The sequence below is a fragment of the Posidoniimonas corsicana genome, from assembly GCF_007859765.1.
GTDB classification, from domain to species: Bacteria; Planctomycetota; Planctomycetia; order Pirellulales; family Lacipirellulaceae; genus Posidoniimonas; species Posidoniimonas corsicana.
In genome coordinates this window covers 1-57,671 of sequence record NZ_SIHJ01000002.1, presented here as the reverse complement: position 1 = coordinate 57,671, position 57,671 = coordinate 1, and the positions used below count along the sequence as shown (strand labels likewise).

Here is a 57,671-nt window from a genome sequence, read left to right as displayed (position 1 = left end):
CCCAGCCCACGGCCTAGCGTCCCCGGCCAGGGGCCCACGCCGGGCCGCCGCTTGCGACAGCGGGCCGTCAGACTGCGTGCCGAGCGCCCCAATCAGGCCCTGCCGGCCGCTCGCGGCCGTGGGCGCCCGCAGCTATAATGCGGGGCTGCGAGGGGCCGCTTCGCGCGAACCGTGTGGTCCGCCCATGGGTCCGTCGTCCACCTATCCGTCCGTTCCGTACTGGAGCCCGATCCCCGTGTTCGAGACCATCGCCATCGTTGGCGCCACCGGCGCCGTGGGCACCCTGATCCGCCAGATGCTTGCTGAACGGGACTTCCCGTACCAGCGCATCAAGTTCCTGGCCTCGGCCCGGAGCGCCGGCACGACGGTCGAGTTCAAGGGCGAGAAGCACCCGGTCGAGGAGCTGCTGCCGGACGCGTTCAACGACATCGACCTGGCGATCGGCAGCACCCCGGACGAGGTCGCGGCCGAGTTCTGCCCGTGGGCCGTTGAACGCAACTGCGTGGTGGTCGACGAGTCGGGCTACTGGCGGATGGACCCGAAGGTGCCGCTGGTGGTCCCCGAGATCAACCCCGAGGCCGCGCTCGCGCACCAGGGGATCATCTCCAGCCCCAACTGCAGCACCACGCAGATGGTGCTCGCCATGAAGCCGCTGCACGACGCCGGCAAGATCCGCCGCGTGATCGTCAGCACCTACCAGGCGACCAGCGGCGCGGGCGTGGCCGGTCAGCGCGACCTGGAACGCGGCTCCCGCGCGTTCCTCGACGCCGAGGACTACGAGTACGAGACCTTCGCCCACCCGATCGCGTTCAACCTGATCCCGCAGATCGGATCGCACAAGCACGAGGGCTACACCTCCGAAGAGATGAAGATGGTCTACGAGACCCAGAAGATCTTCGGCGACGACTCGATCAAGGTCTGCCCGACCTGCGTCCGCGTGCCGGTGAGCAACTGCCACAGCGAGAGCATCCTGGTCGAGACCGAGAAGAAGATCACGGTCGACCAGGCCCGCGAGCTGTTCGCCGCCACGCCGGGCATCAAGGTGGTCGACGACCTGCCCAGCGGCAGCTACCCGATGCCCAAGGACTGCGCCGGCGACGACGCCACGTTCATCGGCCGCATCCGCGAGGACCTGTCCTGCGACAACGGCCTGGCGTTCTGGTGCGTCAGCGACAACCTCCGCAAGGGCGCCGCGACCAACGCCGTGCAGATCGCGGAGCTGATGGTGAAGAACGCCGCGGCCGTGTAGCCGAAGTCCGGATGCCGCGCGTCAAACTCACCATCGCCTACGACGGCGCCGCCTACGCGGGCTGGCAGGTCCAGCCCGCGCGGCGGACCGTGCAGGGCGAGGTCGAGCGCGCCTGGCGAGAGATCACCGGCGAGGAGGTCCGCCTGACGGCCAGCGGCCGCACCGACGCCGGCGTGCACGCGCTGGGTCAGGTGGCCGGCGTAGAGACCAGCTCCCCGCTGCCTCCGGAGCGGCTGCTCCGCGGGCTCAACGCGAAGCTGCCCGACGACATTGTGATCGTTGGCGCCGAGCCGGCGCCCGCCAACTTCCACGCCACGCACGACGCGGTCCGCAAGACCTACCGCTACCAGATCCACAACAGCCGCATCCGCCCGCTGATGGACCGCGGCTATGTGTGGCACTACCCGCCGGCGGTGCTCGACGCGGCCGCGATGCAGGCGGGCGGCGACCGCCTGGTGGGCCGGCACGACTTCGTCAGCTTTGAGACCGCCGGCTCCGACCGCGCCACCACGGTGCGCACCATCACCCGACTGGACGTCACGCAGCGGGGCGAGCGGATCGACATCACCGTCACCGGCGACGGCTTCCTCTACAACATGGTCCGCGCGATCGCCGGCACGCTGGTCGAGGTCGGCCGCGGCGCCAAGCCGCCCGAGTGGGTCGCCGAAGTGATCGCCGCACGCAGCCGCAAGGCGGCCGGCCCTAACGCGCCGCCGCAGGGCCTGGTGCTGGTGAGCGTGGAGTACTGATCCGCTGAGGGCGGCTGCTGTTGGTTGTGATCGGCCGACCCGGTTTGGTAGATTGGGTCCGCTGCTAACCCAACCGCCAACCGGATTGAGCCGCCGCCATGTTCCGCTTCCTGTTGGGCGTTGTCGCCGGGTTGGCCCTCGCGTTTGTGGGCGTGATCGCCGTTGAGATGTTCAGCGCGGTGGTGCACCCGTTCCCGGAGGACTTCCCGTCGGCTGATGAGGGGGAGGCATTCCAGCAGGCGATCTGCCGCCACGTCGAGAACTACCCCTCGTGGGTGCTGGCCGTGGCGGCCGGCATGTGGCTGGAGATCATCTACCTCGGCGCGCTGGCCGGCACTTCGATCAGCGGCCGGGCGGCCGGAGTAACGGTGGCCGGGTTGCTGCTGCTCGCGCTGGCGTTCAACCTGTGGATGCTGCCCTACCCGGTGTGGTTCGAGCTCGCGATGCTGCTGGGGCTGCCGATCATGACGTGGCTGGCGGTCCGCAGCCCCCGCAGGGTAGCGCAACCGCCGACCGACGCCCCACCGAAATCGACCTCGACCGCGGCCGGTTGAAGCCGCGTTCCCGACACCCGCCTTCCGAGCGCGTTTGCTATGCATCAACGCTGTCGACGCTTCTCTGCCTGCGCCATCACTACGATGGTAATCGGTAGCCTTCTGCCGGCGGGGCACGCGGCGGCCGAGGGCACGCCGTTGACGCTCAATCTCAACTCCGCCAACCAGCTGGAGGTCCGCCGGGTCGACGCCGAGACCTACGAGTTCACCACACGGGGCGAGGACCCGTACATCTACCTCCGGCCGTTCGACCCTAGCGCGGCTCCGCCGGACCAGACGGTGCTGGCGTTCGAGTACTTCTCGCCAGCGGGCGTTGACGGGCTCAGTGTGTTCTACGGCCAGGCGCCGAACGCCCACCGTGAGGTGGCCGCCGGCAGCCTGCCGCTGGCCGAGGGGTGGCTGCCCCACAGTCTGGACCTGGCGTCGCTGTCGGCGGGCGAGTGGGGACGCGACCAGAACCAGCTCCGACTGGACTTCGGCCGCCGGCCGGGCGTCACGCTGCAGGTTCGCGGGCTCCACCTCCGCGCGCCGAACGCGGAGGAGCTCCGGTCACAAGAAGAACGGGAGGCCGAGCGGCGCCGAAAGCTGGACCGCGAGCACGTCATCAACGCGTTTTACGCCTTCGATGGGATCAATAACCTGCTCTCGTTCGGTCGGAGAGATCGGATTGAGCGGGTCGCGGTCGACGAAGAGCAGGTCGTCGTTGAAGGTGTTCGATCGGTATTGCACGATGATGACGTGCTGCTAGAGCTTGGTCCTCACATCTCCCTAGCGGACCATATGCGGTTGACGCACGGCAGCGCGGTGCTGGAGCAGCACGCGGGCGTTCGCGCGCACGCGCTGCCGGCGAAGGAGGGCCGGTTTGACGTGCGGTTGCCACGGGTCGACAAAACCAACGACCGCACCACCGCCCGCTGGGTGATCGCCCGGCCGCTTGAGGGCGGCGGTTGGCGGCTCTGCTCACACTGGAAGTACGCAACCGACCTGTCGGCGGCCGCCGCGCACGACCTGCCTAAGCAGACCCCCCGCGGGATCAAGGGCATGGGCGGCGTCAGTCCGCACCTGCCGCTCGAGGAGCTGCTCGAGTTGGGCGTCTGCAACGTGACGCTTAACATCACGCTGAGCGGGTTGCTCGACACCGAGCCGCACCCCGGCTGGACGAGCTTCGAACACGGCGGGATCACGTGGCACGTCAACGAGCCGGCGCTCGAGCGGTACGACAAGGTCACGCGCTTCGCGGCGGGCAACAGTATTGTGGTCAGTGGGATCCTGCTGGTCGAGTTTGCTGACAGCGGGTTCGCCCGGTTGCTCATCCACCCGGAGGCGGACCGCGCGGGCCACTTCGCGATGCCCAATCTGACGACCGCCGAGGGCGCCGCCGCGTACGAGGCCGCCATCGCCTGCCTGGCTCAACGCTACGCGGCGCCCGGCGCGCCGCACGGCCGCATCGCCAACTGGATCGTCCACAACGAGGTGGGCTACAGCTGGCAGTGGACCAACATGGGCCGCCAGCCGCCGATGCTGTACATGGACCACTACCTCCGCTCCATGCGGCTTGTGCACGACGTCACCCGTCGGCACGACCCGCACTCACGCGTGTTCATCTCGCTAACGCACCACTGGGACACGCCGCCCGACCCGAGCTGGAAGAGCTACTCGAACCTCGCGCTGCTCAACCGCCTTGCCGAGTCGAGCCGCGTCGAGGGCGACTTCGCGTGGGGCGTGGCGTACCACCCGTACCCGCAGGACCTCCGCAACCCGGCCGCATGGGACGACACGCAGGTGTCGGACGGCTTCGACACGACGCTGATTACGCCAAAGAACATCGCCGTCCTTGACCGCTGGATGCAGCAAGAGTCGATGCTTGACTCCAACGGCGACGTGCGCGGCGTGCTGCTGTCGGAGCAGGGATTCAACACGCCGGACTACTCCCAGCGCAGCCAGCGGCTGCAGGCGGCCGCGTTTGTGTACATGTGGCGGCAGATGCGCGGCCTCCGCAGCATCGAAGCGTTCCACAACCACCGCTGGGTCGACGCGGCCGGCGAGGGCGGGCTGCTGCTCGGTCTGCGGGAGCTGCCCTCGGACGGCCGCCCGTTTGGCGACAAGAAGCTCGCGTGGGAAACCTACCGGGCGCTCGACACGCCCGACGAGGCGGCCGCCGCCCGGCTTGCCGACGGCGTGATCGGCTCTGAATGACTCACGCGTCGACGGCCTGCTGAACCCGCGTGACCACGCCGTCCATCCCCGCAACCCACCACTGCCGCCCGCTCGGCGACGAGGTCGGCGGCGCGAGCACAAACAGCCGCGGCGTCGCCGAGTAGCGGTGCAGCACCCGGCCGTCGGCCGCGGAGAGCAGCGTCATGAGCCCACGGTCCGACACGCAGCACAGCGTCGGGTCGCCCGAGGGGCTCCCTGGTTGGCCCGGCCCTACCGACACGCCCCGCGGGCAGCGGCCCGTTTCGACCGGCTGTTCCCACAGCACCTCGCCGCCCACCGCGCGCCGTGACACGCGGTCATCCAAGTGCGTGACGCAGAGGTCGGTCGAGTCGCCGCCGATCGGCGTCACGCCGGCCGCCTTCTCCTGAACGAGTCCCAGGAACTCACCGCTCGCCGCGGCGTACCGCCCCAGGCGGTAGCCGCGGTCCACAATCCACAGCTCATCACCAACCAGCACGGGCGAGCCGTCGGCGGCGGAGTAGTAGCGGCTCTTGGTCTGCACCTGACCGGTCGGCGCCGCGGCCGACCAAGCGACCTCGCCCGACTGGCGGTCGAGTGCGTAGATCCGGCCGTCCCACGCTCCGCCAATCAGCAGGTCGCCTTCGGCGTAGTACGTGGGCGCGGCCTCAAAGGCGAAGCTGGCCACGTCCTGCTTCCAGCCGGGTTGGCCGCTGGTTAGGTTGATGGCGTGCACCGCGCCGTTGGCGTCGCCGAGGTAGGCGTGGTCCTCAATCACCAGCGGCGGCGCGAACAGCGGCGCAGGCAGATCGGTACTGCTCACCACCTCGCCCGATCCGGCGTCGAGCCTCCACAGCACCCCGTCGGAGTCGCCGGCCAGGACATGACCGCCTGCCAACGCCAACGAGTGCAGGATCTCACGCCCTGTTTGCCGGCGCCATCTGGGTTGCAGCGAGTCGGCATCGAGCGCGGTCACCGTGCCGGCGGTGTCGCCGAACAGGAGAGTGGCGGGCGCGCCGGCGGACTCGGTCAGCAACAGCGGCGTCTTGACGCCGGCGTCGTTCTGATAAGCGGCCGCGGCGTACCGGCCGGAGCGGTCGGGCAGCGTGAACTCAACTGCCTGCTCGTTCACCACACCCTGCGGGGCGACTTTCAGGTCGGTGTCGAGCGTGACCGCCTGGCCGGGCGCGGCGATGCGGACCTTGGCGAAGTGCCGGCCCGGTGTGAGGCCGTCGGTCGGGAGCGTCGCGGTGTAGTGCGTTCCGGGCTGCTTGTTGGGCGCGGGCTTCGGCTTCTTTGCCTTGCGCAGCGGTCGGCGGCTGGCGTTGTCATCGTCCACGAACGCAACCACCCGCGGGTCGGCGTGCGTGTTCACGGCGCCGATCGCCTCGACCCAGGCGTTGAGCCGCACCACGTCCGGGTTCTTCCGCGGCGTGCGGGCCCGCAGTACGGCGCGGTAGCCGACGGGCGCCGCGTCTAGCGGCAGGCGGAGCGTCGCGACGTCGCGCGGGCCGCCCTCGGCCGTGTCGTGGAAGTGGTAGCGGTGCGTCAGCACGCCGCCGGACACGGCCACGGTCGCGTAGCCTGGGTTCTTGCGGAACGTCTCCCCTCCGTTGATACGGGGCGTGTTCTGCCAGGTCTTGACGTCCACCTGGTGCCAGTGGCCGTCGAGCATCAGCCGCAGGTTGTGCCGCCGCAGCGCATCCCACAGACGCAGCTTGTCGTACTCGCTGGCGTAACCGGAGTTGCCGCTCAGCGGGTGGTGCAGCGACAGGATGATGGGCGTGTCGACAGGCACCGACTCCAGGTCCGCCCGCAGCCACCGCAGGGTGCGCTGGTCGATCGCGGGGAGCGGGTCGAGCGAGCCGGCCGAGTTCAGGCAGACGAAGTGCACGCCGTGCCGGTCGAAGCTGTACGAGTCGCCGCCGTGCCGCTCCCGCAGGTAGCGGCTGATAGACGACCAGGTGTTGTCATGGTTGCCGGGCACGCAGTAGATCGGCAGCCCGGCGCCTTCGACCGCGCGGTCCCAGTCGGACCAGCAGTCGTCCACAATGCTGTACTCGAACACATCGCCCGTGTGGATGGCGAACTCCGGCGTCAGCGGCCCGCCGTCGGAGGGGGCGGCGTCCGCGCCCAGCGGCCGCACCGCGCGTTCGGCGAACCAATCGAGCACGGACACGCTGCGTCCACCGTTGTTGTAGGCTTGGCCGCGTGGCCGCGGGTCGAGGTGCGTGTCCGACAGGTGGACGAACGCGAAGTCGGTCACCGCGCCGGCGCCGGTAGCGGTGGCGGCCGGCGAGGCTCTGCCGCCAACAACGAGCCTCACCGCAGGGAGCGAGGTTAGGAGCTGCGTAAACCGGCGGCGGGTCAATCCGAGCATCAATGAGACTCCTGCGGGGCAATCGACAGGAGTTGATGTTAGCAGACGCCAGAGCCATTGGGGCGCGCCATGCGGAACGCCGACGAAGCGGTTGGGAGCCGCCTGTGGCGGAGCGGGGAGAGAATCGCGAGAGTGACTGGCGCAATCATGCTACGATAACGAAACCAACGCTAAGGTACGGCGGCCGGGCCAGCAGAGCGGCTGGAGTGCCTGGCCCGCATGATCAGACTGTCATTGGCTCGCGTGCGACGCAACGCTGGCAGCCCTTCATTCAGAGCCCGAATCTGATGCTAAAGAAAATTGAGATATCTACCGCGGTGACCTTGATGCTGACCGCGTTCACCGCGACGGCCGCCGCAGCGGGCAAGCCGAACTTTATCGTCATTGTGGCGGACGACCTGGGGTATGGCGACCTCTCGTGTTACGGCAGCGATTCCATCCGCACGCCGAGGCTCGACAGGATGGCGGAAGAGGGAGTCCGGTTCACCGACTTCCACTCCAACGGCACGCTGTGCAGCCCCACTCGTGCGGCGCTGATGACCGGCCAGTACCAGCAGCGGTCCGGCGTGAACGGCGTGATCAACGCCAAGTCCGGCCGGAAGCAAGGAATGTCGCTCGCCTCGACAACTCTTCCTGAAGTGCTCAAGAAGGCTGACTACAGAACCGGACTCGTTGGCAAGTGGCACCTGGGGTACGCTTTGAAGTTCAACCCTCGCAACCGCGGCTTCGACGAGTTCGTCGGGTGGACGTCCGGCAACGTTGACTACTTCAGCCACATCGACCAAGGCGGCTACGAGGACTGGTGGCGCGACAGGCAGAAGACGCCCGAGGAGGGGTACGCCACGAATCTGATCACCGATCACAGTGTGCGGTTCCTGCAGCAGAACAAGGATCACCCCTTTTTCCTTATGGTGGCCCACGGTGCGCCCCATTACCCGTACCAAACGCCCGACGGGAAGGCGTTCCGCCGCCCCGGCGACAAGAGGGCACAGGTCCCGGGGCAGTCCGAAGCGGAGAAGCAGCGGGCATACACCCAGATGGTCGAACACCTGGACCGCTCGGTCGGAACACTGATCGATACCGTCGAGCAGCTGGGGATCGACGACAACACGCTGATCGTGTTCCTGTCGGACAACGGTCCGATCCCGAACATCGGCTCCACGGGCGGCCTTCGCGGCGCCAAGAAGTCGGTGTACGAGGGCGGGCACCGCGTGCCGGGCGTTGCCCGGTGGCCGGGCAAGATCGCCCCCCACACCGTTTCTGACGAGCTGGTGGTCGGTATGGACCTGTTCCCCACCCTCGCGCGGCTGGCGGGCATCGAGGTGAGCGGCACGGACGGCGTCGATCTGGCGCCGGTGCTTTTCGAGAAGCGGCCGCTGGCGTCCCGAACGGTGTACTGGAAGTACAGTCGCCAGGCGCTACGCAAGGGAGAATGGAAGCTTGTCGACGACGAGCTGTACAACTTAGCCGACGACCCGGCCGAAACGCACGAGGTTGCCGACCAACCAGAGCGGAAACGCGAGCTGCAGAAGATCATGTCGGCCTACAATGCCGACATCGACAAGCAGGTAGAAGTAACAGCCAGGTTGCTTCCAGCCGCCAATGATGCCGCAAACTAGCCCGACCTAGCTCAGTAACTGAAGGCATCTCAGGAAGCGATAGTGGTATCGATTGCGTTGCCAGTCACTCTGAGGTGGTGTGCATACCTGCTATTCAAAAGCAGCGGCCCTGGATTGCCCCACTTCGTGTCCTCATTAGTAGGATCCCTTCCGCCATCCGAGTACCGCCCGGTGCTCGACTCCATCCGCGGGCCAGACCCGCCCCACCGTCCTCCCTATTCTGAATGCCTACCACTACTACTCAGCGTGTGTGCGTGTACTGCGGATCGAGCCCCGCCTGTGATCCGGCCTTTCTGCAGGGCGCTAGGAGGTTAGGCGAGGTTCTGGCCGACGCCGGGCTGACCGCTGTGTACGGCGGCGGAGGGATCGGCTCGATGGGCGAGCTCGCCGAAGGCGTGCTGTCGCGCGGTGGGCGGATTGTCGGCGTGATGCCGCGCTTCATGGTCGACCTGGAGTGGGCCCACACGCGGCTCGAGGAGCTCCACCTGGTGGACGACATGCGGGTCCGCAAGCACCAGATGCTGGAGGGGAGCGCGGCGGCGGTCGCGCTGCCCGGCGGGTGCGGCACGTTTGAGGAGCTGATGGAGGCTATCACTCTCAAGCGGCTGGGCATCTACCTGAGCCCGATTGTGCTGGTGAACCAACGCGGCTACTTCGACCCGCTGATCGAGATGCTCGAGCGGGCGGCGGCCGAAAACTTCATGGCGCAAAAGCACCTGCAGATGTGGAGCGTAGTCGAACGTCCCGACGACGTGCCCGCCGCAATTGCCGACGCCCCCGCGTGGAGCGAGGACGCGCGGCGGTTCGCCAACCTGCGGGATCAGGCGTAGCCCGTTAGGTTGGCCGTGAGCACCGTGAAGATATATCGGTCGGGCGCGGTTACGCGTCGCCGGTGATCTGCTCGTTCAGGCGGGACCACGCGGTCGGGGGGCGGCTGGCTCGGTTGGGGATGATCGCGAACATCAAGATCATCAGCCCGGTGAGGATTGCGTTCTGCGCGATCGGCGTGCCCTCGCCGGAGGAGGTTAAGTAGTAGTGCAGCACCAGCCAACCGCCGCACAGGACCGAGGCTAGATGCGCATGACGCATGGGTGGCCAGTAGGAGAGCGACGCGAAGGTCATCACCAACAAGGCGGCCGTGAGGTGCTCGAACCACAACGCGGCCGGCGGGGCGGCGCCGTGGAAGATGAGTGGGCTGATGGCGAGCCAGCAGGCGAGCATGATTTCGACGACACGTGACCACATAGTGATGGCGGCGGTGTTTGAAAGGAAGCTAGGAGGACGCGGCGCGGTTGCCGGCGCCGATCGAATCGGGCGAGACCGCCGGGCGGCCCTTCTCGCCAATCAGCGTCTGGGCGATCGCTTCGAGTTGTTCCGACGGCCGGCCCCAGAACGCGTCCCACAGCACCTTGGGGCTGCGCGTGCGGCGCCAGGCCTGCCACAAGAACGAGAGCGACGCCCAGACCTCGTCGTACGCGAAGTACACGAGGATCAGTGAGATGATGGCCGTGATGATGCAGGGGAAGCAGTAGTCGCCCAGCACAAACGCCTGCACGCCGACCAGCAGTGCACTGACGATGCCCAGCGGGATGACGTCGATGCCGAACAGGATCACCATCCACGGCCGGTACTGCCAGCGGCGGGTGGAGCCGGCCAGGCCGTAGATGGCGTCGCCCAGGTAGGCCAGGGCGCCGAGGGCCGCGTCGGGCACGCGGAACCAACGGGCCATCCGGTGCGACACGTCCGAGTCGAGCACCTTCTGCGTCTGATCACCGAACACCGGGTCCCACACCCCACTGATCAGCCGCCACTGGTAGAGCGCCATGTAGGTGGCGATTACAAACGCGACCATCGCAAGCACGACCAGCGGGATCCGCTGCGACCACGCCGAGGGGTTGTACCCGAACCGGGCGACCGGCGCGTCCAACTTGCCGATGAGTTCTGGTTTGAGCGGCACGGCTAGGGTTGCTCCATCGGCGTGGCGGCTTCGTCGATCGCTTCCTGCAGCTTCTTGCCGAGCGGCTTCTCCGGGGGTTCGCCCAGCTTGTTGACCTCGTACCAGCGGCGCGGGTCCTGCTTCAGGCGGTCGATCATCTGTGGCAGGTCTTCATTGAGTGAGTGCTTCGGACGCCAGCCGAGTGTCTGCTTAGCCTTACTGCAGTCCAACGGGTAGTGGTCGTCGGCCAGATCGACCATCCAGGGCTTAATGAACTGCGAATCGGGGTCCATCCTGTCCTTCACCCAGGCGCCGGCTCTGGCGACTGACTTGGGGATGCGGCAGGTGGTCCAATCGTCGCCGTGGATAAGCTGGCCGAGCCGGTCCTGCAACGCTCCGTAGCTCATCAGGTCGTCTTCGGCGAGCAGCAGCACCTCAAATCCCTCAATGGCCTCCCGCTTCTCGATGGCTTGGACGACGGCGTCCACTACATCGTCGCGGTGGACGAACGGCTGTCCGTGGGACTGATCGCCGGGGTAGAGGTGGCTCTCGATGTCGCGCTCGTAGATACGCTTGGCCTGCTGCGCGATCGGGATCGAGTGGCAGAGCTCGTCGTAGACGCCGGCGATGCGGAGGGCGATGGCGGGGATGTCGCCGCGGTGCTTGCGGATTGCCTCCTCCGCGTCCAGCTTCGACCGCGGGTAGTCCCAGCCGGCGTTGGTGGGGGACTCCTCGGTGATCAGATCGCCGTCAGGGCTCGACTTCATCACCAGCATGCTGCTGCTGAACAAGAACTGCTCGACCTTGAACGTCTGCAGGCCGTCGAGCAGCCGCCGCGTGCCGTCGACGGTGAGTTTGTCGTACAGCGGGCTCGGCTCGCCAGAGAAGTCGTAATAGGCGGCCAGGTGCACCACGCTGGCCAGATGGCCGCCGCTTAGCTTGCGGAGCTCGTCGAGCGCGTCGCCCACCTGAGCGACGTCGGTCAGGTCGCAGTCGATGTAGTGCGCACCGGGCGTGGGGTGCGCGGGCGAGTCGAGGTCGATGCCGACAACCTGGTAGTCGTGCTTGAGGCGGTCGACCAGCGCGGCGCCAATTAGGCCGGTGCTGCCCGTGATGGCGACCGTCGGACGACTCTCAGCGGGGGCGGGGGACGATGGATTCATATCGTGTGATTGCCTTTCTCGCTTGGATGGCGGGGCAACAGTGCGTACAGATCTGCGAAGCCCAGTTGCGGGCCCGTCTCAGTGGCCAGGGGGCAAAAGAGGCGCCGGTTCGGCAGCTGGCGAGAGATTCGGGGCCGCTGACAGATGGCGCGGGCCGCAACGCGGCAAACCGGCCGCCGTGCGGCCAGGCTGATGGGTCTCCGACCGACTGCAGACACCACGGCTACGCCCGGTCGTGGCCGGCGGGCCCGCGGCAGTCGTCGTGGTTGTAGGCCTCGACCTCGAACGGGTTGTCGCGGTACGGGCGGCCGGAGCGGCAGAGCCAGAGCCACAGCGAGCAGCCGACATACGCCGGACCCATCAGCGGCCCCCACCGTTCGAACTGCCGGACGTGCACGTGTTCGTGCTCGCGGGCAATGTCGAGGGCGGCGGGCGTTTGACCGAGGATGGTGTGGCCGAGGGTCATGGCCATCGCGCCGCCGATGCCGGGGACCCGCTCCAGCAGCCAGCGGACGGCGCCGCCGTGGAACTCGATCGCGCCGCGGCGCCGCTGCACGCCGCCTCCGGTCGCCAGCCCGAGCAGCCCGACCACCGCGCCCAGCAGCGTGTAAGGGCTGGCCCAGATTAGCTTTATGGTGCGGGCGAGGAACTGCGGCACGGGGCGTTCGGCCTAGGCGGGCGGGGGCGGTCGGGATAGACTGGTGGGCTACAAATACGGGATGAAAACCGCGTTGGCGGAACGAACCATTGGCGGCCGGCGTTACCGCCGGCCCGCAGCCCCGGCCCGGCCGGGGCGTGAGTTGGCAAACCATGACGGTCCCCCGGCAGAGCCGGGGGCGACGGGCCATCCCCGAGGTTACCCGATCGCAGGCGCTCTCCGGAAGCACGCGGCGGGGCTTGGGGCGGCGGCAAGAAAGGGCGAAGTGTGGCTGCAGCGTCAGAGATGGTCGGCGAGTACCGCCTGTTCTACCTGATCCGGGCGGGCGCGACGTTCGAGATCTGGGCCGTCCGGCACCGCAGCGAGACCGACGCCTACGCCATCAAGCTCTTGAAGAAGGGCTCCAAGTACAGCCGCACCACGGTCGCGGAGCTGAAGCACGAGTACAACGTCGGCAAGGCGCTCGAGCACCCCGCGGTCATCCAGACCTACGACTTCGGCGTCGCGAAGGAGGGCGCCTGGCTGCGGATGGAGCTGTTCAAGGAGCTCAACATCAAGCAGCAGCTGGTCGCCTCCAAGCAGACGCCGGCCCTCAAGACCAAGCTCACCTACCGCATGAAGGAGATCCTCACCAAGTGCGCCGCGGGCATCGCCCACATGCACGACAAGGGGTGGGTGCACCGCGACATCAAGCCGGACAACTTCCTACTCAGCGACGCCACCGAGGTCAAGCTGATCGACTTCACGATCGCGTCCAAGCCGACCGGCGGGCTGGCCAAGCTGCTGGGCGGCAAGGCGAAGATCCAGGGCACCTACAGCTACATGGCGCCGGACCAGATCCGCGGCCAGGGCGTCGACCCGCGGGACGACATCTACAGCTTCGGCTGCATGGTGCACGAGCTGATGTGCGGGGCGCTGCCGTTCACGGCCAACAGCCCCAACGAGCTGATGCAGAAGCACATCAAGAGCAAGCCGCCGTCGCTGGTGGTGGCCGACAAGAACATCAACCCGGACTTCGCGGCCTACGTGCAGAAGATGCTCGCCAAGGACCGCAACGACCGGCCCGCGAACATGAAGGAGGTCCTGATGAAGATCAAGACCGACCGCCTGTTCTACCAGACCCCCGACCCGCCGGCCGAGGGCGCCGAGGCGCAGGCGGCCGAAGAAGAAGATCAGGTGTAAGCGACCCCTCGACCCACCGAGGGACCCTGCCCACAACTAACCGACGACCAACCACCCGGCGGGCGCCGCCCGCGAACGACCAGAAATGCAGCAACTAGAATTCGAGCAGCCGCTCTACGAGCTGGAAGACAACATCCGCGAACTGGACGCGGTCGCCGAGAAGACCGCCGAGCAGCACGAGCGCCTGCGGGCGCTGAAGAAGGAGCTGCTGGAGAAGACCCGCGACCTGTACTCCGACCTCGACCCGTGGGACACGGTCCGCGTGGCGCGGCTGCAGGACCGGCCCAAGTTCACCGACTACGTCGACACGGTGTTCGAGGAGTTCGTCGAGCTGCACGGCGACCGCTTCTTCGGCGACGACCGCGCCCTGCGGACCGGCTTCGCCAAGCTCGACGAGCACAAGGTGATGGTGGTGGGTCACCACAAGGGCAAGACCTTCAAGGAACGCACCGAGTGCTTCTTCGGCTGCGCCCACCCCGAGGGCTACCGCAAGGCGATGCGGAAAATGAAGATGGCCGCCAAGTACGGCATGCCCATCATCTGCATGATCGACACGCCCGGCGCCTACCCCGGCATCGGCGCGGAGGAGCGTGGCCAGGCGCAGGTGATCGCCGAGAGCATGCTTGAGATGGCCCGGCTGCCGACGCCCATCATCTGCGTGGTGATCGGCGAAGGGGGCTCGGGCGGCGCGCTGGGCATCGGCGTGGGCGACCGCGTGGCGATGCTGCAGCACGCGTACTACTCGGTGATCAGCCCCGAGGGCTGCGCCGGCATCCTGTGGAAGAGCCACGACTTCGCCGAGAACGCCGCCCGCGCGCTGCGTCTGACGTCCAAGCACCTGAGCGACCTGGGCGTCATCGACGACGTGATCGAGGAGCCGGTCGGCGGCGCCCACCGCGACCACTACCAGATGGCGTCGCGGCTGAAGATGTACCTCGCCAAGACTCTCCGCGAGCTGGTCGACACCCCGACCGACGAGCTGCTGTCGCAGCGGTACGAGAAGTTCCGCAAGATGGGGCAGTTCCTGGAAGAGGCGTCGGGCTAGCTTCGGCGCGGCGGTGCTGAGTGATCCGAGGTTGGCGCGCAACTACTCTTGCGGGGCAATGCTTGGACCTAGGACGGCCGCCATGAAGCGGAGCACGCTGTGGGTGACGACCTGCCTGGTGGTCGTCTTGGCGATGCTGCTTGCAGCACTTTTTTCACGCTCACTGTCCCAACGCCGGGCGGTGGCGGCATTGCTTGCTGTCGACAAGACTTCGGTGTCATCGGCGATGGAGGGGCCAAGTGATCTGCTGGGCTACCCACACTGGAACCTCTTGCAAGGCTACACCGACGCGATCGACAACATTAGTCTGCGGAGCGACGAGACTGCGGATCTATTCGTCGAGAACCTCAGTGTGTTCGACGACATTTCCATACTGACCATGTGGGCAAACGTGAGCGACCAGAGTGTGCAACGCGTCGCTGAGGCGCTCGTTGCAAGGGGCCAGACGATCGACGGCCTCCTGTGTAGGTCATCCGTCAGCAGTCAGCGCGTGCTGGATGCTGTGCTTTCCGCTCCAAGCAATGCCCTCATGCTTGTCGACGTTGGTTTTGCCGGCCCCGACCTTTCACGTCTACAGGGATGCACCGGACTTCAGTATCTCACGATCGACGGACGCGGCGGTGGTAGCAACAAGTCCGGCTTAAGCGACACGAGCAACTTTGATGAGGAGGCGCTGTCGGCGATACTGCATTGCCCCTCTCTGAACTACCTATCGCTATATCATTTGTCGGTATCAGACGAGCTGGCAAGTGGGCTCGCACAGTCGAATACGATCATGCAGATTCGATTGCAGGAGTGTTCGATTTCGCGCGAGTCGCTCCAGGCACTAAAGAAAGCGATCCCGCGCACGACGAGTTTCGTGCTCGTCAACGGAGTGGAGATCGAGGTTGACGAGTAAACTCGCCATTGCGGCACTAGCGGCGCCGCTGATTGCCTGGGCTTGGCTCGCGATGCTCCTCACCCACGAGCTGGGCCACGTCGTGGCGGTCCCGCTCACCGGCGGCGAGCTGGCCTACGTGAACCTCTACCCGGGGCAGATCCCCAGCACGCTGGCAGGGCCCAACCCCCGGCCGGCGGTGGTGCTGTGGGCGGGGTTCTTGTCGGGATGGCTGCTCCCGCTGCTGGTAGCGGTCGCCGTGAGCCGGTGGCGGAGCATGGCGCCGTTCGCCTGGGGATGGGCGGGGTTCTGCTGGCTGGCCGGCGGCGTCTACCTGGCGTTCGGCGGGCTCGAGCGGTACGCCGACACGGCCCAACTCATCACGCTCGGCTGGCCCGGCTGGCCGCTGGTTCCGCTCGGTCTGGCGGTCGCGGCCGTAGGGTACTGGCGGTGCCGCCGCTCCTGGCCAGAGGTCGTAAAGGCCAGGGCGACCGGGCGCGGGGTTGTCGTTGCCTGGCTGGCGGTAGCCGCGTGGGTGGCCGTGCAGCAGCTGCTCGCCGCGAAGGTGGCGGTTGCCGTCCAGGGCTAGCCGGTCGCCAGCAGCACGGCCTCCGACGGGAACAGCCCGTGCACGAATCGCAGCTTCTCGACCACCGGCGGGCTGACCACCTCGGGCACTAGGTCGGTGAGGCCCATGGTGCGGTTGATCTCGTTCAGCGCGATGCCGGCCTTGAGGTAGCCGGCCAGCAGCTCGTCCAGGTCGGCGCCGCGCCGCACCGACAGCGGCGTCACCTGGTGCTCCAGCGTGTCGAGCACCGCCCGCATGTCGAGGTAGAAGCCCATGGTCTCGGCGAAGTCCTCCCAGGGGTGGCTCGACGCGTACTGGCTGATGAACCGCGCCTGCCAGTCGGCCGGCGGGCCTTCGGCGTAGTAGCGGTCCATCGCCTCGCCGTAGGGCGGGTCTCGGTGGTCGCCGAACAGCTTGATGCAGGCGTCCGGGCGGTCGTTCTCCACCAGCCGCATCCAGAGGAAGTGGCCGACCTCGTGCCGGAAGTGACCGATGACGGTCCGGTGGGGCTCGCCGAACTGCTGCCGCCCCTTCGCACGCACGACCGGGTCGGCCTCCTCCAGGTTAATGGTGATCACGCCGTCCGCGTGGCCGGTGATGATGTGCTTGCCCGGCGTGTCTGCCAGGAAGCGGAACGACAGCGGCGGGTCGGCGGTGAGCTGTTCGCGGCTGACGCCCACCTGCGCCAGCTCGTACAGCAGGCGTCGCTTGCCGGCTTCCAGCACCCGCCACTGGGTAAGCTGGGTTGGGTCGTTCGGGTCGGGGACGTCGGTTGTGGTCTGGCAGCTCAGGCAGAGCGGTTGGTCGCCGTCTGCAGGGACGAGGCAGTTGCAGACCTGGTAGGCGGCGCGGTTGGCGCAGGGCTGCAGCGTCTGGCTGCAGCCGGGTGCGTCGCACTCGCCGCTCGGCGAGATGGAGGTGACCGCCGCGCACGCGTCGCACCAACCGACGGTGCGACTGCACGCCGAGCAGTGCGTGTTGTTGAAGAACAGCTTGTTACCGCACGAGCAGTCGTAGGTTTGCATGCGTGGCTCGACAGCGTTTGGGGAAACGGGATTCGCCCTAGCGTAGCGAATCCTGCGCCCAAGGCGAGCACGGCCGGTCTGGCCGCCCCCGCGGCGGCTGTCGGGCGAGCACCTGCCGCTGGGCTGCGCACGCGGCGATCCGACTGGCAGCCAGCGAGTCAGCCGGCTAGCCGGCGGAAGACTCCTGCAGCTCGGCGGCCTGTTCCGACGCGTGGTGATCGGTGCGGGTGATTAGGCGCGCCGAGCGGTTCCGTGTGACGTAGCTCCAGGCCCACTGCGTCAGCACCAGCAGCCGGTTCTGGAAGTTCACCAGCTGCATCAGGTGCACGAACAACCACATCACCCACGCGAAGAACCCCGCAAACTTGAGCCTGCCCATGCTCACCACCGCCGCCGACCGGCCGATCGTGGCCATGGAGCCCATGTCGTGGTACTTGAAGGGCGGCGTGGCGTCGCCCGCCTGGAGGTTCTGGATCCGCCGGGCCGCGTGCTTGCCCTGCTGGATGGCGACCGGCGCCACACCGGGCAGCGGGTGGCCGTCCTTCCCCGCGAAGCAGGCCATGTCGCCGATGACCATGACGTTGTCATGCCCGGCGATCGTCAGGTCGTCGCCGATCGGGATCCGCCCGGCCCGGTCGACCTCCAGGCCCGCCGCGTCTGCCAGTCGGCGCGCCAGCGGCGACGCGGCCACGCCCGCCGCCCAGATGATCGTCTCGGACTCGATCCGTTCCGGGCCGGTGGGCGCGTCTAGCTCGACGTGTGTGGCGGTGACCTGCGTGACCCGCACGCCGTTCTGAACCTCCACGCCCTTCTCGTCGAGGAACCGGGCTGCCTTGGCGGACAGCTCCGGCGGGTAGACCGACAGCACCCGCGGCGAGGCGTCCACCAACACGATGCGGGCGTCGGCCGGGTTGATGCTGCGGAACTCGCCCCGCAGCGTGTAGCGGGACAGCTCGGACAGGGCGCCTGCCATCTCGACGCCGGTAGGTCCGGCGCCCACGATCACGAAGGTGAGCAGTCGGGCCCGCTCGGCCGGGTCTTCGCACAGCTCGGCCCGCTCGAACGCCGATAGCACCTGCGCGCGGATCTCGGTGGCGTCGTCGATGGACTTGAGCCCCGGCGCGTGGAGGCTCCAGTCGTCGTGACCGAAGTAGCTGTGGGTCGAGCCCGCCGCGACGATCAGGTAGTCGTACTCCACTTCTCCGCCGGCGATCAGCACCCGCCGCCGCTCGAGGTCGAAGCCGGTGACCTCCGCCTGCAGCACCCGGGCGTTCTTCTGGCGCCGCAGCACGGCCCGCAGCGGCGCAGCGATGTTCGCTGGCGACAGACCGCCGGTGGCGACCTGGTAGAGCAGCGGCTGGAAGAGGTGGAAGTTTGACCGGTCGATCAGCGTCACATCGACTTCGGCCCGGCGTAGCGCACGGGCGGCGTGCAGTCCTCCGAAACCCCCGCCGATGATCACAACGCGGGGGCGGTGGGCAGCTGGGTCGGTCACCAAGGGGCGCCTCTTCGGTTGGCGTCAGGGGGCGGGCTATCGCCTGATAGCGGCCTCGTGGGGGAGCGGCCGATCTGGACGCTATCGTCGCCGCCGGGACCGCCAGCCGCAAGTGATCGCTGCCATCATGACACCGCCGGCCGCCGTCGGTTCGGGCGCAGCGACCGCCGACGGTGGGGCCGACCCGGCACCGAAGTTCGTCCGCCAGACGTCGTAATCCGCGGCGGTGACCGTGCCGGGGGTGGGATCGCCCGGCAGCGTGACCGACTGGCCCAGGTTGTCGCGCCACACGGTGTAGTCGGCCGCGTCGACCACGCCGTCGGCGTTGTAGTCGCCGGACATAATCGCCACACTGCCCAGCACGCCCAGTCCGATCACCGCCTGGTGATCGAGCACCGCCCAGGCGTGGTTGCCCGCCGTGTCGACGCCGTGGGCGCCCAGGTCCGCCGCGTCCAGCACACCGCCGCCGGTGGAGGCCAGGTACGCGTCGTAGGATTGGAGCGAGAACGCGCCGGCGCCGACACTGTTGCCCGCCACGGCAAGGTCGAACTCCCCGCCGGTGTCGTCGTAGAACAGCAGCCGCAGGTCGGACTCACTCAGCCCGCCGGGCAGCGAGCCGTCGTCGTAGGTGAACTGCAGCACGTACAGGCCGCCCGGCCCGGAGAATGAAACATCCACCGGGTCGTCGACCAGCACGGCCGACGCGCCGCCGTCGGGGTCAACCACGTACTGCATCGCAAGGTCCTGGGCCGCGGGGCTCTGCCCGTCAATCAGCGTGGCGGCCGTTTCCGCGTGGTTGACGCCCACCTGCTTCGCGAACGATTCGCCGGCGCCAATCGACGTGGAGTCCGACGCGGTGTCGGCGAGCGTCGCTTGGACGTCCCACAGCACGTCGTCCACTGGCTGGGCGCCGGACAGGAAGAACCCGGTGTGCGACTTCATCTCCAGACCGACGGTCACCGCGCCGGTGTGCAGGCCCGACAGCAGACCGTACCGGTCGAGCGTTGCCGCGGCCTGCGCCTGCTCGCCGGCGAACACCTTGTCGCCCACGGCCAGGTTGTCGACGGTGAACGGCCCGGCGGGCTCGACGACCGTCACCTCGACGCTGGCCCGTACGGCGCCGGCGTGCGGCTCCGGCGCGGCGTTGTCGAGCGTCAGCGGCTGGCCGCCGACGTCCACCGGCCCGCTGTTGTTCGCCGAGAGCTCCGGCGGGTCGTGCACCCTGACCTGGAACGTGAGGGTGCTGTCCGGGTCGGACGGGTTGAGGTCGTTCGAGAACGTGACATCGCTGCCGTACGTGCCGGAGAGGGTGTCCGTGTCGAGGCCCACCAGGTTGCCGGCGTAGACGGTTTCGCCCGCGGGCACGCTCAGGCCGCTCGCTTGCCCCAGGTCGTCCAGGTCGCCGCCGAACTCGATCTGCGTTGACACGGTTGTGTCGGACACGCCATCGTTGGTGACATGCACGCCAAGCGTCGACTGCCCGCTGTCGACCAACGCGTTAAGAACCAAGGTGGTGCCGTCGACGAACTCCTCGCCATCGAAGCCGGACGGGAACGTGTTCGAACCGTCCGCGGGCCCGCCGTTGATCGACAGGTTGTCGATGGCGAACTCGCCCGTGCCGCCGAAGGTGGCCACTTCGCCAACCTCGATGTTGAATCCGACGATGCTGTCTACGCCGGAGCCCTCATCCTGGAGCAGCACCTCGTTGAGGTCAAAGAAGATGGACCCCTCGTAGCCGTCGACGTCGCCAAAGGCGGGTCCCGCGTCGAACTGGTCGGTCAGCTCGAACTCGAGGAACGCCGAGTCGAATTCCTCGTCGTAGACCTCGACATACAGGAAGGGGCTGACCCCCTCGCCGGCGATCGCCCAGGCAAAATCGAACGCCACCGAGTCGGCGGCGCCGACGCCGGTGTTCACGAAGTCGACCCCGACGTACCCGAAGCCGATCTCGCTCGGGTTGCCCCACCACGCGTCGCCGCTGATCACCGTGCTGTTGCCGGCCGCCAGGTAGCTGCTGTCAAAGAACGTGGTGTTGCCCGAGTCGTTGTAGAAGACATTCACGCCGGTGCTCTCGGCGTCCGGCGCGAACAACGAGTCCGAGTCCGGCAGGTCCATCAGCCCGCTTGGCGGCGAGTCGTGGTCCCACACGAAGCCGTCACCCCCGGGACCCGAGGTGAACGTGTAGAACGCCGACTGGGCGCTAGCGGTGGCGGAGAAGAGCAGCGCGGCGCCTCCCCACCCCAGCAATAGTCCAAGCGTCTGAACGCGATGCAGACTGCTCACAGCGTTCTCCCTTAATCAGCGGGGCGCCGGGCGTCGGCCCCTGATCGACCGGCCACGGGCAAGCCCGCGGCCGCTATTCCTGGTGCATGCACGCTGAGTCTCGATGGTAGATCCCCCGCTTCGCGCGGTCAATTATCCACGGCACGCCCACGCCGACGCGGCGCTGCGGTATACTGCTTGCCGCAAGAGTGCGGTCCTTCAACTTCGGAGCAGGGCGATGGCGATCTTGGAACGATGGAACCGGATCAGCGGGGCGGCGCTGATGATCGTCTCAATGGCGGCCGCAGTCCAAGCCGAAGAGCCGGTCGTCGTGCGCGGCACGGTGACCGACGAGTCCGGCCAACCGGTCGCGGGGGCCATCGTAGCGCTTGACCTGCGTCGCTCGGCAAACGAGGCCGAGAACTGGTCGGTGACCGCCAGGTCGGACAGCGGCGGCCAGTATGCTCTGTCAATCAAGCTGGAATGGGTCAAGCTCGGCGCGTACTACCACTCCCGCACGGTGTGGTGCTACCAGCCTGGCAAGCTGATCGAGGCCGCGTCCGCTTACCAGCAGGTCGATCGGGGGAACGAAACGCCGCTGGACTTTATTCTGCGGCCGGGGTCCGAAACGACCTTTGAGTTCCGCACCCCCGAGGGAAAGCCGCTGCGGGACGCGGCCCTTGCTTCTTTCCACTACAAAGTGGCCAACATCGACATTCCTCCAGACCTGATCATCGACGCGCTCGACGCCCGCACCGACGCCCACGGCATCCTCCACTTGCCGTGCTGCGAACAGGCAAGGGTCTACTCAATCCGGCTCCGCACCGGCGATTGGGGAACACAGGCGTTCTACCTCGAGCAAGCCGAGACGCCGCGGCCGCCGGTGCTCACACTGGCGCCTACCGGGAAGCTGAGAATAACGCTGACGGGAGGCGACATGGCGTCACGCGCCGGCGCTCTCTTCATGCCGTACTCCAACAGTGACGCCCGACGCCTGCCTAGGGGCGAAGGCAAGGCGGTTGTCGACGCCGACGGCGTCGCGGTCATCGAGCAACTGGCGGCGGGCGGGTACCAGCTCATGGCCTCCAACGCCAAGGGCGCCGACTTCCTGCCGAAGATCCCCAGGACGTTCGAGGTCCAACCAGGCGAGACGACAGAGCTTGAGGTCCCGTTGGTGAAGGCGGTCAAGGTGACCGGCAGCGTTGTTGCCGAGGGGGCGGATCAGCCGGTTGTCGGCGCGTACGTGAGCGTGGGTTACGGGGTTTCGCGCCAGTCGCAGAACATACTAACCGGGCCCGACGGGACCTTCGAGACCTGCGTGCTGCCCGGCACGGTCCGCACGCAGGCCATCATCCTGCCGAAGCCGTTCAGCCATTGGATCCGGGACCGCACCCGCCAGGCCGCCACGCAGGTTGCCGCCGACGCAACCGAGGTGAGGCTGCCGCCGATTTACCTGCTCGAACCGAAAGTCGTGTCCGGTAAGCTGGTCGACGAGCGGGGACAGCCGCTTCCGGGACGACGGTTGACGCTCAAGTCCGGCGACGAGTATATCGGCGGCGGTCAGACGGACGACGTCGGAAAGTTCGAGGCCCGTATCGGCGCCGGCGCAACTCCCGATGTGATTGTAGTAGAAGACCCCAACGGAGGGTTTCGCGGGACTTACGCGCGGATCGACAGTCAGGACCCAATGGTGATCAGCGTGCGCCGTTCGGGACTGCCGTGGAACGTTGAGGTCTCCGAGTCACCGACTCCTCCCGAAAAGCTCACCGCACCGGAGATCGACCGCGGCGCCGACGACCCCGACCGGCCCCGGGTCATCTTTGCCAGGAACGTCGTCATTCTGGGCGGCAAGACGGGCGACTACATCGATGCGCAAGAGTACCTGCAGTCGCTCGACCGCCCCGAAGCAACCATGCCGTACTTCGCCGCGACACGGGACCTCGCCCGCGATCCAGAGGGGTACGAGGAAGCACGGCTGTGGGTACGCGCGATGCGACAGCTCATCGGGTTCCGTGGGGGGACGGTCCGGCGGCTGGACACGCGCAGGTCGGCGGTGTTCGACGAACTGCGGCTGGGTGATTCGTGGCCGCCTGAGCACGCCGAGACCGTCCACGGGGTCGTGCTGACCCCAACCGGCGAGCCAGCCGCCGGCGCGCAGGTGGTGCTGCTGGAGCCGCCACCCTTGTCGGCTCAGCAGTACAGCGCCTCGCTCTACCTCAGGAACGGCGCCCTCCGCGACGCGTCCGAGCACGAAGTCGCGTACACGGACCAGGACGGCCGGTTCGAGCACCTGGTGACCGCACCCGACCAGTACGGGGTAATGGTCTTCCACCCGGAAGGATTCGCCATGTGGCAGCGGTCCACGGGCGGCGACTCCCCCGAGCCGATCAAGCTCGACCGCTGGGCCCGCATCGTCACGACCCTGGCGCCCAACAAGGGAAACAGGCAGTCGACGAGCATCGGTCCGGCGCTTCAAGGCTTCGCGGGCAACCGGCACCTCAGCATGCACGAGTTCTCGCAGCGCGACACGCTCAGGCACGAGTTCCCGGCTGTGCCGCCAGGGATGCGGGTGATTCTGCAACGCAGCTACCAGACGGAAAGCGGGATGGGGGTGGCGATCTCACCCAGCGTAATCGACATCCAGACCGAGCCGGGCACAACCTACGAAGTCGAATTCGGCCCCCTCACCGAAGCCGACAAGCGGGACATCGAGGCCAACCTGAAACGGTACGGGCCGAACTAGCACGGCCCTGCGTCGCGGGGGCGCGGGGACAGGAAACCACGGAGCAGGGGTATGACGAACTTGGAACAGCGAAGGTGGACCGCAGCGGCGGTGGTGGTGTCGCTTTCGGTAGCGGGCTTGGTCAACGCCGCCGAGGAGCGTGAGGCCCCACTAGGCCCGATCGTGGTGCGCGGCACGGTTACCGACGAGTCGGGCGAACCGGTCGCGGGCGCGAAGGTGTGGCTGCTGCTCCGCTACGCCTTGGCCGGTCAAGAGCCTTGGGTGGTCACCGCCGAAGCCGACGAGCGTGGCGAGTATAAGTTGGAAGTCGATCCCGCCTGGACGGCGCGGGAAGCGTCGTACGCGCCGCGTGCGGTCTGGTGCTTCGCCCCAGGTCACGCACTGGGGGTGGCGAACGCCAACCGGCAGGTTGACGACGCCGCCGACGAGCCGGTCGACGTGCGGCTTGGCCCCGAGTCCGAGGTAACCATCAAGGTGCTGAATAGCCAGGGCGAACCAGTCGCCGGGGCGCCCTTAACGTCATTCTATTACCTGAACGGCGGTTACCAGCCTCCTCCTGAGGCGGTCATCAAGTCTCTCGCCCTCGCCACTGACGACAGCGGACAGGTTGCGCTGCCGTTTGCCGATCCGTCGAAGCTCTACAGCGTGCAGTTCTCCCTACCGAAGTACGGCGACCAGTACCTTCAGCTGTCGCGTCAACCGGACGCACAAACGAGCCACACGTTCCGGTTTGTGCGAACAGGCACGCTGACACTTAAGGTCGAGGGCGGTGAACCCGCGAACCGGGCCGGGATAGCGGCGTCGGTGGTGGGGGATAGCTACGGCCCCGGCGCTCAGGGGCGGGCCCAGCTCACCACCAACGACGAGGGCTCCGCAACCGCCGAAACCTTCGCGGAGGGACGCTACCGCATCTACTGCCGCGGCGCCGACCTGGGGCGGCTCAGGCCGCGGCTGCCTAAGGAGATCATCGTCCGGGCCGGGGAAACAACGGTCGCTACCATCACGCTCGAGCCGACGGTCGAAGTCCGCGGACGCGTGGTCGCCGAAGGGACCGACACACCGGTGGCCGGCGCGACCGTTTCGGTGCAGCACGGGAACGCACAGAGCGAGCGCGTCACGACCGATGCGCAGGGCTGGTACACCGCGCAGGTGCTGGCGGGGCCGGTCCGCTCGTACCTGAACACCATCCCAAAGGGCTTTCAGGACTGGTCGCGCGTGTCGACCGACAACCAGCCAACCGAGGCAGCCGCGTCCGACAAACCAACCCGACTGCCGGACCTGTTGCTCCGCGAAACGGTCAAGCTCGCCGGCCGGCTGGTCGATCAAGACGACCGCCCGCTTGAGAACTACCGCGTCATGGCGTACGTCGGCAACCGCACGCAGGGGGGCGCCGCCACCGATCCGGCGGGCGGATTTGAGTTCTCACTACCGTCCGGCCAGCAGGCAGAGCGGTACACGGCCTACTCCCAGGAGGGAAACCGGGCACGCCACCCAGCAGAGATCGTCAATGAGCAGCCGCTGCTGCTCCGCATCAACACCAGTGGCGTCCCCACCAATGTTGAGATCACCACCAGCCCCACGCCGCCCGACAAACTCCGCCCGCCGACGCCGCCGGCCGCGGGCGGCGGGGATCGGCCGGTCATCATCGTGGCCGAGAACGTGATGATCGCCGGCGGCAAGATGGTCGACCTGTTCGGCGCGCAGGAGTACCTCGAGTCGTTCGAGAACCCGGCGGCCCTGACTGCCGAGCTGCTGCTCACCCAGGGGAGCCTCCGCGGCGACAACGAACGCTACGAAGAGATGCGGCTTTGGTCCAGCGCGATGCGGGAGATCATCGGCTTCCGGAGCGTCATCACCAATATAGTCGGGTCGCGCGTGTCCGGGCGGTACGACAGCCTGCAGCTCGGCGATCGCTGGCCGCCGGAGGGGACCCGCGAGGTGGCGGGGCGGGTGGTCAACGCGGCGGGCGAGCCGGCCCCGGGCGCGCAGGTCGTGCTGGTCGAACCCGCGCCCGCCGGCGCCCGGTTCTACTACCACGCTCTCTACTTGACCGACGGCTCCGCGCGGCGGACCGATGAGGACGTCATTGTCAACACGGACGAGGAGGGCCGGTTCGTGCACCAAACGGCGGCCGGCGAGTTCGGCTTCATCGTGATGCACCCCGACGGCTTCGCGATGGCGGGCCCGGACGCCGCCGGGGCGGATGCGGAGCCGATAGCGCTCCAGCCGTGGGCCCGGGTCACCGCCCGGGCTGTCCCCGACCAGGCGATCAAGCAGCACCTGTCGGTTTCGTGCCGGCTCCGCCCCAGCCCAGGATTGGGAGACGTCTACGCGCGGATGAACTCGCCGCAGGGCGATGTCGAGCACGACTTCATCGCCGTGCCGCCCGGCCTGAAGGTCGGCGTGCAGCGGAACATCGAGGGCGAGAGCGGCATCAGCACCAGCCTCAATGGCGCGTCGGCCAGCGTTGAGACCAAGCCGGGCGAGACCGTGCACGTCGAGTTCGGCCCGCTCACCAAGACGCAGCGCGCCACCGCCGAGGCCCAACTCAAACAGTGGGGCGAGTAGGGCGGCCGGCCGGGCCGGCCGCCACACCCATTGCGATCAATACCCCCACACCGGCGCGTAGCCGACGCGGGTCCGCGTGACCGTTCCGCCCAGGAAGGGCCGCCAGCGGGTCCGCGTGACCGCGACCGGCGCCACCACCGGGCGGGCGACCGAGTAGACCACCGGCGCCGGGTACACCGGAGCGGGGCGGTACACCACCACGGGGGCCGGGGCGGGCGCCGCGACTACGGGCGAGTAGTACGTCACGTACTGCGCGGCGCTCTCGCGCTGCGTCAGGGCCAGCACGGCAACCGCCGCGACAAACGCCAGGGCAAGCTTCTTCATGGTTCTGGGCGTGCAAGGGGAGGAAGGGGAAACTGATCGCCGGCTATTATCCCACCCGGCCGGCGCGGGAGCAAATCGGACGCGCGGGGATTGCCCGCCGCCGGGCGGGTCGGGCCGTAAGAGCCAGTCAGCCGGAGCCGCTCTGGCCCGCCATTTCTGCGACCTCGGGACGCGCCCCCTCGGCGTGTGCCTGGCGGCGTTCCGCCCGGCGCCATCGCCGGCCACCTGAGCGGCGCCCGGTTCAGTGGGCGTCGATTGGGGGCCCGCAACCGGCCTGCTAGTGAACCCGGGCATCTGGTAGATTGTCCGGCCAGAGGGTCAGCAGACCCTTCCTACCCGGCCTATTTTGACGGCCCCCTCAGGCGACGATCACGGACCCGAATCACGACTATGGCAGCCGACGCCCCCACCCCCACCGGCGACAACCCCGCGGACAAGCCCGCCTCGCGGAACTTTATCCAGCAGATCATCGACGCGGACATCGCCGCCGGAAAGCACCAAGCGGCCGACATCCACACGCGGTTCCCGCCGGAGCCCAACGGCTACCTGCACATCGGCCACGCCAAGAGCATCTGCCTGAATGCCGGCCTGGCGCGCGAATACGGGGGCAAGTTCAACCTCCGCTTCGACGACACCAACCCCGTCAAGGAGGAGCAGGAGTACGTTGACGCCATCATGGACGACGTCCGCTGGCTGGGCGGCGATTGGGAGGACCGCCTGCGGCACGCGTCCGACTACTTCGACACGCTGTACGACTGGGCCGTCGCGCTGATCAAGGCGGGCAAGGCGTTTGTGTGCGACCTCAACGCCGAGCAGATGCGCGAGCACCGCGGCACCCTCACCGAGCCCGGCAAGGAGTCGCCCTACCGGAGCCGCACCGTCGAAGAGAACCTCGACCTGTTCGCCCAGATGAAGGCGGGCAAGTTCAAGGATGGCGAGAAGACGCTCCGCGCGAAGATCGACATGGCGTCTTCCAACATCAACCTCCGCGACCCGGTGATGTACCGCATCAAGCACGCCCACCACCAGCGCACGGGCGACAAGTGGTGCATCTACCCCTCGTACGACTACACCCACGGGCAGTCCGACGCGCTGGAGGGCATCACGCACTCCATCTGCACGCTGGAGTTCGAGAACCACCGCCCGCTGTACGACTGGTGCCTCGACCAACTGAATGAGCTAGGCCTGCTGCCCGAGGGCCGGCCGCGGCAGATCGAGTTTGCGCGGCTCAACCTCACCTACACGGTGATGAGCAAGCGGAAGCTGCTGCAGCTGGTCACCGAGAAGCACGTCAGCGGCTGGGACGACCCCCGCATGCCGACCATCCGCGGCCTCCGCCGCCGCGGCTACACCAGCCAGGCGATCCGCGCGTTCTGCGAGCGGATCGGCGTGGCCAAGTTCAACAGCACAATCGACATGCTGTGGCTGGAGGACGCGCTGCGCGAGCACCTCAACGAGGTCGCGCTGCGTCGCATGGCCGTGCTGCGGCCGCTGAAGGTGGTGCTGGTGGACGAAGGTGGCAAGCCGCTCACCGGCGACATAAAAACTTGCAGCATCGCCAATCACCCGCAGGACCCCGCGCAGGGCGAGCGCGAGGTGACGCTCGGCCCGGTGCTGTACATCGAGCAGGAAGACTTCATGGAGGACGCGCCCAAGAAGTTCTTCCGCCTGAAGCCGGGCGGCCCGGTCCGCCTCCGCGGCGCGGCCATCATCGTCTGTCAGGAGGTGGTGAAGGACGCCGCGGGCGAGGTCACCGAACTCCGCTGCACGTTCAACCCCGACACCAGCGCCAAGATCGACGACAAGAAGGTCAAAGGAACCATCCACTGGGTCGACGCCGCCACCGCGGTCGACGCGCCGGTACGCGTGTACGACCACCTGTTTGGCGTCGAGAACCCGGACAAAGCAGAGGAGGGCAAGACCTTCCTCGACAACCTGAACCCCAACTCGCTCGAGACCCTCACTGCCAAGTGCGAGCCCGCCCTGGCCGAAGCCGCCGCGGGCGACACCTTCCAGTTCGAACGCGTGGGCTACTTTTTCGCCGACCCGATCGACTCGAAGCCGGGCCAGCCCGTGTTCAACCGCACGGTGACGCTGCGCGATACCTGGGGCAAGGAGAGCGGGAAGTAGCCTGATCCGCAGCGAGCTGACACAGCAGTTCCGAGCCGCGCCTGTCGGGAAGCGTCCGGTTTGCGTTGTCTGCTTGTACGCTTACTAACGGGCGCGGCTTTGGCCATCGCCCTCCGGCACTCGGCACACTTCGCTACCTTCGTTCTCTTCCGCTCCGACAGAAATCTGAGCAGAAGGCAACAAATCGGCTAGCCAACCGCCGGCAGCTCCCAGCCCGCTCGGCGGGGCCGCGACAGCATCGCGTTCGCTTCGTCGTTGTTGGTGAACCGCTCGGCGGCGGGGTCCCAGGCGAGCGGTTCGCCGACGCGGCCGACGTTGCGGGCGATGTTGACCAGCTCGCACAGCGAGTTGGCCCGCTGGCCGTACTCGATGTCGGCGGTGCAGCGCTGGCGGGTCTTGATGCAGTCGACCCAGTTCTCGATGTGGTAGGCGGTCTCGGGCCGGGTGTTGGGGCCGGGGTTGTCGGCGGACGCGGTCAGCTCCTTGGGGTTGCTGGCCACGCGGTTGCGGTTGATCTCGATCTTGCCGTTCTCGCCGACGAAGATCGCGCCCAGGCCGGGGCCGCGGTCGCCGTCCAGGTGCATCAGCAGCTCGGCGCCGTCGGCCATGGTCATGCGGACCCGCGCGCGGGGGCCGGCCAGCTTGGCCATGCCGTGGTACTGGGCGCCGGTGTCAACGTCGCCCACGATGCCGGCCGAGACGCCGCCCACCGTCTGCTGCGGCGCAAAGCGGCCCGAGTCGCGGACCGCCAGCTCCTCCTCCAGCTCGACCTGGACCGGGCCGGTCTCGTCGGCGCCCAGGGCGCGGAGGATCTGGTCGTAGGAGTGCGCGCCCCAGCCGCTGACGCCGAAGCAGAGGCCGCCCGAGTCGTACGCCCGCCAGCGGGCCCAGCCGAGGTGCAGCTGCGGGTCGTAGGGCCGCAGCTCGGCCTGGTTGGTCCAGACGTCCCACCACGGGTCGACCTTGCCGGTCGCCTCGGCGGCGGGCGGGCCCTCCCAGCGGAACGGCCCGATGAAGTTGGGGGCCAGCACGGCCTTCACCTTGCCGATCGCGCCGTTCTTGACGAGGTCGCTTGCCCAGTTGTTGATCGGCATGCTCCGCTGCTGCGTGCCGACCTGCGTGACGGAGCCCGACGCGCGGGCCGCGTCGACCATCGCGCGGCCCTCGGCGATGGTCAGCGCCATCGGCTTCTCGATGTACGCGTCCATGCCCATCTGCATGGCGTGGATCGCCACCCAGGCGCGGGCGTGGGTGGTGGTCTCGACCATGACGCCGTCGAGCTGCTCGGCGTCGATCATCTGGCGGAAGTCCTCGTAGGCCTTCCACTTGCCGCCGGAGAGCTCTTGCGAGAAGTCCTCCGCCCGCTGCTTCAGGCAGTCGGCCACGGCGACCACGCTGAAGCCCTTCACGTCGGCGCCGTCGCGGATCATCCGCGCCCTGGCGCCGCAGCCGATCACGCCGACGCGGACGGTCTCGCTGGGGGGCGCGGCGCCGTCGCGGCCGAGGGCGGACGCGGGGATCAGAGTGGGGGCGGCGATGGCGGCGGCGCCGGCCTTGAGGGCGGCGCGGCGTGAGAGGGTCGGCTTGGACATCCGTTACTCGGCCTTGGTGGTGTTGGTTGGTTTGGCGTCGCTGGGCCGTGCAGGCTCGCGCAGCCGGATACTCTTGAACTCGACCTTCATCGGCGGCCCCTGGTGCATCTGCAGGGCGATGATCCCGCGGGGCAGGGCGAAGCGGGGCTGGTGGTCGGTCGCCTCGCACATCCGCACGCCGTTGATCCAGAGCGTCAGGCGGGGGCCCTCGGCCAGGACCCGCAGCTCATTCCAGTCGTTGTCGCGGACGGCCTGGAGCAGCTTGTCGGCGTCGGCAAAAGTCTCGACCCGTTTGCCGCCGTCTTTGTCGATCACCACCCGCTGCCCCCGCAGCGCCACCAGCCCGCGTTCGTGCTGGTACAGGCAGCCGGTGTACTGGTTGGCCGAGTCGGCGTCGGCCTGGTAGCCCCACGTGTCGAAGTCGGGCCGCCGCTCGCTGCGGACTTGCACGCCGGAGTTGGCCGCGCCGCTCAGCCGGTAGACGGCCCGCAGCTCGAAGTCGGCCGGCTCGCCGCCGGTCCAGTACAGGTAGTGCGACTTGGTGCACGGCCGCTCGGGAGTGCTCTCGGCCAGCAGCACGCCATCGCGGACCCGCCACCAGCCGGGGGCGCCCTGCCAGCCGTCCAGGTTCTTGCCGTTGAACAGCTCGCGGAAGCCATCGGCGGGCGCACTGGCGTCGGCCGCGAGCGAGCGGCCCGCGTGGAACGGAGCGGAGACGGCCAGGAGGAGCAGAAGCGTTGGGAGTCTGTGCACGTAGCGCCTGTGCCGGCAGGAGGGACGCGGGCCGGGCGGCCCGCTGGGGCAGGTGGGCCGTATTTTGCCACAGTGGGGAAGCTGAATGCAAATCCGGGCGCCACGGGCGTCGTTGTCGGAGACGTTGTGCCGCCCGATCCGCTAGCCGACCTGGACGTCCAGCCGTGCGATGAGCTCGTCGATCTGCTCGGCCTGCTGGCGGCTGGAGTAGGCGAGCGCGGCGGCTGAAGCCTGCGACAGCACGCGGCCGGCCGCCAGGTTCACGCTCTCCTCGGCGAAGTCCGCGTCCTCAATCTGGCTGATCGTCGCGGTGGTGATGACGATCCGGTCCTGCCGCAGTTCATCCAAGGCCTGGTCGGTCCGGCTGGCTGCGCCGGCGGCCGCCGCGGCCTGGGCGACGGCGCCCTGCTGCGCGTCGACAACTTTGGCGGCGAGGCCGGCGTCGCCATCGAGCAGGTTGGCCGCGCCCGACCCGCGGAGCGCCTCGAGCGACGCGTCGTCCGGGAGGCCCGCGGTGTAGCTGTCGACCAGGTCGATGGCGTCGAGCGATGCCTCGACTTCCCCCTGCAGCGCCGCGATCTCCGCCCGTGAGTTGATGGAGTTGGCGGCCGTGGTGACCGCGCCGCGGAGGTCGTTGAGCGCCCGCTGCACCTCGCCCAGGCCGGAGGTGCGGCCCGCGGCGCCGACCCGCCGGAAGCCGGCCGCGCGGCCCTCGGCCTGGAGGTCGATCAACTCGCCCCGCAGCTGCTCGACCGCGACGAAGCCGGACGGGTCGTCGCTCGGGCGGTTGATCCGCTTGCCCGTGCTGAGCCGCTCGAGCGCCTTGGCGGTGCGGTCGTTCGCGCGGTGGTGTTGGTTCACCAGCCGGGTCGAGTTGAACGACGAGTTGGGTCCGATGATCGACACAGCGGCAGCCTAGGGGGCGGGCAGGGGGCCCTACGGTATAGCTTTTTTGGTCGACCGCCAGCGGCCCGATGCTCGACCGAGGTTGGGGCTGCCCGCCGCTGCGTGTCGGGAACCGTCGGGGTGGGGACGCCTGTGCGGCCTGTGCTGCTTGCGCCGGGGGCTACTCGACCCCGCTGCGGTCCCGCACGGGGCCCAGCAGACGGAGCGGCGCCAGCAGGTTGTCGCGCAGCGTCGGCGCCGAGTCGACCGCCCGCACAAGGAACACGGTGGCGTCGTCCTGGGTGAGGTTGTCGGGGTGCTCGCCTGCCAGCCTGTCGAGCAGCTCGGGGACGATCTGCTCGGGCGCGGCGGCGTCGAGCTGCCGCACGCACCGCAGCAAGCCGGCGGCGCCAAGGGGAACGCCGGACGCGTCGACCGACTCGGTGAAGGCGTCGCTGAAGCAGAGCAGCAGGTCGCCGCTGTCGAGGCGGGTCTCGAGTCGCGAGTAGTCGGCGGCGGGGAGCACGCCGAAGGGGAAGTCGGCGGGGTCGTCCGAGTCGGTGTCGTCAGCGTTGTGCTCGGCCTGGGACCAACGGCCCGTGGCGGCGCGGTAGAGCAGCGGCGGGGGGTGACCGGCGTTGCCGATCTGCAGCGACCGCTTGGGAGAGAAGTACGTGCAGACCACCGCCGTGGCGAACCGGTCGGTGCTGAGCTGGCTGGAGAACTGGCGGTTCATCTCGCGCACGAACTGCGTGTGGTCGATGAGGTTGACGTTCGCCCGCATCAGGTCGCGGAGCGAGAGGGCCAGCCGCGACGCGTCCTCGCCGTGGCCGCTGACGTCGGCCAAGAGTAGCCGCGTGATGCGGCCCGACGCGCAGGACGAGACGTAGTGCACGTCGCCTCCGCCGGCCGCGCCGGCGTGGGGGCGGCTGTGCACCCGCACCTCGAGCCCCGGTGTCGTGACGGCACGCGAGACCGACGTGTTGCCGCCCCACAGCTCCATGCACTGCATACGGTCGGCGCATTGCTCGGGCGCCGGCATGCTACGCGCCCCCACCGCTGGACCGGTCGTCGCGGCTAGCGGCCGCGCTTTCGTCCTCAGGCGGTTGCTCCGGTTCGTCGCGTTTCGACTCCCGGTACTGGGCCTCGAGCTCTTCGGTCGGCAGGTAGTCGCGGTCCCAATGGCTGACGTGCTCCTGCTTCACCTCTTCGGAGTGCACGTTCTTGGGGTGGTTGGGCTCGGCCATGGTGACCGCCTCCTCCTGTTAGATCTGCGGCGATATCGCTACAGGAACCCTAGGCAGAAGGCCCTAAGCGTCAACCGCACCGACCCCCTGTTTGGCGGCGCCGTGCCGCTACGCGCCACAGCCGCCGCCCCAGTGGTCCAGCGAGTTTCTCACGGGTTTTTGGTAGGAACCGGCCACCTAGCGCGGTCCAATGGAGGGTTGCTCGGCGGGGGCTAGGCTGTGGCGGACGGCGGCGGGACCGGCCAAAGTTCAATGCGGGAGGCGCCGGCCAAGACTTCTGTCCCTATCCGCGTGCAGGTGCGGACAAAAGTCGGCGGGCAAGTTCGCCCTCGACGCCAACACACACTGCTATAGTAGTGTGAACCGGGGTTTGGCACGGGCAATACCGGCGGACTTTCGTCCCTAAGGATCGATGTGCTGGGAGCGGTCAAAAGTCGGCCGTCGGGCGGCCAATGCCAGCAGCAGCACGAACGCCGCCGCGGACGGCTCCGGCACGGCGTGGTGGGCGTTGGCCAGCTCCACCGCCTGGGGCGCCGCGTCACGCCACACGGTGTAGTCCGCCGCGTCGATCCGCCCGTCGCGGTTGCCGTCGGCGCCCTCGCCGAGGGCGGCGGCCCCGCCGTATGACGTCCGCCACAGGGCGTAGTCGGCCGCGTCGACCACCCCGCTGCGGTCGTAGTCGCCTGGGACATAGGCGGGCAGGAAGTCGGCCGGGTCGAGAACTTGCGGGGTGAAACGGGCCTTGGCGATCACGCCCTCGAAGAAGTTGACCTTGTTGTGCCGCATGCCGAGCGAAACCTGCCCGTCGGCGGTCGCCAGCACGTCGACATCGCCCTCGAGCTCGAGCTGGCCGTTGAGGTAGGCGGCCAGGGTCTGGCCATCGTAGGTGACGGTGAAGTTGTACCACTCGCCGAGCGGGTGCAGCTTGGTATCGTCGATGATCGCCAAACTGTTCACGACGCTCGGGTTCGACTGGCCGGGCCGCTGCGAGCGGACGAACGCGTCGAGGTACCAGTTGTCACCGGTAACGCGGGTCTCGAGGGTGACGCGGTGGTCGGGTGGGATCGCGGATTGCACGTGCAGCACACGTGGCTGGTTGCTGGACACGTTCTCGATCGGGTCGGGGCGGAAGAGCATCTCGATGGTGTAGGCGGCGGCCCCGGCGATCGGGTTCGCGTCCACGATCAGGCCGTCGTTGCCGTCGAAGCGGAGGCCATCGCCAAACGGCGTGGGCACAACCGTCGGGCTGCCGACAACGTCCACCACCGCGGCGCCGCCGATGCTGCTGGTATTGTCGATGTCCCAGGTGGTCTGGGCAGCGGCGGGGGGCGTCAGGCCGGCCAGGGCGGCCAGCAACAAGACGTGGGCAGTGCGGTTGCGGGGCATAGGTATCCGGTTCCGCCAGCACGGGCGGAGCGGGCTGACAATCAGGGTGCAGATCAAGGTGGGGCGACGCGACAGGTCGGGCGATCGATGGAAGGCGGTTGTGGCGGGGTGGGGGGCGGCAAGAAAAACGGCACGGACGCTGCCCCGCGTCCGTGCCGTTGTGCGGCATTGGGTTACTTCGGTTACCTCCGGCGGCGGGCCACTACGCCAGCGGCGGCGACCGCCAGCAGGCCGAGGCAGGCCGGTTCGGGCGCCGACCTCGCGGCGGACGGCGCCGACGTGGCGCCGTACTGCGAACGCCACAGGTTGTAGTCGTCGTTGTCGACGGTGCCGGAGCCGTTTCCGTTGCCGCCGAGGGCCGACTCGTCGCCGCCCAGGTTGTCACGCCAGATGGTGTAGTCGGCCGCGTCGACCGTTTCGTCGTTGTTGAAGTCGCCCGGGATGCCGCCGGCGCCGGCGATCGGCGCGACGTCGGTGAAGGTCTCGCCGATGCGGAGCTCGTCGAGCTGCCACTCGCCCGGCCCGGCGCCCTGGTCGCCGCCGGCGAACAGCCGCATTAGGTCGAACGAGAACTCCGAGCCATTGGGCTCGTTGTTGTAGGCCGAGGCGCCCAGCGCGTCGGCAGCGGCCTGCAGGTTGTCCGGGCGGTAGTAGCCGAAGGCGTCCTCGTCGGCGGGCGTCGAGTCGAGTTCCGGGTTCATCCACATCGTGACCGAGTCGGCGACCCCGTTGTTGTGGTCGATGCGCATCACGAACATCGCAAGGTCGGTGAACAGCACGTCGGAGTAGACGTCACGCACGTTGGGGCCGGCGGTGTTCTCGAAGGGCGGCGGGTCCTCCGCCAGCGTTGCGTTCGCGACCACCTGTGGGGCGCGGATGGTCCAGCGGTCCTCGGTCGTGACGCCGTCGGGCAGGGTGAACGTGACGTTGGAGTTCTCTCCGATGTTGATCTTCTCCGCCGCGCCGCCCTGGGGAGTGTTGACGGGGTCGTCGGCGTGCGTCGTGTCGAACAGCGTGAAGTTGGCGCCGCGGACCGGCATGCCCAGGCGGACGCCCAGCATGCTGAACCAGGTGGTTGAGCCGGTGGTGTCGTCGCGGCGGAAGTCCAGTGCACGGCCAATGAACGACGTGTTGCTGGCGCCGGAGTTGAGCATGCGGTTGCCGGAGGTCAGCAGCATATTGCCGCCGGTGTCGGAGTAGGTCAGGCTGTCGGCCACGATCACGTCCGTGGTGCTGATCCCCTGGTTGAGCACGTCGCCCCAGGCGCCGTCGAACCCAGTGCCGCCGTCCAGGCCGTTGAGCGCCGAGCCGGAGTCGTAGTCGAAACCCTCGTACGCCAGCAGCACCGCGTGGACCGGCGTCGCCGATCCCCATACCAGCGCCGCGCCGGCGATCATCGCGCCGACGCAGCCAAGTGTTGGTCTCCCAAAGCTCGCCATGTCATCCTCCCAGATGTGAATAGGTCATTGGACGAGAGTTGTGGCCGTCCGGCGCCCTCGCGCCGTGGCGTATGTTCGGTGCGCCGGTCATTCTGCCGGCGGCGTAATCCGCAATCCGTGACGGGCTGGCTGCACTTACGCCGCCTTTCCCGCACAACTTGAGTACTGAGGCGAACCGATTGGCCGCGGCGGGTCGCTCTGCTGGCGGCGCCGGCCAAAGTCGGGATCTCACCAGCCGTTAGCCCACGATCGCAACTAAAGTATCCGCCTCGACATAAGGCAAAACCGCTGAACGCTCAGGGGGCGCCACACACCCTCATCCCGAAGCACGAGCGAAAAAGTCGACGCTTGCTGAGCAGCCTAAAAATGAAAAGACGCAATCAATGCGCAGTTGATCCTATGCGCGGCCGTGGCCAACTCCTAGGACATTTATTGCAAATGATCGGCTACTTTTCGCGGGAAAGCAGGGCGAATCTCGGGCGTAGCGACGCCCCCTCGTACAGCACTGGGAGCGGAGGGGGGGCCAGCCGGACCACTGGGCTCGGCGCCGTGCCGCCAACATGGCACTGTTCAACTGGGACCGCTTGCACGAGATTGAGACCCCCACCCGCGTTCCTACCCCTGAGTGCCCAGTTATGTCTGCACCCCCTGAAGCTCCCCGCCGCGTAGCATGCGTCGGCGCAAGCGTCACCTTCGGCCGCGGGCTTGAGAACCGCCGCGAGGAGTGCTACCCGGCGGTGCTAGGCCGGCTGCTGGGCGAGGGCTACTCGGTTCGCAACTTCGGCTACAGCGGCGCCACCGCGGGGCGCGAAACGAACGAACCTTACTGGCGGACGCCGTCTTTCACGTCGGCCGAGCGGTTTGCTGGCCAGATTGTGGTGGTCTCACTCGGCACGAACGACGCCCAGCACGCCAACCTCGGGAACCTCGCCAACTTCCGCAGGGACTACACCGAACTGGTCGAGCATTTGCGCAAGGCCGGCGACAACGCGCAGGTGGTGGTCGCCTTGCCCCCGCCGGTGTTCGATCCGCTTCCGGAGATCAGCATCCCAACCCTCGACCAGACGATCCGGCCGGCCATCGCCGAAACGGCCGAACAGCTGGGGCTGCCGCTGCTGGACGGCTACGCGATGTTCGCCAATCGACCAGAGCTGTTCCGCGACAACCTTCACCCCAATGCCGAGGGCGCTCGGATGATCGGCCAGGCCGCTTACCAGGTGGTCCGCGGCCTCTAGCAGGGGCGGCAAACCCGGCCCGGTTGTGGCGGAGCCCCACGCCCGCGATAATCCTGGATTGCTCAAACCGTGCGCCTTCCCCCAGTCTCCCCCATCCCCCCGCCAAGCTATGCCACTGCTCGTTGTTGGATCGGTCGCCATTGATAACGTCGAAACGCCCGAGGGCGGTCGGCACGACAACCTGCTGGGCGGGTCGGCTACGCACTTTTCTTATGCGGCCAGCTTTTTCACCCCCGTGCGGTTAGTGGGCGTGGTGGGCGAGGACTGGCCTGCCGAGCACACCGAGCTGCTCCAGAGCCGCAACATCGACACCACGGGCCTGCAGGTGGTGGACGGCGGCAAGACGTTCACCTGGACCGGCCGGTACGAGCCGAACATGAACGACCGCGAGACGCTCAACGTCGAGTTGAACGTGTTCGGCGAGTTCAACCCGGTGCTGCCCGAGAGCTACCGCAAGGCCCAGTACATCTTCCTGGCCAACGGCGTGCCGGGCGTGCAGCAGAAGGTGCTCGACCAGACCCCCGGTCGGCGGCTGGCCGTTGCCGACACCATGGACCTCTGGATCGAGACCCAGCGGAACGACCTCGACGCGCTGCTCGGCCAGCTCGACGGCTTGGTGCTTAACGACAGTGAAGCCAAGCTGATGACCGGCACCGAGAACCTGGTGAAGGCCGGCCACCTGGTGCGCAAGATGGGCCCCAAGTTCGTGATCATCAAGAAGGGCGAGCACGGCGCCATGTTCTTCTCCGAGCATGAAACCTACGTGATGCCGGCCTACCCAACCGACAAGGTGGTTGACCCAACCGGCGCCGGCGACAGCTTTGCCGGTGGAATGATGGGGTACCTGGCCGAGAAGGACGACGGCTTCGAGCCCGAGCAGATCAAGACCGCCATGGCCTACGGCACCCTCGCGGCCAGCTTCAACGTCGAGGGCTTTGGCCTGGCGCGGATGAAGGAGATCACCCGCGACGACATCGAGGAGCGGATGGTCAAGTTCCGCAAGATGCTGACGTTCTAGAGGATTGGCAGGCACCGTGGCGAATTGCTTCAATTGCGGGAGTGGTCTGACCTTTGCCGGAGATAATCTAGGGGTTCCTCGTTTTTGTGGACGCGACTGCCAATCCGTCGCGAGTCAAGTTCTAAGAAAATATGGTCCGTCGGATGAGGAACTGGAGGCAGAGGTACTGAGGCTCCATACTGGAGAATGTCCCGTTTGTGGTGGAGCTGGTCCAGTGGATGTTCAGTGTTCGGTGCGGATCACGAGCATACTCTTCTTGCTGAAGAGTGAATGCACCCGTGCAAGCTGCGATGCGTGTGGTCGGCGGCAAAAGCTGCTCGACGCTCTGCATTGTGCTGTGTTTGGCTGGTGGGGGATTCGGGGGGTCTTGCTTACCCCCGCGTACCTGCTTGACAATCTCCTCGGTAGTCTTGAGAAGACTGGATTCGGCTCGCCAAGCCCAGCATTCCGAGAGGCCGTCCGTACACGCTTGGCCTATGAGAGTCGGGCAGCAGCCTTTGTGGGAGGCGATAATGCAACGCATGATTAGAGGGAACGCCAGACTTCTGTGCGTAGAAGTCGGCTGCGAAGGAAGGATTTGCGTTGAAGACCCGCACGTTTATCGCCGTTGAGGCCTCGCCCGAGGTTCGGTCGAACGCCGTCGCCCTGATGGACCTGCTGGCCGCTCACGGGCGGGACTACCGGTGGGTGGAGCTGGAGAACCTGCACTTCACGCTGCAGTTCCTCGGCGACATCACGGACCAGGAGATCGTTGACGTCTGTGGCCGCGTGAAGGCGGCCGCCGAGTCGTTCGACCCGTTCGAAATCGAGGCCCGCGGCGTGGGAGCGTTCCCGGCGGCCGACAAGCCCAAGACGTTGTGGGTCGGCGTCGGGGAGGGGCAGGACCGGCTGATCGAGCTGCACGGCGCCATCGACGACGAGCTGGCCGAGCTGGGGTTCCGGGGCGAGAACCGCCGGTTCGTTCCCCACCTGACTATCGGGCGGCTCATCCGCTCCGCCCGCCCCTCCCAGCAGCTAGCGGGCGAGCTGTCCAGCCTCGAGCGCTTCGAGGCGGGAAAGATGGTGGTTGATGCGGTCACAGTCTACGCCAGCCAGCTAAGGCTGGACGGACCCGATTACCACGTGTTGGCCCGCGTGACCCTCTAGGTTTACCAGCAGCGTCCTCGACGGAGGAAAAGACCGACAGGATTTCTCTTGCTGGAGGTACTGTACACCGATATACTATTCGGGCGTACAGTAATCGTCGTTCGCCGGTCTGAGCCCGACGGCAATCTCGGCACGGATGGGTTGAAACATCCGTAAACCTCCACCATAAAAGGACTTGTCGCATGGTTTCTACAGCAACAGTGAACAACGGATCGGCGAAGAATCGTATGGCAAAGCGGGGAAAGGCGTCCAAGTCCACGTCCAAGAAGGCGGCCAAGCCGGAGAAGAAGTCGTTGATGGAAAGTGTCCTGGAGAACAGCGACGATCTGCGGCACACCGTGGCCGCGATCGAGAAGCAGTTCGGCGAGGGCGCCATCATGCCGTTGGGCAGCGAGTCGGACCGCCGGATCGAGGGGATCTCGACCAGCAGCCTGTCGCTCGACATGGCCTTGGGCGGGCAGGGCATCCCCTGCGGGCGGATCATTGAGGTGTTCGGCCCCGAGTCCAGCGGCAAGACCACCCTGGCGCTGCACGTGGTGGCCCAAGCACAGAAGAAGGGCGGAATCGCCGCGTTCATCGACGCCGAGCATGCGCTCGACCCCAGCTGGGCCAAGAAGATCGGCGTGGACCTGGAAACCCTCTTGGTGAGCCAGCCGAGCCACGGCGAGGAGGCGATGCACATCACCGAGATGCTGATCAAGAGCAACGCGGTCGACGTGATCGTCATCGACTCGGTGGCCGCTCTGGTGCCCAAGAAGGAGCTGGACGGCGAGATCGGCGACTCGCACGTTGGCCTGCAGGCGCGGCTGATGAGCCAGTCGATGCGGAAGCTGACCGGCGCCATCGCCAAGAGCAAAACCGCCGTCATCTTCATCAACCAGATCCGCGAGAAGGTCGGCGTGATGTTCGGCAGTCCCGAAACCACGCCGGGCGGGCGGGCCCTCAAGTTTTATTCGTCCTGCCGGATCGACGTGCGGCGGATTGGCCAGCTGAAGGACGGCGAGGACGTGGTCGGCCAGCGGGTGCGGACCAAGATTGTCAAGAACAAGGTGGCGCCGCCGTTCCGCGTTGCCGAGTTCGACATGATGCACAAAGATGGCATCAGCTACGAGGGCGACCTGATCGACCTGGGGCTGGAGCAGAAGATCATTGGACGCACGGGCGCCTGGTTCCGCTACGGCGAGAGCCAGCTCGGCCAGGGCAAAGAGAAAGCCCGCCTGTACCTAAAAGAGAACCCGGGCGTCGCCGACGAGATCAAGAGCAAGGTCCTGGCGGCGGGCGGCTTCGACGACCTGCTTGCGATGACCCCCAGTGAGGTCGCCGCGGAGAAGAAAGAAGACGAGGACGCCGAAGAGTAACCGCCGTCGGGCCCGCCCTGGGGTGGAGCGTCCGTCGGCCATGCGAACAGAAGGCCTATGAGGCACGGCACGACCACTACCCCCCGCGCGACTTGGCGGGACCGTTTCTGCAGTCCAGCCCGCGTCCGGCTTATGGCTGCCGTCGGCATGACTGCGTGCTGCCTGCTTGGCGGGCGGGCGTCGTCGCAGGCGCCGGCGCCGGAGGGGCAGGGCGAGCTGCTGGCGGCGTTTCAGTCCAACCTAATCAGCGTGATCGAGCGGGTAGAGCCGGCGGTGGTGGCGGTGTCTCGCGCCCCGAAGCCGACGCCCCGCGCGGGCGTGCAACCTGGGGATCAAGCCCGTTTGCGGCAGCAGTTCCAGCCGGGCGAGCTGCGTGCGCTGCAGGAGTTGAACGCGGGGTTGCCGGGCCTCGATCCGCTCGAGCAGTTCCGCCGCAACGACCCCACCGCGTCGACGATGAAGGTGACCGGCGCAGGCGTGGTGATCAGCGCCGATGGGCTCATCTTGACCCAGTACCTGGTGGTCAAGCCGGGCGAACTCCACTTCGTCACCACAATCGAGGGCGAGCAGCTGCCGGCCGAGATTGTCGGGGCCGATCCCCGCAGCAGCCTGGCGGTGCTGCGGGTACGCAGCGACAAACTCAAGCCGGTCGAGATCGGTCGGGCCGAGCAGCTCAAGAAGGGCAGCCTGGTGATTGCCGTGGGCAACCCGTTCGCGATCGAGAGCGATGGCCAGCCCACCGTCAGCTACGGCATGGTGTCCAACCTTGCACAGAAGGCGCCGGGCGGTGAGAACCTCAACAACACCAAGCGGACCGACAGCTTCCGCACCACGCTGCACCACCTGGGGACCCTCATCCAGACCGACGCCAAGCTGGGCTGGAACGCGTCGGGCGGGGCGTTGGTAGACCTTGAGGGGCGGCTGGTAGGCCTGACCACCAGTGTGGCGTCGATCGCGGGGCACGAGCAGCCTGCCGGCTACGCGATCCCCATGAATGAGGTCATGCGTCGGATCATCGACGACCTCAGCGCCGGCCGCGAGGTGGAGTACGGCCTGCTGGGCATCGGGTTTCAGCCGGATGAGCTCTCGTTCGCGGGCGGCGACACGCCCGGCGTGGTCGTTGACCGCGTCTATGAGGGCAGCGCCGCGGCAAGGGCGGGGCTGCAGAAGTTTGATGTCGTGCTTGCGATCGCGGGGCAGCAGCTTGAAGGAACCGACCAGCTCCAACTGGTGGTGGGTGGTCTCGCGCCCGGAGTAGAGACCCCGCTAACGTACGCCCGTCAGGGACGCACCACCGAGACGACGGTGCGGCTGGACAAGATATTCGTACCGGGCGAGAAGGTGGTCACCAGCCCGCGGCCCGCCTGGCAGGGGATCCATGTCGACTACGCCACGGCGGTTGACACCGACCTGCTCTCGCAGGCGGGGGCTCAGGGCTACATCGATCAGGAGGGGTGCGTGGCGGTGGTGGACGTTGACGAGGACAGCGTCTCTTGGCGCCAGGGTGTCCGGCCGGGCATGTTTATCAGCCACGTGTCTGGACAGCGGGTCGCCAGCCCCGAAGAATTCCGCCAAGCGGTCCGGCAGGCCGGGGGCAGCGTCAAGCTGCGGTTCACCCCCGGCAATTCGCCCGAGAACGCCCGCCCTGTTGGGGCGTTGCCCGCAACCCGCTGAGGCAGTTGGATGAAGCAGATTAGGTTCTTACTATCGCTCTGCGCACTCGCGGCGGCGATGATCGCGGCGCCCGTTCAGCGGACCGCGGCTGCCGAGTCGACTCCCGCGGCCGTGACTCAGGCCGACGCGCCGCGGCTCGGCTGGCGTGGCTGGCTCCGCAAGTGCGTCGACCGCGACGAAGACCGCGCCCGCTACGCCATCCATATGGAGCCCGGTTGGCAGCAGGCATCCGCTGATCTGCCGGTGGTGGTGCAGCTGCACGGCTTCAATTCTACGCCCGGCCACACCCGACCGCTGCTGGGGCCCGCCCGTCAGGCGGGGCTGCCGTGCGGCCAGTTCGCTTACCCGAACGATCAGCCGCTCCGCCGGTCGGCCGAACTGCTGTCGGCGGAGCTGAAGTGTTTCGCCAAGCAGTGGCCAGAGCGCGAAGTAGCGTTGGTGACGCACTCCATGGGCGGCCTCGTGGCCCGCGAGTGCATCGAGGACGACGCACTCTACCCCGGCAACGTGCGGCGGCTCATCATGGTCGCGCCGCCGACCCATGGCTCGTCGCTGGCGCGGTACGCGGTCGGCCTCGACGTGTGGGAGCACTGGCTCGCCCGTCGCGATGGCAACCCGTGGCGACGGGTCCGCGAGTCGATTGCCGACGGCCTCAGCGAGGCGCCCACCGACCTGAGGCCAGGGTCGGCGTTCCTGCAGAACCTGAACTCACGCCCGCGGCGGGAGGGCGTTTCGTACACGGTCCTGCTCGGTTCATCGGCCCAGCTTGCCGAAGAGCAGCGGTACTTTGTGCGCCAGACGCTGCTCAGGACGGCCGACCGCACGCCGGGATGGCAGGCCGACGCCGCGGCCATCGACCGCGCCCTGAGCTGCATGGATGAGGTCGTCGAGGGCCTGGGCGACGGCGCGGTGGCGATCGATCGCGGCCGGCTTGCCGGGGTCGACGACACCGTCGTGCTGCCGTTCAGCCACCTGGGAGTCGTGCGGGCCGAGGGCGACGCCGGCTGCCGCCAGGCGCAGCAGGTGATCCTCGATCGCTTGCTGGCGGAGACTACCGCCGGCGCTGCGGAGTAACGCCCTCGCCGTGCGGTGCGGCTCGTTTGAGATGCCGCTGATCTGCTCTGGCCGGGCCGGGGCCCTGCGTTGACACCCCCTGTCGGCGCGATACGATTAAGCGGAAACGTATGCAATTTAACGGCTTGCGCTGCCTGCATCGGCCGCTCCGGCCGCTCTCGTACTCTGAGGTCACCAGCCCCAATGTCTACGCCGATCACGCAACTCGAACTCGCCTTGGCGGGAGAGATCACCCCTGAGATGACGTTTGTCGCCGAGCGCGAGAAGATCTCGGCGGACCTCGTGCGTGACGAGGTGGCGAAGGGGCGGATGGTGATCCCCGCGAACCGGGTCCACCTGGCGGGTCGGCTCGAGCCGATGGCGATCGGCGTCGCGTCCAAGTGCAAGGTGAACGCCAATATCGGCAACTCGGCGGTCACCAGCGACATTGATGGCGAGCTGGAGAAGCTGAACACGGCGGTCCACTTCGGCGCCGACACGGTCATGGACCTTTCGACCGGCAAGGACATCGACCGCATCCGCACGGCGATTATCGGCGCCTCGCCGGTCCCGATCGGCACGGTGCCGATCTACCAGATGCTGGAGGAGCTGGGCGGCGAGATCGAGGACATGCGGGCCCAGCACTTCCTGGACATGGTCGAGCACCAGGCCAAGCAGGGCGTGGACTACATGACCATCCACTGCGGAGTGCTGCTGGAGCACCTGCACCTGACGATGAATCGCGTGACGGGCATCGTCAGCCGCGGCGGATCGTTGATCGCCAAGTGGATGATGTCGCACCGCAAGCAGAACCCGCTGTACGAGGCCTTTGACGACCTGTGCGACATCATGCGGCAGTACGACGTCACGTGGAGCCTGGGTGACGGGCTGCGTCCGGGGAGCGTCGCGGACGCGAGCGACGACGCCCAGTTCGCCGAGCTCGACGTCCTCGGCGAGCTGACCAAGCGGGGCCGCGCCCGGGGCACGCAGGTGATGGTCGAGGGGCCGGGCCACGTCCCCATGGACCAAATCCAGATGAACATGGAGCGGCAGGCCGAGGTCTGCGACGGCGCTCCGTTCTACGTGCTCGGCCCGCTGGTGACCGACATCGCCCCGGGCTACGACCACATCACCAGCGGCATCGGCGCCGCGCTGGCCGGCTGGCACGGCGCCGCCATGCTGTGTTATGTCACGCCGAAGGAGCACCTTGGCCTGCCCGAGAAAGAAGACGTCAAGCAGGGCATGATGGCCTACAAGATCGCGGCCCACGCGGCGGACGTCGCCCGGCAGCGTCCGGGCGCCCGCGACCGCGACGACGCGCTCTCGAAGGCCCGCTTCGAGTTCGACTGGAACGAGCAGTTCCGCCTGTCGCTTGACCCGGAAACGGCCCGCGAGTACCACGATCAGACGCTCCCGCAGGACACCTTCAAGAGCGCCCACTTCTGCAGCATGTGCGGCCCGAAGTACTGCTCGATGAAGATCACGCAGGACATCCGCAAGATGGCCCAGGACGGTGACCTCGTCCAGCTGTCTTCGGCTGAGTGATCTGACGCACGTTAGCCGCCCGGCGGCTGAGCTAGACTTGCATGCGACGGGCTACCTGCCCCAATCCACCGAGACCGACACACGGAGAACCGAGATGATGCGCACCACAGCCGCGGCCCTGATGCTGTCCCTGCTGGTCGGCTGTTCGGAGTCGCCCACCGGAGCCGTCGACAAGACGCAGGTAATCAGCTCCAGCACGTTGCAGGACGTTGACTTCAACACCGAGGGGCTGCCCACGGTGGCATTCACGGTCCCCTCTATGCACTGCGAGGTGATGTGCACTCCCAAGGTGCGAGAGACGCTGGCCAAGCAGCCCGGCGTGAAGGACGTTCGGGTCGACCTCGAGTCAAAGACCGCCGAAGTGGCCGTGGAGAAGGAGGGCCTGTTCGACCCCTCGAAGGCGATCGAGGCGCTGGAGATGGCCGACTTCACGGACGTAACGCTCAAAGCGGACGCGACCTAAACCGAGCAATCGGATACGCAACCGCGTACAATAGGAGCCGCCGGGGATCGCCCCCGGCGGCTTTTTTCGTTGGGCCGCGGACGGCGCTCGGCCCAAATCGAGACCTTCTCCACTAGGAACTGGCGGAATGCGAATCACCCCGCTGCTCGTTTGCTCGCTGCTGTGCGTGACGGACGCCCTCGCTGACGGGCCCTCCTTCCGCATGCCGACCTACCCCGACAAAGCCCCGCCCCCGGCCCGCACGCCAGAGGAGGTCAGGGCCCTGCTGGCTGGCTCGCGGCCGCCGCAAGAAGCTAAGGAACTGAAGGTGCTGCTGGTCGCCGGGCCCAAGGACCACTCGACCGGAGAGCACGACTACCCGGCCTGGCAGAAGGTGTGGAACCCCTTGCTTTCGCGGTCGGCCAACACCAAGGTCGACGACGCGTGGGAGTTCCCGACCGAGGAGCAGGCCGAGGAAGCCGACGTGATGGTCTTCTTCCAACGCGGCCGCTGGGACAGCGACCGCGCCCGCGTGATCGACAAGTTCCTGTCACGCGGGGGCGGCTTGGTCTACATCCACTGGGCCGTCGACGGCCGCGGCGGCGAGGCGGAGTTCGCCAAACGGATCGGCCTGGCCAGCAAGGGGGGTAGCATCAGCTACCGCCACGGCCCCCTGCACGTTGACTTCTCGCCCGGCGCCGACCACCCGATCGCCCGCAACCTGGCCAGGGTCGACTTCGTCGACGAGGCCTACTGGCGGCTCACTGGCGACCCGGGCGACCTCACGCTGATCGGGACGTCCGAGGAGGAGGGCAAACCGCGGCCGCTGTTCTGGACGGTTGAGCGGGGCAGGGGGCGGGTGTTCGTTTCGATCCCGGGCCACTACATGTGGACTTTCGACGACCCGGCCTTCCGGGCCCTCCTGCTCCGCGGCATCGCCTGGACCGGCCGGGCGAACGTCGACCGGTTCAACGAGCTCGTGACGCTCGACGCCAGAATCGAGGAGTAGCCCCGAGGCGCCGGCGCTAGTGGATTGACCGCGCGTCGCCAGCGAACGCGATGTGCGGGTCGTGCTTGTAGAAGTGGCGGGCGATCTCGCCGGCTAGGATGTCGACGTACTGCCGCTGGAACGACTGCACGCTCCGCTCCTGCACCGGCACGCCCCCGTGTTCGGGGAACAGCACCTCGCCCATCTCGCGGTCCCACAGCCGGCGGCCGTTGTCGTGCATGTCGTGCACGGTGATGGTGACCTCCGCGGTCCCTTGGTACAGGGTCTTGCCGCTGTAGAGCTCGAAATGGTCGAGCTCGATGTGCACCACCCGGTCGGCCTTCACCGCCTTGCCCAGCGCCCGGTAATCGTCGGAGTCGTTCTCGTCGATCCACTGGTCCACTTCCTGAGGGTGCACAACGTCGATCTTCGAGACGTTCTGCTCCAGCAGGCTGCTGACCCGTTTGGAGATGTCGCGTGCGGCGCCCGCATGGCTGAAGGTCGAGGACGACGGCGGCCGGCAGAAAACCACCACGCGTTGCTGCTCGAGCCCGTCGTACTGGGCGTCGACCAGGTTGCCGCCCTCCCAGAAGTACACGCCCGAGGCGATCAGCGCCGGGCACCCGGCGGACGGGAGCAGGCACAGGGACGCCAGTAGCAGCGAGGGCCACGCGGCGGGGAGACGGCTAGGGGTTTGGGGCGGCATCGCCAACCTCGTGGGCGTTGGGGGACTTCTGTAGCGGGGGGAGCATAGGGAGCGCCGCCCGGACCGGCAAGAGGAGTCGCGGCCCGGCGCCAGCAGGCCGCACCGCCATTGAGGCCGGCCGATCGGGTCCGCCCGAGACCCGCCGAAGCACGAAAAAAGCCACGCAGGAGTGGCTCCTGCGGGGCTTGGGAGGTTCTGTCGCTGGTCGAGACCGCTAGGCCGCGTCGGCCGACGACGACTTGGTCGACTTGGCCGCCGGGTCGGGCGAGGCGCCCACCATCGCCAGCAGCGCGGGGCAGGCGATGAAGATCGTGCTGTAGGTGCCCACCAGCACACCCACCACTAGGGCGAAGGCGAAGCTGTGGATGCCGGGGCCTCCGAAGAAGTACAGCAGGATCACCACAATCAGCGTGGTGATCGACGTCAGCAGCGTGCGGCTGAGCGTCTGGTTGATGCTGGCGTTCACCATGTCTACGGTCAGGTTGGGGCTCTTGCCACGCACCTCGCGGATGCGGTCGAAGATGACGATGGTGTCGTTCAGCGAGTAGCCGATGATCGTCAGGAACGCGGCGACCAGCGTCAGGCTGATCTGGAACGAGTCGATCTGCAGCGCCGACGCCAACGCGGGGACCATGTCCACGACGTACGCCGAAACCGCCACGGCGCCCAGCGTGACGAGCACGTCGTGCACCAGGGCGACCACCGCCGCCAGACCGAAGGCGATGTTCTGGAACCGGAACCAGACGTAGGCGATGATGCCGAGCAGGCTCACCACGATCGCCTGGATCGCCTTGCGCTGCATGTCGCCGGCCACCTTGCCGCCGATCTTGTTGGCCAACGGGAAGATGGGCTGATCACCAAGCTCCTCCTGCAGCTGATTGGCGACCGCCAGCGTCTGCTCGGCGTCCTGCCCCTGCAGCTTGAGGGTCCAGGTCTTGAACCGCTGGTTGCTGTCCTCGACGTAGTCGGGGTTCTCGAGCACCGGGTCTAGGCCCTTGGCGCCCTGCGAGGTCAGCACCTCCTTGATGCGTTCCTTCAGCGCGTCGTGCGACATGCCGTCGTCGGCGGCGAAGGCCTCGCCCTCGTTAAACGTTAGCTCGACCTGCGACCCCTCGAAGCCCGCTTCGGAGAAGGGCTCGACCTCGCCGATCTGGACCGAGTTCTTCAGCAATTGGTCGCCGAAGGCGTCGGCTAGCAGCGACTTGACCTTCTCGACATCGTCGACACTGGTTCGGACTGTGAAACGCTTGCCGTCCGTGCCCCGCTCGGTGACCGTCAGGTTCCTGTCGCCGAGGGTAGACTTCTCTTCGGCCTCGCCAATGGGGATCTGGCTGATCTTTTCGCGGATTTCAGTGACGTTCAGCTCGACGCCGTCGGCCAGCACCTGCGTGACGCTGCTCCCGCCGGTGAAGTCAATGTCGAGGATGCCGCCGCCACGCCCGAACACGCTGAACAGGCCGATGCCGATGATCACGACCGACAACGCGGCCGCCAGGCCACGCTTGCCGATAAAGTCGATGCTGGTGTCGCCGACCATCCGCGAGAAGTGGAGCGACTTGATCCACCGCTTCCGCTCGGCGATGTCGAACACCACACGCGAGCAGAAGATAGCCGAGTACATACTCATCAGGATGCCCAGGATCAGCGTCACGGCGAAGCCGCGGATCTGGTCGGTGCCGATCGCGTACAGCACAACGCCCGTGATCAGCGTCGTGACGTTGGCGTCGACGATAGTCGTGGTGGCCCGGTCGAAGCCGTTGCGGATGGCCATCCGCAACGCGGCGCCGCGGGCCATCTCCTCGCGGATGCGCTCGAAGATTAGCACGTTGGCGTCCACGCTCATGCCGACCGTCAGCACCAGACCGGCCAGGCCGGGCAGGGTGAACGCGGCGCCGAACAGGACCATCAACGCCAGCACCAACAGCAGGTTGATCGCCAACGCCAGGCAGGCCACCAGGCCCGCAAAGCGGTAGTACAGCACGATGAACAGCAGGACCGCGATCAGCGACACCGTGATCGCGTAGCTGCCCTGCTTGATGGTGGTCTCGCCGATGGTGGCGCTGATGGTTTCTTCGCTGATGGGCGTCTTGTTGAGGGCCGCCGGCAGGCTGCCCGCGTCCAGCACCGCTACGATGCGGTCGACCTCCTCCTTGGTCATGGCGCCGCCGGAGATCTGGCCGTCGTTGGTGATCCGCGTCCGGATGCCGGGCGCCGAGATCAGCTCCTCGTCCAGCATGATGCCCAGCGCCCGCCGGTCGCCCGAGGCGTTGGGCAGGTTCTCGCCGGTCAGGCGGCCGAAGCGGGCGCTGCCGGCGGCGTCGAACCGGAAGCTCACGGCCGGCCGGCCGGACTCGTCAAAGTCGCTTCGGGCGCTGGTCAGGTACTCGCCCGTGACGTTCAGCGGGTCGATCAGCACGAGCGCCTCGGGCCGGGAGCCCGCGTCGCGGGTGACCAGCCGGCCCTCGCCGGCGCCGAACTCGCGCTCGTCGAACTTGACCCAGCGGGCCCGCTCCTGGCCGCCAATTTCCACCCGCTTCTGGCTGGGCGGGAGTTCCCGCGCCGCGTCGATGATGGGTCGGTCGTTGGGCCAGCGGGGGTCGGCCGTGATGCGGAACTCGAGCTCGCCGAGGTCGGTCAGCATCCGCTTGACGTGGTCCAACTCCTCCTGTGACGAGGCGTGAGGCACAATCACCTCGATGTCGTCGCCGTAGGAGCGGATCGCCACCTCTTTGGTGCCGGCCGGGTCGACGCGCATCTTGAGGGCGTTGATGACCTGGTCGATCTTGACCTTCTGCTTACCGTCGGCGCCGGCCTCGGGGTCCTGCGGGGCTTCGGCGTCGCTGCCGATGATGCGGTCCTTGTCCGCGATCTCGTAGACCAGCGTGGTGCCGCCGCTCAGGTCGGTTCCGCCCTTGAACTTACCGGTCGAGACGATCAACGCGCCGACCGCAACCGACGTGAGCACCAGGCTAATCTTCCAGCCGTGGTCGGGCATCTTGAGCTGGCCGGCAAGCCAGTTCCCGATGACTACCGGCAGCACCAGGGCGGCCAGGATCAGCAACGCCTTGGCCCAATCGAAGCCGGTTGCAGGGGCGTCTTGCCCGGTCGTAGCGGCGCCAGTCGCAGCCGCGGCTGCATCTTCGGGATCCGTTGCGGCTTCAGAATCGGTGTCGGCGGGCTCGTCTGCCGGCGCCGGGTCGGGCGCGGCATCGGCGCCTTCGGCCGGGGTGTCTTCCGTGGCTTCTTCGACCGCGGGGGTGGCGTCCTGTTCCTCGGTAGCCGCGTCGTCAGCCTCGGGCGCGGCGACTTCGGCGGCGTCGGGCTGATCGCCCGGCTGAGCAAGTGCGGCCTGCGGGGCGGTAGACGACAGCAGCATGGCCGCAAGCAGGCATGCTAGCAGCCCAGCCTGGGGGAAGGTGAGGAAACGAAAAGCTGGCTTCGTGTGTCGCATTTTCGAATGAGTGCCTGAGTGGGGAAAAAGGCCGATCTGCTGGGCGGGGTCGCCCGCGTCGGCGGCTTATTTCTTGGTTTCCTTGGCGGGCGGCGGCGTTCCGCCCGGCTTATCGTCCGTGATGACGCCCGTGATGGCCCAGGTTGCGACACGGATCTTCGTGCCGTTGGTCTCGTCGATGCGGATCGTGACCCGGTCCTGGTCCCGCTGGATGTTGGTGACCACGCCGAAGATCCCCGCGGAGGTCAGGACGTGGTCCTTCTCCTTGAGATTCGCGATCATCTCGCGGTACTGGCGTTCTTTTTTCTGCTGCGGCAGCACAAACACGGCGTACCCGAGGCCCATCAGCAGCAGGAGGGGCAGCATCGACATCAAGCCGGCGCCCGCGCCGCCGCCTTGCGCCAGGCAGATCTGAGCAGTTGGAATCAGAGAATCGAGGGGCACGCTTGCGCAGCAGGTTGGGGTCGAAATGGACCGTGGGCGCCCCGTCGGTGGACGCCGAAGCCCGCATCATAAAGTCAAGCGGCGCAAGGGGGAAGGGGAGATAGCGGTGATGCCGCCTGCGGCGGGCCGTGGGGATCTGAAGGAGGGAGGGCGCATAGAAGAGCCGGAGAACCCGGGGCTCTCCGGCTCTGGATACACCTTCAATTAACGCCCGGCGGCCGCCTAGCCGCCGGTGACCGCGTGCTCCTTCTCGAGGTAGCTGCACCAGCCCTCGTAGCCCTCGGTCAGCTCCAGCACCTGCTTGATGCCGGCGTCGTCGAGCTTGCGGGCGGCCTGCAGGGAAGAGTCGCAAGACTCGTTCGCGCAGTACACAACCACGGGGATGTCCGCTCCATCGAGCTCCTCCATCACCCGCTCGACAAAGTTAGCGTCGTCCTGGGGGATGCTGAGGGAACCGTGGATCGCCGTCTGCTGGAACGAGTCCTGGGGCAGCGTATTCACGAGCAGCATCTCCTCGTGGTTGCGTTGAAGCTCGATCAGGTGCTCTGGCGTGATCTGTTGCATAGCAGTGCTCCTTCTCTGTTTAGGTCCCCGTGGGGCTTGGTGGGCCAAAGCCGACGTGGCCGGCCCAGTCCAACTACGGGGCAATTCTTGTTCCGGTGGCCTCACTGCGGCCGGCGCCGGGACTTGGTGGAGACTTGGCTGACGCGGACGCCACCAGTTCGGCAACTAAAGCGACAGCGTGGCTGGCGCCGCTGCACGGCCCCACGATCGGGGGAGATGCGGCTGCCTGCGTCGATCGGGCGGCCGAGTCGGCCCGGGTCTGGTCGTGAGGGCTGTAGCGGATGCACGGGCAGCCACGAGCCGGGTTGGCCGCACGAGCCGATCCGACTGCCCGGACCGTGCCCCCGGCAGTCGATAGGTGGGAACAGCGGCCGGCGTGGCCGCGGGGTGAGATGACCGCCGCAGATACAGCCGCAGGGAGGCGGCCGTGATGACACAAGCCAGGGGAGCCGCGCGCGCGGCGTTGTTGCTTTCGCTGCTGATGACGCCGGTCGCGATGGGGCAGGGGGGCGCCACTCCTTACCCGTGGAGCGACTACTACGCTCCCTCGCGGGTCGAACAAGGCTACGCAGCGAGCGTGCCGGCCGACTCATCGGCGGGGTGCGGCCCGGCGGTCGACCCGGCTTCCTGCTACCCCACCGCGGACTGCACCTCGTGTGCTTGCCCGGCGCCGCCCACGGCCGTTTGGTCGCTCTCGGTCGGCGGGCTCTACCTCAGCCGAGACCACGGCAACAACTACTCCTTCTCGTACGACGACCCCAACGAGGAGCTGCAGTACCTCAACCAGCGGGAGGCCGACTTTGGCTGGTCGCCCGGCTTCGAGGCCCGTCTGGCCCGCTGCGACGCGTGCTGCAACACCGGCATGGAGCTGCTGTACTGGCAGCTCTTCCCGTCCGACGAGCAGGCCACGGTGCTGGCGTCCGACCTGGCCGGCAACCTGAGCGCGATCCTCAACTACAACCAGCTCGACTACAACGGCGTCACCGCGGACAACTTCACCAACAACGCGTTTGCGCACCGGCTGCGGCGCGACATGAGCGTGTACAACGTCGAGTGGAACCAGGGGCTAGTGCTGACCGACCCCAGCCGCTGCGGCGTGGCCGTCAGCTCGCTGGTCGGGTTCCGCCTGTTCAGCTTCGACGAGAGTCTGCTGTTCGCCTCGGACCCGAACGACGCGGACTTCACCGGCGAGGCCGACGAGCTCACCTACGACATCGACGTCAGCAACCTGCTGATCGGCGCCCAGCTGGGCGGCAGCGTCGTGCGTCCCATGACCGGCCGGTTCAGCCTGACCGCGGTCGCCAAGGCGGGCGTGTACGGTAATTTCAGCGAATCGACCTCCCGCATCGGGGGCGCCGCGGGGACCGCCACGATCAACAACGGAGCGTTCAACGGCGTCGAGTGGCTGGTTTCAAACGACAAGACCGACGTCGCGATGCTCGCCGAGATGGCGCTGGGCGTCGCGTTCCAGCCGACCTACCGCTGGCGCCTGACCGCCGACTACCGGCTGGTCGGCGTGTCCGGTGTGGCGCTGCCAACCAACCAGATCTACCACGACCTCCGCGGCATCAACGACGTGCAGCTGCTGCAGACCAATGGGCACGCCATTCTGCACGGCGGCTACGTCGGGGCCGAGTGCAGCTTCTGACGCCCGCTCGACGCCGCCGAGCCGCTGGTTTGCCCTGCTTGGGCGGACTGGTATCATAGGGGACGTCCGTCCTGGCGGTTTAGCTCGCGCAGCGTTCCGGTCTTGGAGGCGTCTCTTCATGTCTGAGTTCGATCGTAGGAAGTTTCTTGGCGCCTCGGCCGGCCTGGCCGCCGGCGTCGCGGCCGCCGCGTCGTCCGGAGAATCGGCGTCCGGCGCCGAGCAGTCCACCAAGGCCGACCAGGCGAAAGACCTCCCCCCCGGTCAGGTCCCCCCGCCGCCGCAGATCACCCTGGGTGACACCGGCATCAAGATGTCGCGGCTGGGGCAGGGCACCGGCGTGCACGGCGGCAACCGGCAGTCCGACCAGACCCGCATGGGCTTCCAGGACATCGTCAGCCTGTTCCACCACGCGTACGACCGCGGCCTCCGCTTCTTCGACCTGGCCGACCTGTACGGCACGCACATCTACTTCCGCGAGGCGCTCCGCACCATCCCCCGCGACGAGGTCGCCATCCTGACGAAGGTCTGGTGGCGCTACGACGGGCCGGAGGAAAACACCTCCGACAAGGAACGCGCCCAGGACACCCGGGCCACGCTCGAACGGTTCCGCCACGAGCTCACCACCGACTACCTCGACATCGTCCTGCTGCACTGCCTGATGGACGGCGGCTGGCGCGGCAAGATGAACCCGTACATGGACGTCCTGAACGAGGAGAAGGAAAAGGGCCGCGTCAAGGCGGTGGGCGTGTCGTGCCACGACTTTGCCGCCCTCAAGGCCGCCGCCGCGGAACCCTGGGTCGACGTCATCCTCGCCCGCATCAACCCCAAGGGCGTGCTGATGGACGCCTCGCCTGACGAGGTCATCACTGTGCTCCGCAAAGCTAAGGCGAATGGCAAGGCGATCATCGGCATGAAGATCTTCGGCGAAGGCAAGCTCTCCGATCAGCGCGAGGAGTGCATGAAGTTTGCCCAGGGCCACGACTTCATGGACGCCATGACCATCGGCTTCGAGAAGCCCGAGCAGATCGACGAGGTGCTGCGGCTGATGGCCAAGTACCCGTCGACTGCCAATGGGTAAGACCCGGGGGCTCCGGTGCGTAGGGTCCGTTTCAGCCTGAAGGCATTCTTGACCGGCGTCACGCTACTGAGCGTACCGCTGGGTTGGTGGGCTTATAGCTACGCAGCTTATCGGCACGAAGAGCGGCTGATAGAGAAGATCAACTCGAGCGACAGCTACTTTCTCCAGCCGTTGCCATCGGGGACTGTTTCGTGGTGTGGTACCGGAGTCTCTGGGACAATCAAGAGAGCGCCCGGTAGCGGCATCAATCGATTCCTGGCGAAATGGCTTCCCGATCCATTTGAACGAGTCGGCAGCATTTCACTCTACGGCAGCTCGTCGATGGATGACGTACTCGATCACGCCGTTGAGTTTGGCAGGCTTCGAGAGCTGATTGCCGACGATCACTGCGTATCTAGCGCGGCTATCGAGCGGTTTAGGCAGCGCCGGCCCGACGTGCAGATTCAGCTTCGGCCAACCAGTGCGGTTGACTACTCCGGGCCAACGGAGGCTGACGATTGGGACCCGTTTAGTGGCGGCGGCAGCCCGTTCGACTAGCGGTGACGAATCACTCCGGCGCCTTCTCGCTCAGCTTCTTGATCGGCGTCAGCTCCAGCTTGCGGAACTCGACCTCCGAGCCCTCGGCCTGCACGGCGATCTGACCCTGCTTGGCGGTGCAGTCGTGGCCGTGGTTGACCAGCTGGCCGTTAACCCACACCTTGATCTGGTCGCCCAGGCACTCGATGACCATCCGGTTCCACTCGCCCAGCGGCTTCTCGGCGCCGTTGGTCAGGTTGGGGATCCGCCGCGCGTCGCCCTCCTGGCCGCCCCACTTCTCCTTCGGGCCGCGCCGCTTGACCATATCGGGCACGGCGATGTCCTCCTGGATGCACCAGAAGTCGCCGGCGTTCTCGTGCATCATCTGCACCTCGAGCGACTGCGGGAACATCCCGTACAACGCCCGCGGCTTCGAGGCGTGCACCAGGACGCCGCAGTTGCCGGGCTTGCCCGGGAACCGGTACTCGGCGACCAGGCGGTATTCGCCGTGCGGCTTGTCGGTGATCAGGTGCCCGCCCGGCGTGCCGAGGCTCACCAGCATCCCGTCCCGCACGACAAACGGCTTGCGCGCGTCGGGGTTGTTGTCGAGCTCCGGCACATCCATGTGCCAGCCGGTCAGGTCACGGCCGTTGAACAGGCTTTGCGATGGCGCCTTGTCGTCCGCCTCCGATGGCAGCGGGAGAGAAAGAACAGCGATGACCGCCAGCAAACAAGAACGCCGGATAGCAAGCATGGTAGCCCCCTGGTGAGTGAGTCAATCTGTTAGCATGGGCATCATAGCGGATCGGGCGACCCGACCACAAAGTCCTCGCGTCCAACAGCGGCGTCCATCCCACCGCCGCGCAAAAAGCAAAGCCAATCCCGCAGAAGCAGAGGGACATCCCGTGCGACCATCCCGAAGTCTGCTGCTGACCGCGGTGCTCGCTTTGGCGATGCTGCGCGGGGCGTTTGCCGGGGAGCCGGAGCCCGAACTGTGGGTCCTGGACGACCGATCGGCCACCGCCGCCGAGCAGACCCTCGCCGCCACCCTGCAGGGGCAACTCGCCAAACGGGGTGTGCTGGTCTGGCGCCGCGAGGGACTCCGCTCGAACCAACTGATGCTCGAGCGTCTGAAGGATCGCGGCGCCCGGACCCATTCGGTGGCGGACGTTTGGCAGTTGCTCGAAGAGCACCACGCAAGCCTGCGCGGCTACGTGCTCTTCCGAGCGGGCGACAGCAGCATCAACGCCGCGACATCGCTGTGCAGCGTGCTCGACGCCGTAGCGGTCGACGAGTCTATCGAGCACCGGGTCCGCGGCGCCGGGCTCCGCAGGCTCGCCGACGCGCGCGGGCAGGACGAGGCCGACATCTTAGCCCAGCACCCAGACGGCTTCTCCGATCGGGTAGCGGTTGTCCTTGACGAACGGATCGCCGGCCGTGTCCGCGACTGGGCGGTAAGCGAGGACGCGTTCTGTTTCTATGGGTTCTCGCCGGAGGATCGGCGCCAGACCCTCCGCCGCCTTGGTCCCAATCCCACGGTCTACGGCTGGGAGGGCGAACGCGGGTTTGTTGAGGATGTGAGCCGCGTCGGCGGCATGGTGGTTCCGGCGGACTACTGCCTGAACCTTTCGGTTCTGGCCCGCCTGTCCTGCGAGTTCACACGCCCCAAAACAGCGAAGCCGGAGCCGGTCAGGACCGGCGAGAGGATCGTTGCGTTTGTCATGACCGATGGCGACAACCTCCAGTTCATGTCGCGTGGATTCCTCACGGGCCGTGGGTACTGGGCGAGTCCGCGCCGTGGTCAGTTCGCGATGACCTGGGAGCTGCCCCCGGTCTCGGCCGAGGCGGCGCCCGAGGTGCTCCGCTTCCTCTACGAGACCGCCTCGCCACGCGACGGGTTTGTGACCGGGCCCAGCGGCGCCGGTTACGTTTTCCCTCACTTCCATCCGGACCCCGTCGCGTTCGCCGACCGCACGGCCGCGCTGATCACCAAGTGTGGGCTGTCGGCCGTCACCGTGCTGAACGCCGGCGGCGTCATGGACGACGCCAAGCCGCTGCTCGCCCGACCCGAGGTATTGGGCGTCTTGTACAAGGGGTGGGACTACGCATCGGAACAGGGAAGGATCGTGTGGGAGCAAGGCAAGCCGATCGCCTCGTACCGCTACGTGTTGTGGGACGGCGACCTCGCCAAGAGCCCGCGGGGCGTGGCGGAAGCGATCTCCCGCCTGCCTGCCGACCCGCTCCACGATCAGGCGAGCTACGCGCTGGTGAACGTCCACGCGTGGTCGTTCGACGAGATCGGCGGGCCGATGGAGGTCGTCCATCGGTGCGTCCGCCAACTTCCCCCCGGCGTCAGGGTCGTGACCGCCGAGCAACTACTCATGCTGCTGCGTGAAAACTTCGGCGCGCCCGTCCCGCCGCAATAAGCTCGCAGGGGGCCGACGCGCGTGCGAGTTTTGTCCCTTGGTGGCGCATCGATTCTTAGGGACAAAAGTCGGCCCGCACCGCGCGGGTCGGATTTCGTTTCGGACTGGAAAACAAAGGGTGAAGTGCATTCGCCCCGCCGGGCTGGGCGGCGACTTTTGTCCACTCTTGCGTGACGGTAGGGACAAAACTAGCTCTGTAGAAATCTTATCGTTGCTAGCTAAACTGTAGGTAGTGTTGTTTCCGTACGGTGTGGGTGCGAACGACGAAGTCTCCCATCGCGTTGCTGCTTGCCGCCCACGAGCTGGGTCGTCGGACGGTGCGTCGTTACTGGCATCACCGTGCCCCGAAGAAGTTCACGCTCCCTCAGCGCTGAG

The 57,671-nt window shown here is 67.4% G+C and carries 48 protein-coding genes (1 of these 48 running past the window's edge); 27 read left to right on the top strand and 21 right to left on the bottom strand.

Going from position 1 to position 57,671, the window contains the following annotated elements:
- The 5 genes from KOR34_RS16330 to KOR34_RS16310 form a co-directional block, all read left to right on the top strand.
- Positions 1 to 17 carry the 3' end of an HTTM domain-containing protein gene (locus tag KOR34_RS16330; RefSeq protein WP_146566145.1) on the top strand. It extends 997 nt beyond the left edge of the window, so the window shows 17 of its 1,014 coding nt (coding positions 998-1,014); its start codon lies off the left edge, out of view; it ends in the stop codon at positions 15 to 17.
- Positions 18 to 235: 218 nt separating this feature from the next.
- Positions 236 to 1,249 (top strand): aspartate-semialdehyde dehydrogenase, encoded by a 1,014-nt coding sequence (locus tag KOR34_RS16325; protein WP_146567246.1) that lies wholly within the window; start codon positions 236 to 238, stop codon positions 1,247 to 1,249.
- An 11-nt stretch (positions 1,250 to 1,260) separates the two neighbouring features.
- The gene (gene truA / locus KOR34_RS16320; RefSeq protein WP_146566143.1) at positions 1,261 to 1,998 is read left to right on the top strand and encodes a tRNA pseudouridine(38-40) synthase TruA; all 738 of its coding nucleotides are present in this window, start codon (positions 1,261 to 1,263) and stop codon (positions 1,996 to 1,998) included.
- A gap of 98 nt (positions 1,999 to 2,096) precedes the next feature.
- Positions 2,097 to 2,552: a hypothetical protein gene (locus KOR34_RS16315; RefSeq protein WP_146566141.1), complete on the top strand. Its 456-nt coding sequence runs from the start codon at positions 2,097 to 2,099 to the stop codon at positions 2,550 to 2,552.
- An 84-nt stretch (positions 2,553 to 2,636) separates the two neighbouring features.
- Positions 2,637 to 4,748 (top strand): DUF5722 domain-containing protein, encoded by a 2,112-nt coding sequence (locus KOR34_RS16310; protein WP_146566139.1) that lies wholly within the window; start codon positions 2,637 to 2,639, stop codon positions 4,746 to 4,748.
- A gap of 1 nt (position 4,749) precedes the next feature.
- Here KOR34_RS16310 and KOR34_RS16305 read toward each other — a convergent pair whose 3' ends face one another.
- Positions 4,750 to 7,107, bottom strand: a complete 2,358-nt coding sequence (locus tag KOR34_RS16305) for an outer membrane protein assembly factor BamB family protein (protein WP_146566137.1) — start codon at positions 7,105 to 7,107, stop codon at positions 4,750 to 4,752.
- 287 nt (positions 7,108 to 7,394) lie between these two features.
- On the opposite strand from KOR34_RS16305, the gene KOR34_RS16300 reads away from it, so the two are divergent.
- Together KOR34_RS16300 and KOR34_RS16295 are read left to right on the top strand one after the other, a co-directional pair.
- Positions 7,395 to 8,726 carry a sulfatase-like hydrolase/transferase gene (locus tag KOR34_RS16300; RefSeq protein WP_197531500.1) on the top strand — a complete coding sequence of 444 codons (1,332 nt, stop codon included), beginning with the start codon at positions 7,395 to 7,397 and terminating at the stop codon, positions 8,724 to 8,726.
- 224 nt (positions 8,727 to 8,950) lie between these two features.
- Positions 8,951 to 9,556 (top strand): LOG family protein, encoded by a 606-nt coding sequence (locus tag KOR34_RS16295; protein WP_146566133.1) that lies wholly within the window; start codon positions 8,951 to 8,953, stop codon positions 9,554 to 9,556.
- Between the two features lie 49 nt (positions 9,557 to 9,605).
- Here KOR34_RS16295 and KOR34_RS16290 read toward each other — a convergent pair whose 3' ends face one another.
- From KOR34_RS16290 to KOR34_RS16275, 4 genes are all read right to left on the bottom strand, one after another.
- A complete protein-coding gene (locus tag KOR34_RS16290) occupies positions 9,606 to 9,971 on the bottom strand; it encodes an SPW repeat domain-containing protein (protein WP_146566131.1) in 366 nt (121 codons plus the stop codon).
- Positions 9,972 to 9,999: 28 nt separating this feature from the next.
- On the bottom strand, positions 10,000 to 10,683 hold the full coding sequence (locus KOR34_RS16285) for a vitamin K epoxide reductase family protein (RefSeq protein ID WP_228714665.1): 684 nt from the start codon (positions 10,681 to 10,683) through the stop codon (positions 10,000 to 10,002).
- Between the two features lie 2 nt (positions 10,684 to 10,685).
- Entirely contained in the window at positions 10,686 to 11,825 is a 1,140-nt protein-coding gene (locus KOR34_RS16280) for an NAD-dependent epimerase/dehydratase family protein (RefSeq protein ID WP_146566129.1), read from the bottom strand.
- 223 nt (positions 11,826 to 12,048) lie between these two features.
- Complete coding sequence (locus tag KOR34_RS16275) at positions 12,049 to 12,483, bottom strand: hypothetical protein (RefSeq protein WP_146566127.1); 435 nt, start codon at positions 12,481 to 12,483, stop codon at positions 12,049 to 12,051.
- A gap of 267 nt (positions 12,484 to 12,750) precedes the next feature.
- On the opposite strand from KOR34_RS16275, the gene KOR34_RS16270 reads away from it, so the two are divergent.
- From KOR34_RS16270 to KOR34_RS16255, 4 genes are all read left to right on the top strand, one after another.
- Positions 12,751 to 13,665, top strand: coding sequence for a serine/threonine protein kinase (locus KOR34_RS16270; protein WP_146566125.1), 915 nt, complete (start codon positions 12,751 to 12,753; stop codon positions 13,663 to 13,665).
- 85 nt (positions 13,666 to 13,750) lie between these two features.
- Positions 13,751 to 14,710: an acetyl-CoA carboxylase carboxyltransferase subunit alpha gene (locus tag KOR34_RS16265; protein ID WP_146566122.1), complete on the top strand. Its 960-nt coding sequence runs from the start codon at positions 13,751 to 13,753 to the stop codon at positions 14,708 to 14,710.
- Positions 14,711 to 14,792: 82 nt separating this feature from the next.
- Positions 14,793 to 15,608: a hypothetical protein gene (locus tag KOR34_RS16260; RefSeq protein ID WP_146566120.1), complete on the top strand. Its 816-nt coding sequence runs from the start codon at positions 14,793 to 14,795 to the stop codon at positions 15,606 to 15,608.
- A complete protein-coding gene (locus KOR34_RS16255; RefSeq protein ID WP_146566118.1) occupies positions 15,598 to 16,176 on the top strand; it encodes a M50 family metallopeptidase in 579 nt (192 codons plus the stop codon). Before KOR34_RS16260 ends, KOR34_RS16255 begins: the two co-directional genes overlap by 11 nt.
- Here the strand turns inward: KOR34_RS16255 and KOR34_RS16250 are convergent.
- From KOR34_RS16250 to KOR34_RS16240, 3 genes are all read right to left on the bottom strand, one after another.
- Complete coding sequence (locus tag KOR34_RS16250; protein WP_146566116.1) at positions 16,173 to 17,180, bottom strand: putative zinc-binding metallopeptidase; 1,008 nt, start codon at positions 17,178 to 17,180, stop codon at positions 16,173 to 16,175. The two genes, KOR34_RS16255 and KOR34_RS16250, sit on opposite strands and share 4 nt — an antisense overlap.
- Positions 17,181 to 17,346: 166 nt before the next feature.
- Positions 17,347 to 18,675, bottom strand: coding sequence for an NAD(P)/FAD-dependent oxidoreductase (locus KOR34_RS16245; RefSeq protein ID WP_146566114.1), 1,329 nt, complete (start codon positions 18,673 to 18,675; stop codon positions 17,347 to 17,349).
- Between the two features lie 81 nt (positions 18,676 to 18,756).
- The gene (locus tag KOR34_RS16240; RefSeq protein WP_146566112.1) at positions 18,757 to 20,958 is read right to left on the bottom strand and encodes a hypothetical protein; all 2,202 of its coding nucleotides are present in this window, start codon (positions 20,956 to 20,958) and stop codon (positions 18,757 to 18,759) included.
- A gap of 217 nt (positions 20,959 to 21,175) precedes the next feature.
- On the opposite strand from KOR34_RS16240, the gene KOR34_RS16235 reads away from it, so the two are divergent.
- Both KOR34_RS16235 and KOR34_RS16230 read left to right on the top strand, forming a co-directional pair.
- On the top strand, positions 21,176 to 23,680 hold the full coding sequence (locus tag KOR34_RS16235) for a carboxypeptidase-like regulatory domain-containing protein (RefSeq protein WP_146566110.1): 2,505 nt from the start codon (positions 21,176 to 21,178) through the stop codon (positions 23,678 to 23,680).
- Between the two features lie 51 nt (positions 23,681 to 23,731).
- Positions 23,732 to 26,248, top strand: a complete 2,517-nt coding sequence (locus KOR34_RS16230) for an MSCRAMM family protein (protein WP_146566108.1) — start codon at positions 23,732 to 23,734, stop codon at positions 26,246 to 26,248.
- Positions 26,249 to 26,284: 36 nt separating this feature from the next.
- Here the strand turns inward: KOR34_RS16230 and KOR34_RS16225 are convergent, their stop codons facing one another.
- Entirely contained in the window at positions 26,285 to 26,572 is a 288-nt protein-coding gene (locus KOR34_RS16225; RefSeq protein ID WP_146566106.1) for a hypothetical protein, read from the bottom strand.
- A gap of 390 nt (positions 26,573 to 26,962) precedes the next feature.
- Here KOR34_RS16225 and KOR34_RS16220 point away from each other — a divergent pair, with 390 nt between their 5' ends.
- Complete coding sequence (locus KOR34_RS16220; protein WP_146566104.1) at positions 26,963 to 28,702, top strand: glutamine--tRNA ligase/YqeY domain fusion protein; 1,740 nt, start codon at positions 26,963 to 26,965, stop codon at positions 28,700 to 28,702.
- Between the two features lie 188 nt (positions 28,703 to 28,890).
- Here the strand turns inward: KOR34_RS16220 and KOR34_RS16215 are convergent, their stop codons facing one another.
- The 7 genes from KOR34_RS16215 to KOR34_RS16185 form a co-directional block, all read right to left on the bottom strand.
- Positions 28,891 to 30,294, bottom strand: a complete 1,404-nt coding sequence (locus tag KOR34_RS16215; protein WP_146566102.1) for a Gfo/Idh/MocA family protein — start codon at positions 30,292 to 30,294, stop codon at positions 28,891 to 28,893.
- A 3-nt stretch (positions 30,295 to 30,297) separates the two neighbouring features.
- Positions 30,298 to 31,047 carry a 3-keto-disaccharide hydrolase gene (locus KOR34_RS16210; RefSeq protein ID WP_197531499.1) on the bottom strand — a complete coding sequence of 250 codons (750 nt, stop codon included), beginning with the start codon at positions 31,045 to 31,047 and terminating at the stop codon, positions 30,298 to 30,300.
- Between the two features lie 141 nt (positions 31,048 to 31,188).
- Positions 31,189 to 31,953 carry a flagellin gene (locus KOR34_RS16205; protein WP_146566098.1) on the bottom strand — a complete coding sequence of 255 codons (765 nt, stop codon included), beginning with the start codon at positions 31,951 to 31,953 and terminating at the stop codon, positions 31,189 to 31,191.
- A 160-nt stretch (positions 31,954 to 32,113) separates the two neighbouring features.
- The gene (locus KOR34_RS16200; protein WP_146566096.1) at positions 32,114 to 32,974 is read right to left on the bottom strand and encodes a PP2C family protein-serine/threonine phosphatase; all 861 of its coding nucleotides are present in this window, start codon (positions 32,972 to 32,974) and stop codon (positions 32,114 to 32,116) included.
- A gap of 1 nt (position 32,975) precedes the next feature.
- Complete coding sequence (locus tag KOR34_RS16195) at positions 32,976 to 33,179, bottom strand: hypothetical protein (protein WP_146566094.1); 204 nt, start codon at positions 33,177 to 33,179, stop codon at positions 32,976 to 32,978.
- Positions 33,180 to 33,581: 402 nt separating this feature from the next.
- Positions 33,582 to 34,565: a LamG domain-containing protein gene (locus KOR34_RS16190; protein WP_146566092.1), complete on the bottom strand. Its 984-nt coding sequence runs from the start codon at positions 34,563 to 34,565 to the stop codon at positions 33,582 to 33,584.
- A gap of 182 nt (positions 34,566 to 34,747) precedes the next feature.
- Positions 34,748 to 36,004: a hypothetical protein gene (locus KOR34_RS16185; protein ID WP_146566090.1), complete on the bottom strand. Its 1,257-nt coding sequence runs from the start codon at positions 36,002 to 36,004 to the stop codon at positions 34,748 to 34,750.
- A gap of 635 nt (positions 36,005 to 36,639) precedes the next feature.
- Here KOR34_RS16185 and KOR34_RS16180 point away from each other — a divergent pair.
- The 9 genes from KOR34_RS16180 (at position 36,640) to KOR34_RS16140 (ending at position 46,484) form a co-directional block, all read left to right on the top strand.
- Complete coding sequence (locus tag KOR34_RS16180; RefSeq protein ID WP_197531498.1) at positions 36,640 to 37,239, top strand: GDSL-type esterase/lipase family protein; 600 nt, start codon at positions 36,640 to 36,642, stop codon at positions 37,237 to 37,239.
- Between the two features lie 109 nt (positions 37,240 to 37,348).
- On the top strand, positions 37,349 to 38,257 hold the full coding sequence (locus KOR34_RS16175; protein ID WP_146566086.1) for a PfkB family carbohydrate kinase: 909 nt from the start codon (positions 37,349 to 37,351) through the stop codon (positions 38,255 to 38,257).
- A 582-nt stretch (positions 38,258 to 38,839) separates the two neighbouring features.
- On the top strand, positions 38,840 to 39,403 hold the full coding sequence (gene thpR, locus KOR34_RS16170) for an RNA 2',3'-cyclic phosphodiesterase (protein WP_146566084.1): 564 nt from the start codon (positions 38,840 to 38,842) through the stop codon (positions 39,401 to 39,403).
- A gap of 227 nt (positions 39,404 to 39,630) precedes the next feature.
- A complete protein-coding gene (recA, locus tag KOR34_RS16165; protein ID WP_146566082.1) occupies positions 39,631 to 40,761 on the top strand; it encodes a recombinase RecA in 1,131 nt (376 codons plus the stop codon).
- A gap of 132 nt (positions 40,762 to 40,893) precedes the next feature.
- Complete coding sequence (locus KOR34_RS16160; RefSeq protein ID WP_197531497.1) at positions 40,894 to 42,435, top strand: trypsin-like peptidase domain-containing protein; 1,542 nt, start codon at positions 40,894 to 40,896, stop codon at positions 42,433 to 42,435.
- 9 nt (positions 42,436 to 42,444) lie between these two features.
- Positions 42,445 to 43,509, top strand: a complete 1,065-nt coding sequence (locus tag KOR34_RS16155) for a lipase family alpha/beta hydrolase (RefSeq protein WP_146566078.1) — start codon at positions 42,445 to 42,447, stop codon at positions 43,507 to 43,509.
- A 183-nt stretch (positions 43,510 to 43,692) separates the two neighbouring features.
- Entirely contained in the window at positions 43,693 to 45,033 is a 1,341-nt protein-coding gene (thiC, locus tag KOR34_RS16150; protein ID WP_228714664.1) for a phosphomethylpyrimidine synthase ThiC, read from the top strand.
- 94 nt (positions 45,034 to 45,127) lie between these two features.
- On the top strand, positions 45,128 to 45,496 hold the full coding sequence (locus KOR34_RS16145) for a heavy-metal-associated domain-containing protein (RefSeq protein WP_146566076.1): 369 nt from the start codon (positions 45,128 to 45,130) through the stop codon (positions 45,494 to 45,496).
- Between the two features lie 127 nt (positions 45,497 to 45,623).
- Positions 45,624 to 46,484 (top strand): ThuA domain-containing protein, encoded by an 861-nt coding sequence (locus KOR34_RS16140; RefSeq protein WP_146566074.1) that lies wholly within the window; start codon positions 45,624 to 45,626, stop codon positions 46,482 to 46,484.
- A 16-nt stretch (positions 46,485 to 46,500) separates the two neighbouring features.
- Here the strand turns inward: KOR34_RS16140 and KOR34_RS16135 are convergent, their stop codons facing one another.
- The 4 genes from KOR34_RS16135 to KOR34_RS16120 form a co-directional block, all read right to left on the bottom strand.
- Entirely contained in the window at positions 46,501 to 47,169 is a 669-nt protein-coding gene (locus KOR34_RS16135; protein ID WP_146566072.1) for a hypothetical protein, read from the bottom strand.
- A gap of 214 nt (positions 47,170 to 47,383) precedes the next feature.
- Positions 47,384 to 50,620, bottom strand: coding sequence for a protein translocase subunit SecD (gene secD, locus KOR34_RS16130; RefSeq protein ID WP_146566070.1), 3,237 nt, complete (start codon positions 50,618 to 50,620; stop codon positions 47,384 to 47,386).
- A 66-nt stretch (positions 50,621 to 50,686) separates the two neighbouring features.
- A complete protein-coding gene (yajC, locus tag KOR34_RS16125; protein WP_146566068.1) occupies positions 50,687 to 51,064 on the bottom strand; it encodes a preprotein translocase subunit YajC in 378 nt (125 codons plus the stop codon).
- A gap of 222 nt (positions 51,065 to 51,286) precedes the next feature.
- Positions 51,287 to 51,628, bottom strand: a complete 342-nt coding sequence (locus KOR34_RS16120; protein WP_146566066.1) for a rhodanese-like domain-containing protein — start codon at positions 51,626 to 51,628, stop codon at positions 51,287 to 51,289.
- Positions 51,629 to 52,058: 430 nt separating this feature from the next.
- On the opposite strand from KOR34_RS16120, the gene KOR34_RS16115 reads away from it, so the two are divergent.
- From KOR34_RS16115 to KOR34_RS16105, 3 genes are all read left to right on the top strand, one after another.
- Entirely contained in the window at positions 52,059 to 53,276 is a 1,218-nt protein-coding gene (locus KOR34_RS16115; protein WP_146566064.1) for a BBP7 family outer membrane beta-barrel protein, read from the top strand.
- A 118-nt stretch (positions 53,277 to 53,394) separates the two neighbouring features.
- Positions 53,395 to 54,354, top strand: a complete 960-nt coding sequence (locus KOR34_RS16110) for an aldo/keto reductase (RefSeq protein ID WP_197531496.1) — start codon at positions 53,395 to 53,397, stop codon at positions 54,352 to 54,354.
- 48 nt (positions 54,355 to 54,402) lie between these two features.
- Positions 54,403 to 54,891, top strand: a complete 489-nt coding sequence (locus KOR34_RS16105) for a hypothetical protein (protein ID WP_146566060.1) — start codon at positions 54,403 to 54,405, stop codon at positions 54,889 to 54,891.
- 10 nt (positions 54,892 to 54,901) lie between these two features.
- Here the strand turns inward: KOR34_RS16105 and KOR34_RS16100 are convergent, their stop codons facing one another.
- Positions 54,902 to 55,624 (bottom strand): 3-keto-disaccharide hydrolase, encoded by a 723-nt coding sequence (locus KOR34_RS16100; protein WP_146566058.1) that lies wholly within the window; start codon positions 55,622 to 55,624, stop codon positions 54,902 to 54,904.
- A gap of 151 nt (positions 55,625 to 55,775) precedes the next feature.
- Here KOR34_RS16100 and KOR34_RS16095 point away from each other — a divergent pair, with 151 nt between their 5' ends.
- On the top strand, positions 55,776 to 57,296 hold the full coding sequence (locus KOR34_RS16095; RefSeq protein WP_197531495.1) for a GxGYxYP domain-containing protein: 1,521 nt from the start codon (positions 55,776 to 55,778) through the stop codon (positions 57,294 to 57,296).
- Positions 57,297 to 57,671 lie beyond the last annotated feature (375 nt).

Excerpts from the sequence above, each read along its gene's own strand:
- truA (WP_146566143.1), top strand. The coding sequence starts at position 1,261 with ATGCCGCGCGTCAAACTCACCATCGCCTACGACGGCGCCGCCTACGCG.
- KOR34_RS16315 (WP_146566141.1), top strand. The coding sequence starts at position 2,097 with ATGTTCCGCTTCCTGTTGGGCGTTGTCGCCGGGTTGGCCCTCGCGTTT.
- KOR34_RS16310 (WP_146566139.1), top strand. The coding sequence starts at position 2,637 with ATGGTAATCGGTAGCCTTCTGCCGGCGGGGCACGCGGCGGCCGAGGGC.
- KOR34_RS16305 (WP_146566137.1), bottom strand. The coding sequence starts at position 7,107 with ATGCTCGGATTGACCCGCCGCCGGTTTACGCAGCTCCTAACCTCGCTC.
- KOR34_RS16300 (WP_197531500.1), top strand. The coding sequence starts at position 7,395 with ATGCTAAAGAAAATTGAGATATCTACCGCGGTGACCTTGATGCTGACC.
- KOR34_RS16295 (WP_146566133.1), top strand. The coding sequence starts at position 8,951 with ATGCCTACCACTACTACTCAGCGTGTGTGCGTGTACTGCGGATCGAGC.
- KOR34_RS16290 (WP_146566131.1), bottom strand. The coding sequence starts at position 9,971 with ATGTGGTCACGTGTCGTCGAAATCATGCTCGCCTGCTGGCTCGCCATC.
- KOR34_RS16280 (WP_146566129.1), bottom strand. The coding sequence starts at position 11,825 with ATGAATCCATCGTCCCCCGCCCCCGCTGAGAGTCGTCCGACGGTCGCC.
- KOR34_RS16265 (WP_146566122.1), top strand. The coding sequence starts at position 13,751 with ATGCAGCAACTAGAATTCGAGCAGCCGCTCTACGAGCTGGAAGACAAC.
- KOR34_RS16260 (WP_146566120.1), top strand. The coding sequence starts at position 14,793 with ATGAAGCGGAGCACGCTGTGGGTGACGACCTGCCTGGTGGTCGTCTTG.
- KOR34_RS16250 (WP_146566116.1), bottom strand. The coding sequence starts at position 17,180 with ATGCAAACCTACGACTGCTCGTGCGGTAACAAGCTGTTCTTCAACAAC.
- KOR34_RS16235 (WP_146566110.1), top strand. The coding sequence starts at position 21,176 with ATGGCGATCTTGGAACGATGGAACCGGATCAGCGGGGCGGCGCTGATG.
- KOR34_RS16230 (WP_146566108.1), top strand. The coding sequence starts at position 23,732 with ATGACGAACTTGGAACAGCGAAGGTGGACCGCAGCGGCGGTGGTGGTG.
- KOR34_RS16225 (WP_146566106.1), bottom strand. The coding sequence starts at position 26,572 with ATGAAGAAGCTTGCCCTGGCGTTTGTCGCGGCGGTTGCCGTGCTGGCC.
- KOR34_RS16220 (WP_146566104.1), top strand. The coding sequence starts at position 26,963 with ATGGCAGCCGACGCCCCCACCCCCACCGGCGACAACCCCGCGGACAAG.
- KOR34_RS16215 (WP_146566102.1), bottom strand. The coding sequence starts at position 30,294 with ATGTCCAAGCCGACCCTCTCACGCCGCGCCGCCCTCAAGGCCGGCGCC.
- KOR34_RS16200 (WP_146566096.1), bottom strand. The coding sequence starts at position 32,974 with ATGCCGGCGCCCGAGCAATGCGCCGACCGTATGCAGTGCATGGAGCTG.
- KOR34_RS16195 (WP_146566094.1), bottom strand. The coding sequence starts at position 33,179 with ATGGCCGAGCCCAACCACCCCAAGAACGTGCACTCCGAAGAGGTGAAG.
- KOR34_RS16190 (WP_146566092.1), bottom strand. The coding sequence starts at position 34,565 with ATGCCCCGCAACCGCACTGCCCACGTCTTGTTGCTGGCCGCCCTGGCC.
- KOR34_RS16185 (WP_146566090.1), bottom strand. The coding sequence starts at position 36,004 with ATGGCGAGCTTTGGGAGACCAACACTTGGCTGCGTCGGCGCGATGATC.
- KOR34_RS16180 (WP_197531498.1), top strand. The coding sequence starts at position 36,640 with ATGTCTGCACCCCCTGAAGCTCCCCGCCGCGTAGCATGCGTCGGCGCA.
- KOR34_RS16175 (WP_146566086.1), top strand. The coding sequence starts at position 37,349 with ATGCCACTGCTCGTTGTTGGATCGGTCGCCATTGATAACGTCGAAACG.
- recA (WP_146566082.1), top strand. The coding sequence starts at position 39,631 with ATGGCAAAGCGGGGAAAGGCGTCCAAGTCCACGTCCAAGAAGGCGGCC.
- KOR34_RS16160 (WP_197531497.1), top strand. The coding sequence starts at position 40,894 with ATGGCTGCCGTCGGCATGACTGCGTGCTGCCTGCTTGGCGGGCGGGCG.
- KOR34_RS16155 (WP_146566078.1), top strand. The coding sequence starts at position 42,445 with ATGAAGCAGATTAGGTTCTTACTATCGCTCTGCGCACTCGCGGCGGCG.
- thiC (WP_228714664.1), top strand. The coding sequence starts at position 43,693 with ATGTCTACGCCGATCACGCAACTCGAACTCGCCTTGGCGGGAGAGATC.
- KOR34_RS16145 (WP_146566076.1), top strand. The coding sequence starts at position 45,128 with ATGATGCGCACCACAGCCGCGGCCCTGATGCTGTCCCTGCTGGTCGGC.
- KOR34_RS16140 (WP_146566074.1), top strand. The coding sequence starts at position 45,624 with ATGCGAATCACCCCGCTGCTCGTTTGCTCGCTGCTGTGCGTGACGGAC.
- KOR34_RS16135 (WP_146566072.1), bottom strand. The coding sequence starts at position 47,169 with ATGCCGCCCCAAACCCCTAGCCGTCTCCCCGCCGCGTGGCCCTCGCTG.
- secD (WP_146566070.1), bottom strand. The coding sequence starts at position 50,620 with ATGCGACACACGAAGCCAGCTTTTCGTTTCCTCACCTTCCCCCAGGCT.
- KOR34_RS16120 (WP_146566066.1), bottom strand. The coding sequence starts at position 51,628 with ATGCAACAGATCACGCCAGAGCACCTGATCGAGCTTCAACGCAACCAC.
- KOR34_RS16115 (WP_146566064.1), top strand. The coding sequence starts at position 52,059 with ATGACACAAGCCAGGGGAGCCGCGCGCGCGGCGTTGTTGCTTTCGCTG.
- KOR34_RS16110 (WP_197531496.1), top strand. The coding sequence starts at position 53,395 with ATGTCTGAGTTCGATCGTAGGAAGTTTCTTGGCGCCTCGGCCGGCCTG.
- KOR34_RS16100 (WP_146566058.1), bottom strand. The coding sequence starts at position 55,624 with ATGCTTGCTATCCGGCGTTCTTGTTTGCTGGCGGTCATCGCTGTTCTT.